This window comes from Haloarchaeobius salinus (assembly GCF_024464185.1).
In the GTDB taxonomy this organism is placed as follows: Archaea; Halobacteriota; Halobacteria; order Halobacteriales; family Natrialbaceae; genus Haloarchaeobius; species Haloarchaeobius salinus.
In genome coordinates this window covers 1-49462 of the sequence record NZ_JANHAU010000009.1, presented here as the reverse complement: position 1 = coordinate 49462, position 49462 = coordinate 1, and the positions used below count along the sequence as shown (strand labels likewise).

Genomic DNA, 49462 nt, shown 5'->3' with positions numbered 1-49462 from the left:
AGTCTGCGAACGTTTGTCCTGCAAATCCAAAACATCCTGATTCTCTATATCTAACGATTCTCCAAGCAGGTCAGTGAGTTGCATGGACACTCCTCACCAGGACCTGCTCATTCGACAATCCTACATTCAGCCCGAAATAGTGGCGACGTACTCCCTGAACCTTCTTTGGCGGGCCAGTTTGTGGCTCCCCTATCCGGTGAGGGAGAGCAAGATATCCCTCGGAGATCCTCGATGTCCTGCGAGACACCTCAGACCGATAGCACCGAGACTGACGAATCAAAATCAAGAATCGAGTTCGACGACTCGGATACTCGTCGCGACGAGATGCACGAGTCGCTCGAAGCGTGGGTCGAACAGTTCGCCGAAGTCTCCGACGAGGCGAGAGCGAGCACGGAACTCCAGGAGTGGCTGGACGTCCAGTCGAGGTTCCACGACTACTCCTACCGGAACACGCTCCTGATCAAGTGCCAGTGTCCGGTAGCGACACGGGTCGCGGGCTACAATACGTGGCGAACCGAGTTCGACAGACACGTCACAGAGGGCGAGTCGGCCGTCTGGATCTGGGCGCCGATCATCACCACGAAGTGTCCTGAGTTCGGCAACGCTCCCTCCTACCACGAGAAGACCGACTGTGAGTACGATGACACCCCACCCGAAGAATGGAGCGAGGGACTGGTCGGGTTCAAACCCGTGCCCGTGTTCGACATCTCTCAGACCGAGGGCGAGCCGCTTCCGGAGCTCGATACAGCCGCTCACGGCGATGGCAGTGAAGACGAGATACTCGAGCGCTCCTCGAGGCTGCACCGGAGCTGGGAGTCCGTGTGAACCTCATCCTACCCGAAGAGTGGACCCATGGCGACGCCGCTGGCGTCTGCACCGAGCGCAGCACGTACGACTGCTCGTTGCTCGTCGAGGTCGAAGATGTCGAGAACGATGCCCAGGTGGCCAGTGTGCTCGCTCACGAGTACGCCCACGCCCTGCTTCACTTCGACGTCGACGACGCGAATGAACAGGTGAAGCGCGAGGTCGAAGCCGAGAGCACTGCCTACGTGGTGTCGCAGCACTTCGGGCTCGATGCCTCGAACAGCGCGTTCTACGTCGCCGCCTGGGATGGCGATCCAGCCGAGACGATTCAGAACCGCTTACAGCGTATCGTGGACACCGCACAGGAGATCATCGAGGCGGTCGAAATGATTCTGGAATCCACCGATGTAGACCGTCCCTTCGACGATCGTGGGAGAACTCTCGAACGCTCTCCCCACGTCAGCGGCCCAGAGTGGCTCTCCCGGTCCAGACGCTTCGGCTCGGTCAGAAGAGCCAGCCACACCAGCGCTCATCCCGACAATCCCCGACACTGCGGTCATGAGGGCGGCTCGACGGGAGAGCGCTGGGGAAGACCCCGTGTTTGAGGGACTGTGCTGTTCACCGGTTTCGGCAGTCTCGTGTTCTGTCATCGCAGGTTGGTTCGTTCAGGTCGAATCCGACACGGTGTCCAACTCGGTTCCGCGACTGTTCAACGACGGTCACCCGATTCAGAACCCCCACCGAAGGCCGGACATCGTGGCGACGATGGCGATCATGAGGACGAGTTCGACCAGACTCAACATGCCGTACTTCTTGTTCAAGGCGGCGAGTCGCTCGTGGTCGGTCTCCGCGGCGGCTATCTCGTCGAACATCCCGGCCGTGAACGTATGGAGTGGCCCGAACCCGAGGACGAGCAGCGCGATAGCGAGCGCGAGCGCAGCCCACAGGGTTGGCGTCGGCGACGCCCAGAGCCCCATCATGCTTGCGAGACCGATTCCGGAGCCGATCACGCCGACCGAGACTGGCTCCATCAGGAGGTTCATCTTCGGGACGAACCCCTCGGCGAACTCGGCGTTCGCCTGCTCGGAGAGACTCCCCATCACAGGACCGAGGACGACCGCGCCAAGGACTGCAGTACCGAACCAGAACGCCCCGAGGAAGAGGTGAACCGTGAACATGACCCGAACGTCACCGGAGAGATACCCCAGAACGGGGAGTACCAGTGGAACGGCCACAGCGCCGACCGCAAACGGTCGGCTCGCAGCGTTCGCCATCAACCGGTACCGCTCGCGTCGATTCGTCGGTCTGTGTGCGTCGGTCAGGGACATACCCAACCACCTTTCATGACAATCGGGTCTCAGGTCGCCCACAAAAAAGTTGTCATACTGACATAGTTCGCGAAGACGGCTCGGCCGGAGCACAACTGGATTCGTGGACTCCCACCTCGCATAGCTCCGGGCACCTGCTGTCATTCGGGCCCTTCGCTACCGAGCCCGTTTATGACTCCCCTGTCGGGTGGGGGAGACCAGAGTACTCCCCCGGAGAGTTTCGATGTCCTGCGAGAGAACCCAGACCGATTGTACCGAGACCGACCAGTCCCAGACGAGCAGAACGCAGTTCGACGACTCGGACACCCGTCGCGACGAGATGCACGACTCGCTCGAAGCGTGGGTCGAGCAGTTCGCCGAGCTCTCGGACGAAGCCAGCGCGAGCGCAGAACTCCAGGAGTGGCTGGACGTCCAGTCGCGGTTCCACGATTACTCGTACCGGAACACCCTGCTGATCAAACACCAGTGCCCAGAGGCGACGAAAATTGCGGGCTACAACACGTGGCGGAACGAGTTCGACAGATACGTCTCGAAGGGCGAGTCGGCCATCTGGATCTGGGCACCCATCATCGCGAAACGATGCCCGGGCTGTGGGAACTCGCCGTCGTACCACGAGAAGAGCGACTGTGAGTACGACGAGACGCCGCCCGACGAATGGGACAGGGGGCTGGTCGGGTTCAAGCCAGTTCCCGTGTTCGACGTCTCCCAGACCGAGGACGAGCCACTGCCCGAACTCGATACGGAGGCGCGTGGGGACGGAAGCGAAGGTGAACTTCTGGATGCATTAGTTGACGCCGCACCCGAACTCGGCGTTCGTGTGAACCTCGTATCTCCCGAGGAGTGGTCGCATGGGAGTGCAGCGGGCGTCTGTACCGAGCGGAGTACGTACGACTGCTCGCTGCTCGTCGAAGTCCGAGACGACGACAACGACGCGCAGGTCGCAAGCGTCCTGGCTCACGAGTACGCACACGCGTTGCTCCATTTCGACGTCAACGACGCCGACGAGCGCGAGAAGCGCGAGGTCGAGGCCGAGAGCACGGCCTTCGTCGTCTCGCAGTACTTCGGCCTCGATGCGTCACGGAGCGCGCTGTACGTCGCCGCGTGGGACGGTGAGCCGGCGGAGACGATCCAGGAGCGATTAGAGCGCATTGTTGGGACGGCTCGAGAGATCATCAGCGCGGTCGAAACTGTGTCATGACTGCTACTGCTCTCGGGTATCGAGGACTGGCCCACGTTGTATCCACGAAACCAACAAGTTCGTTGACCCCCATGTGATGCATAGTGAGGCCGATATGAAGCGTGTCCAGTTTCGAGCTCCGAATCGGTTGATCGACCGGACGGACGCGCTCGCCGCTGCCTTTGGTGAGGATCGGACTGACATCCTTGTAACTGCGCTCAGTGAGTACCTGAAGGAAACCACGAAGGATGATGCGCTCACGCAAGACATTGCAGCTGCATACTACGATGACGAAATCTCCTTCGACCAGCTCAAAGCGCTCGTCGGAGCCGAGGAGACGGCCAACTTCCGCGTGCTGAAACAGCAGCTTGACGAGGGATACGTAGACGACGTAGCAGACCTCTAAATGACAGTGTAGACTGCGAATTCGTCGGTCTACTCGGTCTCAGTCTCGGCACTGACGCAGGGACAGACGTGCTCGAACTCCTCGGTCAGAGTAGCGACGAACGAAGGGAGAAGGCAAACAGCTGCGTCGGCCGTACTCTGTCGTTGCTCGATAGATTGTAGCAGATTCTCGATGGCATTTCGTTTCTGTGTTCGTCGTACCAGTGCTCCTGCGACGGTATCCAGAGCAGTTCGTCGATATCTGTGAGATCGAATAGAGACTAGTTGTCGTCGAGTCTGTCTGCAATACTACCGACGAAGGTCATTATCCAGATAATGATTACTACGATAATGACCTCTGGGCTCCCCCAGTCTCTCTCAGGGCCGCACTCGCAACGCAGTTTATCGACCCCTGACGGGTGAGGGGTGTCGTCGAGTCGGCGACGCTCCCGGAGGACGACAGAAAATGCCAGTTAGCGACATCTATCCACGAACGTTCGACGAAGACGTCCCGCTCGACCAGCACGCGAACACCTGTCCGGAGTGCGATGGCCGCATCACGGCCGATTCGAACGAGTTTGCCTGTGAGGACTGCGGACTCATCGTCAGGGAACGGCGGCTCGACCGGGGTCCAGAATGGCGGTCACACGACGAGGACACGCGTCGGCGGTCGGGTGCCCCGCTGACGGCGGCACACCACGACCGTGGGCTCTCGACCACGATCGGGTACGGCACCGACAGCAATGGGAACGGGCTCTCCAACCGGAAGCGACGGCAGCTCCACCGACTCCGTCGTGAGCACTCGCGTGGACGGTACGAGACCAAGGCCGACCGGAATCTCATGCACGGCTTCACCGAGATTCGTCGTATCGTCGGCGCGCTGGGACTCGGGGACTCGATCCGTGACCAGACGTGTTCGCTGTTCCGCACCGCACAGTCGGAGAGCCTGTTGCGCGGTCGGTCCATCGAGGGGGTCGCAGCGGCCAGTGTCTACGCCGTGGCGCGATGTAACGGGCTTCCCCGAACACTCGCCGAGGTTTCCAGTGTCGCCCGCGTCGAGCAAGATCGGGTTCAGGGGTCGTACAAGACACTCAACGTCGAACTGAGTCTCCCGACGCAACCCATGACTCCCAGCGAGTTCGTTCCCCGACTCGCATCTGACCTGGACGTCCCCGACAGGCTCCACCAGCGTGCGCTTGAACTCGCTCGCGAAGCCGAGCGTGCGGGTGTGACCAACGGCGTCCAGCCCTCCGGGTTCGCTGCAGCCTGCCTGTACAAGGCTGGCCAACGCTCGCAGTGGCTGACCCAGCAGGAGGTCGCAGCAGCGGCAGGTACGTCGACTGCGACTGTTCGGAACCACCGTGAGCGGCTCGGAGCACTCGCCGAGTGAGCGTTTTTTTGAGCGTGCAAGCACCATGTTGCGGTGGCGATTCTTGGCCCGGTTCTCGGTGCTGCACGAGAGAATTCAGCGCACAACTTGCGTAGTAGGCTTCTCGCTACCACAGAACAGCGGAAGATTGAATGAAACTGCTACCTGTGCGAAGCGCTTATTGATACACGTCTGTAAAGCATCTGTATATCATGTCCGACGCTGACACTGGCGCGGGGGACAACGATCCCGAGACGGTGCAGATTAACATCCGCCTCACTCGATCTTTCCTCGAAGATATCGATGCAACGTGGAAGGAACAGGGATTCAACTCCCGGAGCGAGTTCCTTCGTCACATCGCCCGAGACGCGGTAAAGAATCCTGACTTCTCTAGGGAGGGCTGGAAACAGATTGCGACTAGTGAACACGGACTTCGAACGGGAGAGTCCGAGCTGATCTCGCGCGAAGAAATCATGGCGATGATGGACGAAGACGCGAATGACAGGTGAAGGCGACACGTGGACATGGAAGTTCACACAGATGCAAGGAGGAAGCCCACGGCTTTAGCCGTGGGAGGAATCCGACAATCCAAGCGACCAACCACGAGCGATAGCAATCCGACTCCCCCACGTCAGTCGTAGAACTCATAAAACAACGTCCCGTATGTGAGGTTACAGATGGAGGTCAAACGAACCATTCCGGTCAAACTCTCGGCTCCAGACGACCGTGAGAACGACCTCCATCAGACGATCGAACAGTTCAACCACGCCTGCAACTACACCGTCCAGAACGGTAGGAACGACGACGGCTACCTCATCCTCAACAAATCCACCATACACGATAAGGTGTACCACGACTTGCGAGACGAGACAGACCTTCCCGCGAACCTCTGTGTTCGCGCCTACTCCAAAGCCGTGGAAGCGATGAAATCCACCGTTGCAGACTGGAAGAAGGGCAACAGCCGACCACTCCCACGATTCAACGAACCATCCGCAGTGTACGACAAGCGGACGTTGACGATCAAGGACAGGTCGGCAACACTCTCGACCATCAACGGTCGGGTCGCCGTTGACTACGATCTCGGTGACTACCAGAAGTCGTACCTCGATGATGACGACTACGAGAAGCGGATGGGAACGCTCCACTACCGCGAGGACGAGGGCGCGTTCTACCTCCATATCGTCATCAAGAAAGAGGTCGAGGAACGTGGCGGTGACAAGGTACTGGGCGTGGATTTGAACCTGAAGAACGTTGCCGTGACCAGTACAGGGTCGTTCTACGATGGTGGCGAACTGTTGTGGGGACAGAACCACTACTTCCGCGTGCGTCGAAGCCTTCAGCACAAAGGCACTCGCTCCGCAAAGCAGGTACTCCGGCGACTGTCGGGGCGAGAAAACCGCTTTGTGCTGAACCGCCTGCACACCATTTCTAGACGTATCGTGGAGGAAGCCGACGCCCACGACTGCTCGTACATCGCCGTCGAACGCCTGACCCACATCCGCGAGCGGATGGATAATCGGAACGACCAAGTGAAGCGTCAGATGCACAACTGGGCGTTCCGCGAACTTCAAGAAATGCTCGCGTACAAGGCCGCCGAGTACGGGATTCGCGTCGAGGATATTCCGCCTGCGTTTACGAGTCAGACCTGTTCGAAGTGCGGGCATCAATCCAGCACGAACCGTGACTTGAAAACGGGTTGGTTCGAGTGCAACGACTGTGGGTACGAGGTTGATGGTGATTACAACGCCGCGAAGAACATCGGCCTGAAGTTGCTAACTTTACCAGAGGGCAAACGCCCCTCTGGGGTGGGCGACGGTCATCTCGCCCTCAAGTCCGGGATGGTGAACGGGAACGGCGATTACACCGCCTACGACAATTCGTCGTCAGACCGGGAGTCCACGGACAAGCCCACGACTTCAGTCGTGGGTCGATGACTCCGCAAGCTGCCGCACAGTTCGACCGACAGGATTCTCATATACAGGATCGCATTGTATCGAAACTGGACGAAGTAGTTGAATCTGAGTGGCGCGAACCCGTGGATTATCTCGAACCACTCACGGGTGGTCCCTTCGATAAACTGCGTGTAGGACAGTACCGCCTGGCGTGTGTACTCAATCGTCAAGATCAGGTTCTGGAAGTACACCGAATCGAGCACCGGAGTGGGGCGTACACTGCGGACGACTGAAACACTCGTTTCGCACTCGTTTATGCTCACCTGTGGGATGAGGTGAGTACTGATTCCCACCAACGAAACGCATCCACTGACGAGACTGGAGTTCAGCAAGCGCGTGCGTCGGCGCGCCGAGTACGAGGCCTTCGAGTTCGCACTCATCCCGGAGGGCGTGCTCGTGACCAACTGCAGCCACGCCGACCCGAGCGAGCATCGCTACCTGGTGCGGGTCGTCGACGGGCTCCCAGCTTCGTGTAGCTGCCCAGCAGACGAGCGCTTCGACGGCGCGTGCAAACACCGCGTCGCCGTCGCGATTCGAGGTCCAGTTCTCGGTGCTGCACAGCGGAATGCCGTTGCGACCGACGGCGGTCTGGTGCCGGTCGAAGACCCAGATTCTGAGCCCGGTGACGGGGACGACTGTGACTGCAGCGAGCTTCCGGATAGTGTCCCGTGCTGGCCGTGCTTCCGCGACGGGGAGCAGGGGTTCGAAAACGAGTCGTTGCCCGACTGAACGACGGATCCCGATTCAATTGTCGGAACGGATGTGGCGAGAAACGCCACCATCGTGAGAGAACAGTATTACCGAAATAATTCAGTTTACAATAGATATATCACAGGAAAACGCGTAGATATGTGTATGGACCTGACCGACACGCCCGAAGAGATGCCCGAAGCGGACGGAGAACCGCCTGACTTCAGCAAGTTGGAGCCTCCGGAAGAACTCCTGAAAGGCGGGTCGATTAGAGAGCGGATGCTCGATGTCGTGATGCAAGTCCGCGAGCCGACGAAGGTGTCGGCCATTGCTGACCGGGCGGACTGTGACACGGAGACAGCACGCGATTACCTGGAGTGGTTCACCGAGATGGGAGTCGTGCGCGAACTGTCGGGGCGGCCAGTTCAGTACGAGCGAAACGATTCGTACCTGGAGTGGCGCAGAGTCGAGCAGATTCGTCAGGAACTCTCGGAGAGTGAAATCGTCGAGCGACTGAAAGAGACGCTCGACGCAGTCGAGGCGCACCGGAATCGCTTCGATGTGGACTCTCCCGATGAGGTGTCGTTGGTTGATGCGAGCCGCGACAGTTCGGTCGAGGAAATCTGGGAGGCAGTGTCTGACTGGAAGACGCTCGAGAAACGCGCGGCACTGCTGGATGCTGCTCGCCGTGACGACCTACCGAGCGGACGTGCGGGGAGCGTGAATGCCTGAGGAAGAGTCAGCCGGCGTCGGTGGTCTCGATGCGTCTGTGCTAGAACGAATCGGTCGACGGTTGCGTGGAAGCGAGCGATTCTCTCGTGTCGAATATCGCCCAGAGTATGCACCGAATGCGGTCGTTGCGACTTTCGAGTCTGGGTATTTCCCAGCCGGTGTCGAGCATGCATCGCTTCGTATTCGGTGGTTCGAGACAGACGATTTCAGTATCCACTACACAGAGCAGTACCACGAGGACAAGGCCTGGGAGTGTCGGTGGGACCGGCATCCGAACGACCACAACGACCGCGAGCATTTCCACCCACCACCGAATGCGAAGACGCCCGGTGAGGATACAGCGTTCCCTCGGGACTGGCGAGACGTGCTCTCGATTGTTTTGTCGTCGTTGGATGAACGAATCAAGTCGTTCTGGGACTGAATGTCCCCCTCACAGGTTGACCTGAGCGACCGCAGCCAGTTTGTGGCGCTGGCAGCGGGTGCCAGCGCGACCGATCGATTCTGTGAGTCGATGGCGTGCTGGCGAGGTTCGACAATGCACCAGCTAATCTATGCACTCGTCGAGGCACCGACCGAAGACAGCGCGCTCGCGGAAGCGAGGATGACGTTCGACCGACTCGTCGGCGCGACGCCACACGACGCGGCTGTCTTCGACTACTACGTCACGTTCGACATGGACGGCCACGCGACGGCCGGTCGAGACCGATGGGGCGACCTGCCGGTTGCAGCTCGCGTCAATTCGACCGAGGGCCAAGCGCTCCTCGAACGCGGCTGGACCGCGACCGTCGCCGAGTTCGAACGTAACCTCGAGAAGATCCGGGAGTCCATCTGTGAGTACAGCACCGAGGACGTGATGCGCGACCGGAACCTGATCCGTCATGCCTGCTACAACCTCGGCGCGTACCGGGGCCCCTCACTGTACCTCTACGACCGACATGGGGACGGGATTCGTGACCCCGGCCACTTGGAGCGCGTGCTGGATACGAGCGAACTGTGGATCGTCCCGGCCGACGTGCACTACTGACCACCCACGAAGTTTATTATGTGTAGGTCCTACACATAGATGATGGCCGAAGAGAAAACACGAGTCGATTTCAACGCCCCGAAATCGCTCGTCGAGCGCGCCGATAGCGTCGTCGAAATCCTCGATATCTCACGGACACGTCTGCTCATTGATGCCCTCGAAGACGAACTCGAGGAACTCGCGAACGACACAGAGTTCCGTCGCCGTCTCGGCGACGCCTACTATCAGGGTCGGGTCGACTACGAGACCGTCGAAGCAATCCTTGGCCGCGAGGAAGCGATGCGAATGAAGCTTCTCCGGTCCTCAATCGACCGAACACCGGCCGAGCCTCGTCTCGGTGACGGTCCTCCGAGCGATGAGGCCTTCTACGACGGTGACGTTCCTGAATGGAGGGATGAGGAGTCGAACGCCTGACGATGTCGGAGAAGGCGCGCGCTGTCGTCGACACCAACGTTCTGTTGAACCTCGCAACACCAGTCGTCGACGGCCGACCGAAGGCCCCTACCGGAGCAGACCCGCTCAAAGCACTTCTCACCGCGTACGACGTCCACATACCTGCGAGCGTTCTCGGAGAGCTCGGCGAGGCGACAGGGAACGGTGATCTCCTGTCTGCAGCCGCCGATCTCGTCTTACAAGCCACACAGCACCTGACCACGCACGATGTCGACGAGCGTCACGACGATCCACTCGGATACGGGCTCGACCGTGGCGAATCCGAGGGTATCTGGCTGGCCAACGAACTGGCGGCGGACCTGTTCATCACCGACGAGTTCAGCACGACGAACTACCTCTTCGTTGCCCTTGCCCTCGACGACCGGAATACGCTCTTTACGACGCCGTACGTTCTCTGTACACTCGCTACCCACCGAATCCTTCCCACAGAATACGTTGCGGCTGCACTCAGCTACTACGTCGAAACTAAGAGCTGGGATGCAGGGTATGTCGCTCAGCTTCGCCAGCAGTACCTCGTCGACTGATTCCCCCGGCTACAGCCCCCCGAGGGAGACAAACGAGAGTTCCTCCGGTGTGCCATCGGTGCCCTCTGAGTTCGGGTTGAACCGAAGGTCACTGATTGTCTGAATCCCATGGTCGACTCCACCGTCTTTCAGGACGTGGAGGAGGTCACTGGGTCGTTCCACTCTCGAGAACAGCCACGACATCGGAGAGGCCGAAGAGACGGAGGTCACTGCGCTCGTCTGCAGCTTCCTCGACCGAGCGCTTGAACCCAGAGCGGCTGAACAAGGCGAATTCATACGTCGGCTCACCACCTGTGGTGGGTGTCCAGTCGATGTGTTCCACGTCGTCTTCCAGATTCGAAAGCACGTCGTAGCCGAGGGGGTCGCTGGTGAATTTCACCTCGCCGGCAATCAGCGTTGACTCGTCAGTTGGTGCGACGACGTCTACCTCCCGGCCCTTGTACCACCACTGGCTCGGCATCTGCGTGAGCTGGTAGTCTGCGTGAAGTACCCCGCGTCAGGTGACGCGGGGCGTCCGTGTCTAATCCGCCGTAGACGCAACGGTCTTTAATTCCGCTCGCGCTTGGCTCTCGCCTTGCGCCGACGTTCCGTGTCGGTGAACACCCGAACCAAAAACTGGTCCGTGAGCGTCGGCCTCTTCACACAGGCCCGATGCCGTCCGTCTCACCTTCCGAACGCTCGAAAGCATATCGAGAGACGGCACATTCTCATCGTGGTCAGTAAACCATTCTTGCGCCACACAAACCGCCGCCTTCCGGTCCGCATGGTCTTGAAACCCGCACTCTGTACACTTGAACCGCTTCCGCCGACGGTTCGACCGCGCCGTATGCAGACAACTCGTTCGCGGACACCGTTGACTCGTGTACTCAGGGTCCACGTCACCGCTCGGGATGCCGTCCCACGCGGCTTTGTACGAAGTCATCGTCCGAAGAGCGGCGAACGGTAGGCTGTGTAAGCGGCGGTTCATCCGCGTTCCGTAATCGATGGAGTCTCGCATGTCTTTGAGGTCTTCAAAGACAATTACCGGGTCGTTGAATTGCGAAACCCATCGAGTTACGTCGCGCGATACTTTGTGGATTTGGTCGTGAACGAAGTCTTGTTCCTCCGAGCGAACCACGTTCTCGAACGCTGCTTGCCCGACTTTCTGCATCCGCTTGCGCTTCGTGAAATACTCGTGGCGAACACGCTTGATGTCCGGGTACTCGAAAATGATTGAGTCGAGTACGTCACCAGTGTCTCGATTCATCGCGGCGAGCGCCACACAGTCTTCATTGATGTCGACTCCAACCACGGTGTCAGCGTCGTCTGGGGACGATACGGTGCGTGTTTTGTGCGTGACTGAAACGTGGAGTCTCCACTCGTCGTGTTTGTACACGAGCTCGGCCACGCCGACCCTCCACGTTTCAGATGAGAGCGCGTTCTTGACTCGTTCGAGGTGGTCGGGACTCCCCCGAAGCGTACCTTTGACGTAGTTGTACGGTTTGTAACTCACGCGGAACCGGACGTTTTCATCGTCGTCCACGGTGAGGGCGTAGCCTTCGTCGTGGTTCATTCGGAGTGGGTACGGTTCGTCGATGTACGGATATGGGCGTCCCCACTCGTCGTGTTTGTGCTCGTGGTACGTCTCGATTTCTCCGAGTGCTTTCTGGACAAGGAGCTGCGTCGTGTTTTTGACGAGGTTAGCGTTCTCGACCACTGTGTCTTGGATGTCATTCCACCCCCAGTGTTCGTTGTCGAGTCGGTTGGTTTCGTTGCGGATTCGTCGGGCTTCGAGGTTGGCGTCGTGCAAGTTCTTAGGTTCACCTTCTCGGACGGTGAGTCCAAACGAGAGGGTTTGAGTTAGCCCTAAGTCTTGCATTACGTATAGTTTGTCGTAAGATGAGTTAAATTTAGTGGTTTGTTGGCATTCACCCACGGGTCAGGTGACCCGTGGTACTCTGCCGTGACCGCTGTATAGAGGGCCTGCAGCCGATCGAGTTCTTCGATACGATTGACGAACTGGTCTATACCCTCAGTTGTCGTGGGAGGTACATATACGCTCTGAAGTTAGGGTCTGAACTATTATAGTCTAAACTCTAATAGTATGGATTCTAATAGGGAGTCAATTAGGGAGCGAGGAGAAATTAACGCCTGCACAGCGACTGGATCCACCGAACGTCCGACTCATCGACGCCGGAATCGCGACCATCGACGATATGGAGACGCTTCGTGCATGCGTGGCATACGAGAATACGCACCGGAAGCGGGTGCAGATTCTTCGATTGTTGGAGTTGCGAGCGGCGGAGATTCGCCACGGCACGAGTTAGCACCGGGGGCCGATGTCGACCTTCTTCAACCCCCTCAATGACTGAAAACAGATTGGAACCCTGACATAGAAGCCAAAAACAACATACAATGGGCCAACGTCCGTCTCACTGGATAGACCAGAGGGGGGTCTGTCCACTATGGTCTCCGATTCACTTTCCATTCCCAATCTCGAACTCCCCCTGTCGATTTTTCATAGAAGTGAGCACGACGACGCTGCGCTGTTCTTCGTAGGACTCTCCACGGCGCTGGTCGTCTGTCGTGCGAGTTGAGGTGACGTTCTACTGAGTGGCTGCTTTCTGTGAGATGGTTGTGGCTTTGTATGACAGCCAACATGCTTATTCATTGTGAACAACTAACATGATGTGGATGGGCCGAACAGGGTCTGTCCACGTTCAGAGTCACCCTCTCTCCCCACGACAGGGTCTTTTCCCGACGTTTCTCCACCCACGCCATTCCAGCAGCGCTGTCCCTCCACTGGTCAGTTCAGAGGTACGCCAGGTGGAAGCCGACGACCGCAGTCGTCGGTCGATTGCTCATTCGGTATCCGTCCGTACATCGAAGCGCGCCCCACCATCGGCGCTCTCGGTGAGCTGAACCGTCCAGTCGTGCGCGGCGACGATCTGTTCGACGATATCCAGGCCGAAGCCAGTCCCCGCATCTGCCGTCGAGTAGCCCGCCTCGAACACCTTCTCGTGCTCGGACTCCGGGATTCCCGGGCCATCGTCCGCAACGTAGAACCCGGTATCGGTGTCACCGACGGTCACGGTGACGTCCATTCCGCCGTGCTCGACGGTGTTTCGAATGAGGTTCTCGAACAGTTGCTGGAGTTGGTCCGGGTCCGCATCCACGGAGCGCTCGGTCTCGACGACGAGCGTCGCGTCTCGTGTGTCGACCGTCTCCCAACAGTTCCGGACGAGCTCTGAAAGTGCAACTCGCTGGAATTCCATCGCTTCGTCACCCAGTTGTGCCAGGGTGAGCAGGTTCTCGACGAGGTCGTCCATCCGGTTCAACGCGAACTCGATGTCGTCTGTGTGCTCGCTCTCACACTCGTCGCTGAGGAGTTCGAGACGGCCCTGGGCGAGCTGGAGCGGGTTCCGCAGGTCGTGGCTGACGACGCTCGCGAAGCGGTCGAGGCGTTCGTTCTGTCGGAGGAGTTCGTCCTCGCGCGCTCGCTGCTCTGTGATGTCGCGATCCATCGCCACGAACCGGTCCTCCCCGTCGAGGTCCAGCCGGATCAGGTGGACCTCGACCGGGATCGTCTCCCCGTTGGAACGCCGGAGCTCGGCTTCGAACCGTCGTGGACAGTTCGTTTCCAGGCCGTCCCAGAACGACTGCGCTCGCTCCCTGTCGGCCGTCGCGTCGATGTCCCACACCGTCTTCCCGACGAGTTCGGACTCCGTGTACCCGAGTTTCCTGCAGGTCTCACGGTTGACGTCCTGGATGACGCCGTCGGCGTCGTGGAGTATGATCATGTCGGGTGAGCCATCGAACAGCGCTTCGAGCCGAGCCGTGCTGGACTGGAGGTGCTCTTCGGCGGCCTTTCGGTCCGTCACGTCGTCGTGGAAGCTGACGAAGCGTGCCAGCTCGCCGTCGGAATCGAACACGGGCGCGACCCGGACGCGATCCCAGAACACCGTCCCGTCCGCCCGATGGTTTCGCAGCTCCACGGTGGCCCGGTCACGCTCCTGGATGGCAGAGCGGAGCTCGGCAACGGCCTCGGCGCTCGTGTCCGGACCCTCCAGGAAGAGCCAGTCTCGTCCCACGACATCGGCGCTGTCGTCGCCGCTGAGTTCGGTGAATCGATCGTTCGCGTACGTGATCGGGTTCCCGTCGGCGTGGGGGTCAATCAAGACGATTCCGACGGGTGCTTCGTCCATCGCGCGCGTTCGGAGTGAGAGCGCCCGTTCCGTGGCGGGGTCGTCGATGGGTGAGAACGTACAGATGAGCGAGCCGTCGGCGCTGACGGTGAGCGTGTGGTTGGTCTCGATGACACTGCCATCGTTACGCTTGTAAGAGGTCCGGCCCTGCCACTGCCCTTGTCGTGCTTCCGGTAACAGGACCTCGTAGACCTCGTCGATGTCTTCGTCACGATACAGAACCTCCCAGTGCTCGCCGAGTAGTTCTTGACGCTCGTACCCGAGGAGGTCCGCACAGGCCTCGTTGACATATTGGATGTAGCCGTCCTCGTCGAGGATGTTGATGCCTCCCTGTGCCGTCTCGATGGCCTGTCGTGCGTGGTCGGCGTAGCGCTCGGCCCAGTACCGCTCGACGACCTGTTCGATTCGGTTGGCCAGGACGGTGTACTGCTCACTGCCACCGCCCTTTTGCAGGTACTCCGTGACGCCAGCAGTGATCGCTTCGCTCGCAATTGCTTCGGAGCCATGGCCGGTGAACAGGACGAACGGCAGGTTCGGGTAGTCCGTTCGGATCTGCTCGAGGAGTTCGAGGCCGTCCAGCCCGGGCATGTCGTAGTCGCTGACGATGCAGTCGAAGTCGGTTGCATCGTCTCGAATCGTCGACAGCGCCGCTTCCGGATCCGTCTCTGTCTGGACGCGAAACCGGTCGCCCTGCCGTTCGAGAAAGGCCGAAACGAGGGCTGCAAGCTGTGGGTCGTCGTCGACGTGGAGGAGATGGATGGGCCCCGAGTCCGGGTGTACGAATCGGTGGCGGTCGCCCCCGGAATCAGCAGTCATACACAATCGTCACGGAGCGGGAAGTATGGATTTGTTGGTTGCTCAAACATGGGGTCTGGAATCGGCACATCTGTAGCGAAGCGACCGCCGAACTCGAAACCGTTCAGGAGGAGGACTGATGGGTCTAAAAGAGATAATAATCGATGCCCTCACAGACTTCGTTGAGGAGCTATTCCAGCCTCTCGAAACCCTCGTCGAGGAGTACGGCAACGAGGTTCTCCAGTTCGTGATCGGCACGGATGCGCCGAACGCGATCTTCAGTCGGCCCACGAACGGCGTCTGGCCCAGTCTCTACGATTACTACTGGGAGTCGATCGTCCCGCTCGCACTCGGTGTCTGGGCGCTGTCGATCGGTCTGATTATCCTGCTGGAGTCGACGAGCAATCTCTTCAGCGGTTACCAGGGAGCACGGCTGAAACGGCGTGCGTTCGCAGGACTGCTCGCTATCCTCTCGTGGTGGTGGATCGCCGCGTTCTCGCTGCAGTTCGTGGACAACCTCGGAGTGTACATCCTCCCGGACCTCTCGGACGTCGATTTGATCGAGACCATCTCGTATAGTGCCCTCAGTGCGATCGCCTACGCGATCTCGGTGTCCGTGAACAACTCGCTCCTCGCTTCCATCGCGATCGTCTATCTAGCCAGGCGAATTGCGCTGTACATGTTCGTTCTGGTGATGCCGCTCCTGATCGTCATGTGGATCCCGAGTGTGGGCCCGTTTGCGCTCGTCGCGCGGTTCATGAAGCGGCTGGCAGGTTTCTACGTGCCCTTCCTGTTCATGACGTTCCCAGCGGTGGTCCTGTTCCGACTCTCGGCTATCCTCGGCGAGAATTTCGGACTCTCGGTCACCGGTCTGATCTCGTGGATCCTCGGCCTCGTGACGCCGTTTCTCGCACTCGTCGCGCCATTCGTCCTGTTCTGGCAGGCGGGCGCGATGTTCGTCGCGAGCGAGCGTATCGGTCGCCAGGTCTCGACAGGCCGTCTGGGACAGCAGATGAGCTCTACCAAGCAAGCAGGCCAGACCGCAGCCCACGGGGGCCGGAACTTCTCCCGGGGACTTCGCGGGGACAGCGCGATTCGGCGGGATGGACAGACAGTGCTCGGCTCTGGCAACTCCCGGGCACACGCAGCGGGACAGCGGGTTCGCGGGACGCGAGACTCACTCGGTGCCGTGTTCTCCACACCGACGAGACAGAGTGCAGGTGGTCCGTCCACCGATTCAGCTGGTCCTCACAGCAGCACACGAAACGAGTCCTTCGACGCGCTCCGACCAGACCGGCCGAGCGCACTCCCACCAGCACGCACAGCGCAGACGACTGACGCAACAGACGCCAATCAGACATGAGTACGGAACCAGCGAAACGAGTCCCGAAGTCGATCGGTACAGACGCAAAACTGTTCGGAAGCTACACGCTCACCGACCTGATGGTCGGCCTGTTCCCCGGGGTTGTCGTCGTGCTCGCGACACAGCTCCTGGTCCCGGCGACGACGACCATCGCGGGCTATCGGATCCAGCAGATCGTCATCCCGCTCGCTGCACTCGCAACGGTGGTCGGCGCGGTGTTCGTCTACCTCACGCCGACGTACACCTCGAGCATCGACTGGGTGACCTCGATGCTCGCATACTTGCGCCGACCCTCGCAGCTCGACCACGAGGACGCGAAGGAGTACACACAGCTCGAGCGAGTCCATCAAGAGCTCGGTGCCATCGAGCGGACCGACGGCGCGTTCGTGGGCATCGTTCAGGTGACGCCGCCCATGCTCGCGCTGGCGACCGACGAGGAGTGGACGCAGACGACGGCGGCGTTCCAGCGGTTTCTCAACACGACCGTCGAGTTCCCGCTACAGTTCTATTCGACGACCCGGTCGTTTCCGGTGGAAGAGTACCTCTCGCACTACGAACGCCGGCTTCAGGATTCGGACGTCAAGGAGAACCCCCAGCTGACCGCGCTCATCGAGGAGTACATCGAGTGGTACGGCCGCGAGCTCGACTCACGTCAGATGACCATCCGTGACCACTACGTCGTCGTCTCGGTGCGTCCCGAGGAGGTCCAGTTCGAACGCGAGAGCATCACCCAGCAACTCGCCGGGCTTCCTGTATTGGGGCTGTTCATCCGCGCGATTGCCGCGCCACCGATCGAGAAACAGCGCGCCGTGTTGCAGCAGCGACTCGACGAGCGCCTGCGACGGGTCAGCGGTGGCCTGCGGGAGATCGACGGCTGTACTGCCCACAGTGTTCCCGTCGAAGCGGCGACGGAACTCGTCGAGGAGTTCTGGGCGGGAACCGACGCGTCACAGGGCGAGATGGACCAGCGGCTGCGGACGACACCGCTCGTCGGAGGCGTGCAATGATTCGGATTCTTCGCTCGTTCTTCGCCAACGACCCGGAGGGCGACGGAGAGGAGACGGACGCGACAGCTCCGAATGAGGGACTGGACCGTAATCTCGGGTCGGTTGCGGAGAGCCACCGGTCGCTCGTGAGCGCGGACAGCATCGAGGAGTTCCCGAACAGCGTCCAGATGGGTGAGCAGTTGACACGAACGCAGTGGGTCGCGGAGTATCCGGACGCGCCCACGGACGGGCTGTTCGAACAGCTGTACTCGACCGGCGAGACGCGAGAGACCGATATCGCGATTCACGTCGACCCCCGGGATACGGACCGGACGCTGAACGAACTGGAGAACAAGATCGAGACGCTCGAAGCCGACCACGAGTACCTGAATGAACGGCACCGAGCCGGGGCGCGTGGCATCCGGAAGGACCTGGAGGACTATCAGGACCTCTACGACGTGCTGCGGAACACGCCGATGGAGGCGTTCGACGTCTCGATGTACCTCACCACGAGAGCCGACGAGCCCGACGCAGAGCGCGTCGACGTCGATGGCGTGCTCGGGGCGGCGAGACGTGCGCCGGCGAACCTGACGCCCGTGACGCCGCGCTGGCAGCAGCTCGACAGCCTCGTCTCGTGCAGTCCCATCGGCGTGGACCGACTCGACGACTCACTCGACTCGACCACACCCATGCTCGGGGGTGCGCTTGGTGCGATGTTCCCGTTCGTTTCGGGTGCGTTCGCAGAGCCTGGTATCGAGTACGGCACGTACGCGCTCAACGAGAGCCCGCTCATCCTCGACCGGTTCGAACGCGAAACCGGGTACTGTACGATGGTCATCGGGAAGCTCGGCGCAGGCAAGTCGTTCTCGACGAAACTCCAGCTCCTGCGGCGGGCGATGTACGACCCCGATACGATCATCGTGATGCTCGATCCACTCGAGGGGTTCGCGGGCGTGAGCGACGCACTCGGTGGCGAGCGCGTCACCGTCGGCGGGACGCGTGGGTTCAATCCACTCGAGATCAGGGAGACGCCCAGCGAGGTGCTGGAGTCGACACCCGACATCGACCCGTGGGGCGAGCAGGTCGCGTGGGTGCTCACGTTCTTCAAGACGTTCTTCACGCACGTCGCGTCGAACCCCCTCGGCGACCGCACACAGACCCTACGCCGTGCCGTGCAGGAGACCTACGAGCAGGCGGGCATCACGCGGGACCCAGACACCCACGGCAAGGAGTCGCCGACGATCACCGACCTCATGCGCGTACTGGAGTCGATGCTCGACGAACCGGAGGCGTTCGGCTACCCGACCGAAGGTGTGCAGGAGCGAGTTCGTGCGGACGCCGAAGCGCTGCTCACCGACCTTCAGCCGTCGTTCCGTCCGGACGGTGACTTCGCGAACCTCGCCCAACCCACGGAGTTCGACCTCGACTCGTCCGTGGTGTACCTCGACCTGCACCAGGAGGAGGGAGTCCGTGGACAGGCGGAGACGAGCCTGATGATGCAGGTACTGTTCAACGCCGTGTACGAGCGTGCGAAAGGCACCGACAAGCGTGTCGTGTTCGTCATCGACGAGGCGCACTACCTGCTCCATGATTCGACATCGCTTGGATTCCTTGAGACGGCAGTGCGTCACAGCAGGCACTACGACCTCTCGCTGCACTTCATCACGCAGACCGGTGGGGAATTCGCGCTCACGCCCGAGGCGAAGACCATCGCGAGCCTCTGTTCGATGACGTTGATTCATCGCGTCGACGAGGAGGCCGACAAACTCGCGGAGTGGTTCGGGCTGAGCGAGCGCGAGGTGAACTGGGTCCGTACCGCGAAAGCAGGCAACGACGAGGACGGCTTCTCCGAGGCGTTGCTCGGGATCGACGAGGAGGGCTGGTTCCCACTCCGAGTTCGAGCAAGCCCGTACGAGCGACAGGTGCTCGATGGCGTGGTGACGAGTGAGAGGGAGCCTGGGTCTGATTCCAAGCAGCACTCGAACGTTCGACTGAGCCCCGATAGTGGCGAGGTGCATCGATGACGGTCGACGCGGACGCGATTCCTCCGTCGCTTCGTGAGTACCCGCAGTGGGTCTGCTGGCGCGCGAAAGAGCGCGATGGCAAGATGACCAAGATCCCCATCGATCCGCAGACCGGCTCGTTCGCGTCGGTGTCTGATCCGGAGACGTGGGCGATTTACGAAGTCGCGCTTGGGGCTTCGGAATCGGAGGACGGACTCGGATACGTGTTCACCGAGGACGACCCCTTCGTCGGTGTGGACCTCGACGACTGTCGGGAGGACGGCGAGCTCACCGGGTGGGCCGAAGACATCGTCGAGAGATTGGATTCCTACACCGAGGTCAGTCCCTCAGGTACGGGTGTCCACGTGCTCATCGAGGGGATGATTCCGAGCACCAAGTCCCGGTCTGGGTCAGTCGAATGCTACGACTCGGCCCGGTTCTTCACCATGACCGGCGACCACGTCGACGGGACACCGACTCGAATTGAGGAACGACAGGACACGTTCGCGCCGGTGTACGACCAGTACGTGTACGGCGACGACGAGTCGACGACCGAGGAGCGAGCACAGAAGCGCGACGCTGGTTCCACGCCGACCTCGATCTCCGACGCCGAACTCATCGAGAAGGCGACGAGCGCGAAGAACGGCGAAAAGTTCGAACGGCTCTGGAACGGAAGTACGGCAGGATACGAGAGCCAGTCAGAGGCTGACATGGCACTCTGTTGTCTGCTGGCGTTCTGGACTGGCAACGACGAGGCTCGCATGGATCAGCTGTTCCGTGACTCCGGTCTCTACCGGGAGAAGTGGGACGAGGTCCACTACGCGGACGGGTCGACCTATGGAGAACAGACTATCGCAAACGCCGTGCAGGTGTCGAACGAGACGTACGAGCAAGACACAGGAGATCAGGGCATCGCTGGCACCGGCTCCTCCGTCTCGGCTTCGAACCAAGAGCCCACACTGCTCCGCGAACGCGTCGACCTACTCAGGTCTCGTCTCGACAGCCTCGAACGAGAACTTGCAATCACACGGGACGAGGTTGCCGAGCTTCGGCAGTCCCAACAGTCTCGTTCTGAACTTCGTGAGGGTGAGACCGAACCCAGCGCACAAGCGGAGTCAGTCACTGTCCAACCATCGTCACCACTGCAACGTCTGATTGACGTATTCTGGTAGACTGGCTCGGGGTTAACTCCGAGGTACTCGCCTCGATAACCGGTAAATCTGTGCGGGATCCATCGGATACATGTGGCGCAACATGTATCACGCAAGAATCTTTGTCGTTGAATATGGCAACTGAAGAACCTTCCAAGGAAACGAAGGTTAGCGAACGGGGATGGTCACGATTCCAGCCGACCTCCGGCGTCGGCTCGACATCGAGGCCGGCGATAAGCTTCGCTGGGACACCGACGACGACGGGAATCTCTCTGTAGAGGTGGTCAAACAGCGCTACGGTGCGTTCGACGACTTCGAACCGGTTTCGATGGGTGGTGGCGGATCTGAAACGCACGATCTCGCCGGTCTCGAGGAAGACCCTGCGTTCTCGGAGAACAACTGATGGCGGTCGCAGTCGTTGATACGGGCGTTCTCATCGGGATGGCGGACACCGACGACCAGCACCACGATGTCGCCATGGATATCGTCAGGGAGATGGACCACGGCAATCTTCCGACTGGTCTGGTCACGAACTACATCGTTCTCGAAATTCTCAACTGGATCCACAATAGGAAACGCCACGGCGAGGCTGAAGAGACGTACGAGCGGTTGAACCAGTCTGTCGGGTTCGAGGTACTCCACGCGGCCCAGAAGGACTTCAACAGCGCCGTGAAACTCTTCAAGACCTACGACGGCCTGTCTTTCGGCGATGCGACGAATATCGCATACATGCGGCGGGAGGATATAGAGTATCTATACGCATTCGACGACGATTTCGATGCAATCGGAAGTATCACCCGGCTGGAAACACCGGACAACCCGTTCAAATAATCGTACTTCAGAGTATCGGACCTTGTTTAGACGCGTGAATTCACGGTTGTGAGGTGTTGATGCTGAGTTCGATGTTTCTGACGGCGCATTTCAGGACAAGTTCGCGGAACTGACCAAACCAGGTTCTCGCTCGAACGATCTCGCCGTATTTGCGTCGAAGCGCGAAAAACGTCGATTCGACGTTCGAGCGTTGATGGTGGACCGCATCATCTAGAAAGAATCTGTTGGCGCTACCGTGCCACCCGGATTCTCGGTGCTTGATTACTTTCTTGACGCCTTCTGAACAGAGTCTGTGGCGAAGGTGCCACTAGTCATATCCTTTGTCTGCGGTGAGAATGTTCAGTTTGTAGAGGTTTCGTTTGATCATCTGCCAGCCGATCTTGGAATCATGCGGTTGTTTCATCAAGCAATGTATGTCGAGAATCACACTAGTCTTACAGTCGATGAGCGCGGTCGTTTTTACAGCCTTGAACGTGTATTTCGTCCGTTTTGCGTAGTTTGGCTCGTAGCGACACGATCCATGCCGGTTGCGTCGATCGCTTGAGATTCGTCAGGTCGTGCAATTCTGCTGATAACCGCAACAGAACACGCCAGAGACGCATTTCTAGTTCCTGCTTGCGCGCACACACGGTGGTGAAATCAGGGAGTTCATCCATCTCTAGACCGGGTGTAGAGACGATTCTAGGCATCTCGTGGAGGCCATCGAGCAGCCGCCGATACGGATGGTCTAGGTGCTGCTGGAGACTGTGAATTGCGATAATTACCCAGTCTGCGTACCGTCCATTCCCTTTATTGACTGCTAAAGACGGCTCGCCGACGACGGTTTTTTGAGCAATCGAGACAACGCGTTCAGTGAAGCGGGCGAGTTTGCTGGATACAAACCCGTCTTCCCACTTCACTTCCTAGCAAGTTAGACATTTATCCACTCTTTCTATCGTCTAAACACGCTCGAATCCACCGATATTCTTTCTGCCGCTGCAGGCTCAGTATCTAACGAGGCTGCAAACGAGCTTGGGAAATACTCTTCGCGTCCAGACTCAACCCGATCGGGCACACAACCTTCTCGCACGGCTGATCCACCGTCTCTGATATATTGATTTACTGGCGCCAGAGACCAAACTCCAATGCAGCCTCCCGTCCGGGGCTTGAAAAACCGTCACGTGGGTTCGGCTTCGCTCTCCTGGTATGATTCTTGAGAGATGGTATCGGAGACTGTCCCGTGAGTGTGTGAATTGGGCCACTTGATTCAGCATTGCTACTTCAATGTCCCCGTGACCAGCCCATTGACCCACTGGCCATGGTGAGTTTCCACCGAATAGCCAGAGCTCCGAAGTAGATTCTCTATTGTCTCTACAGAGTCGTACTCTGTCCAGTCCTTTTCCTGGTGAGTCTCAACGATGAACACCCTCGGTCGCGCCTCAGTTTCCTTAAGGATCTGCAATTCAGCCCCCTCGCAGTCCATCTCAATTACGTCGAACTCTTCCAAGGCGTCTAAATCTACCTGTTCGACGCCATCGAAGTCAAAATCGCCACTTGGAGGGCCGACCGCTCCGTGCCTAATATCAACCCTGTCGGCCACGCCGTTTATCGAAATGGTTTCTCTCGCCTTTTCGAACCGTTCCTGATTCGCCTCGTAGGCAACCACACTGCCTGACGACCCTACAGCTTTTGCTGCCTCGACCGTCGAAACACCGAACCCAGCCCCAATCACCAGCACATCATCGCCCTCAGAGACATGCTCGCGAAGTTGCTTGCTGTTCGTTTCCTTAAAATTCGGAAGGTAGCCCTTCGTCCCGAATGGCACAATCCTATCAAACAGACGTAATTTATCATCCGCGACGGGGATTCCATTCCGCCTCGAATACTCCGACCGAGCAGGCAACCAAGGCCGCACCCGATTACGATACTTATCAGCAACCCACGTAAGTCTGCCCATGGGAATGCTCTCCAGCCTACAAGAACAAATACGTTTCCAACCACCACCCCACTTGACCGCGTCCGTCCTCAAAATCAGTGCCCTGGCCAAATCTACGTGATGTTGAAGTCCTCAGCGGTGGCCTGTCCAACTGGATCAGTAATCGTTCCTGTCCCGTTAAGATTCGTGGCGCCAGTCACGTTACCGCGGAGGTCGTTGTTAATCACGAGCGTCCCACTCGCGTCCGAGGTAGTCTTCACACCGTAATCTTGGACGCCAGTGCCAGTATCAGTCGCCCGAAGGCCCTGCACTCCGTTGTTGGTCGGTGTTGCGTTCGCGCCGGAATCCTCGATGCGAGCACCGGTATCCTCGCAGTCCTCTATCCGGCCGTCAAGCACCTACGTTTCGTTCGTGCCGCCAAGGATAATGCCGGCTGCGGACTGGTCGTCATCGGCAGTACTACCACATCGTGCGATGGTACCCACACGCGCCGTGTTCCGTCGCTGTTTTGCATTCGGAACCCCCATCGGAGTATGTCGAACGCACTTACGCGAAACTCACTGCCCTGCGGATCCGACGCCAAAACGCCCTCGCTGATCGTGTTATCCGAGACTGTCACGTCAAGCACGCTATCCTCCACACCCTCCCAGTTGACTGACCGCTCCGTGAAGTTCCCTCGCACTGTGCACTCGGTTTCGCGGATCTCGGTTGGCGTCGTATCCGTAGTGATGCCCTGGCAGGTGTTCGTCCCACCGATGACTGTACAGCCATCAACGACCATGCCGGTGAGGATGTTGGTCAGGAAGATGATGTAATTGTTCGACCGCGCGTTTGGATTCCTCGGACGGCAGTTTGAGATAGTTCCCCCGGTCGTACCGAACGCAAGGAACCCGTGCTTGTGCGGGTCGACAACCGTACAGTCAACGGCGGTCAGGTTCGTACAGTTGACTAGGTCCACGCCAACTCCTGGCGGGTCACGGATTTGGAGTCCTCGAAGCTCTCAACCGTCGCCCCGGCGCTTGATGAGTCCGCCACCGTTGTTCGCTCCGTTGCCGTCGATTTCCCCGCCAGTTGGATGAGTTGGGTTCCGTCGCCCTCGAAGCGAAGAACTTCCTGACCTGCTGCGGTGATAGTGCTATCTGCGACCGCTGCATCCGAGAGCCACAGAATCGTAACGCGCTTCGTGAACGTCTTTTGAGCGTCGACCGTGATGGTCCCGCCGTCTGGCTTGTCGATGACGACTGTGCCGCTAGCAGGGGCATCTGCGACAACGTCAGCAATCGCTTGGCTGTCACTGCCGTACTTCGAGACGTAGATGGCGTTGTTTAGTTCGTCTACACATATCGACTTGTGATTTGCACTCGTCGTTCTATCTCCAATCTCCTTATTGTTCACATCGTACACGGTAGTGCGGCCGTCCGTGATATTACCCACTTCTATAGGCCCGAACTCCCTTCGTGGGGTCCGCCCAGCTCCGCTCAATGCCGCCTTCGAACGGGTCCTTGCGGAAGACCCATAGCCGCGTAACGGGGTGTGTCTGAATCTCCTCTGCGAGTTCGAGAATGAATGTTTCCCCTTCGATACATAGGCTGAACGACACGCTGATGTGCTCCGTCATCGCTCCCTCGACACCTGCGACAATCGCGATGGTTTTATTCCACTCATTGCAGAGTAACGCAGTATGGACGACGTTCGGTCCGCGACTAGGTCCCTGCTCTCGGACAAGCCTTCGCTGGAGGAGGACCTAGAAGCGGTCCTCTCCGTGGATGCCGACGCCGACGGCTGGACGTTCGACGACGTGCCGCTGGACTCGGGGACGTTCGGTGAACTCGTCTCCCGGGGCGTCGTCACGAAGGATGACGAGGGCGACTACCGTGTCGCCGACCGCACGGCCGTCCGTGCCGCACTCGACGGCGACGAGGTTGTGGTAGAGGACGAGGGGGCAGGGGTTTCGCTTCCGGATTTCTCGTTTCCGACTATTGACCGGAACGCAGCGCTTGCATTGACTAGTGCGCTGGCGCTCGTCGTTGTGATGCGCTCTTTCTCGGTTCCGTCGGTGTTCCGTGGCGACGCGATCGTGCTCTCCTCGAACGACCCGTACTACTATCGATACCTCGTTGAACAACTGCTCGCAAAATCGAGCAATCCATTCGATTTCGATGTGATTTCTGGTTCACAGTTTGCGGCGGCCAAGGGTGAGCCTCTGCTGGTGGCGGTTCTTTGGTTCGTTTCAGCGCTGCTCGGTGGCGGACAACACATGTCAGGGGTGGTGCTCGCGCTGTATCCAGTTTTTGCCGCAATCGCCGTCGGAGTGCTACTCTACTTGTTCACCGTGCAGTTAACCGGCGATAGTCGCGTCGGTGTCGCGGCGGTCCTGATGCTCGCCGTGCTTCCAGACCATGTGCTTCGTACCTCGATCGGGTTCGCGGATCACCACGCATTCGACTACCCATGGCTCGTCCTCACCGCATTCGGGCTCGTACGCGCGGTTGAGTGGCCCGACGTGGATGGGGGGAACCAAGCGCTTGCTGTAGGTTGTCTCACCTTCGGCATCACGGGACAGGTCCTTGCCTGGGGGGCCGGCCCGCTTCTCATTCTCCCTATCGGAATCTTTACTGTGGGTTCCACACTCATGTTAGTCGCTACGGAGGGCAATCCGATTCGGTCACACACGCCGATACTGGTTGGAACAGGTTTAGCTGCTGGACTCGTTTGGATAGTTCATTCTGTGCTCAACTGGCACACCGACTTAGCGGCATCTACGCCAGCCCTGCTGTTCGTTGGTGTCCTTACCCTAACAGTATTGGCCGAGACATTCGTTTGGGCCGGGTTCTCTGTGCGGTCGTATATAATCGTACAGGTACTCGGCGGTGTGACCGTTGCCGGTGTTGTGTTTACTCTGTTCTCTGATTTCGCCCAGACTCTCTCAAACCGTGTCAACTCTCTGCTTGAAGCACGGGCGATTGCGGAGACGGGATCACTCGTTCAGGGAGATCTTGGGCTGTTTGTTTCTCCTATTTTCTGGTTTGGGCTTGCTCTCTTCCTCGCTGCCCCGTATCTGGTGTGGATTACAGTAAATGCAGTCCGACGACCTCATCTCACCTGGCTCGTTCCCAGCACGTACGCGTGGTTCTTCCTATTGCTCGCGGTGGTACAGGTCCGCTTTAGTGGTGAGGCAAGTGCGTTCGTCGCACTGTTCGCTGGAATTGGGTTTTTCCATCTTCTTTCAGTTGTAGACGTGACTGACACGGTGCCTGAAATTCTGACATCTCAGGGCGACTCTTCCCCTGCAGGGGACCGTAGAAGTTCCGATATTTCGATTCCAGATCGAACGGCGCTACGTTATGCTCTTGTTATGTTTCTTCTTGTGGCCAGCGTAGGCATGATCATCGCCCCTTTGAAAGTAGATTTAACCACAATTGAGAACGATCAGTACGAGGCAGCTACGGCTATCAGTGAGTCCGTGGATGAGCAGCGGTTGCAATATCCAGAGAGCTACGTTCTCAGCGAGTGGAGTCGAAACCGGATGTATAACTACATTGTGAGCGGCGAGTCGCGTTCGTACAGGTTCGCACGCAACAGATACCCTCCGTTTCTCTCTGCAACTGATCCGTCGAATGCATATGGCCGAATCAATAGAGTAGGTTACGTAATAACTGAGTCACGATTGATTTCAGATGGCATGAACGACTCGACGGTTGGTGTTCGACTGCACGAACACTGGGGAAGTGAGACGAGCAATACGGCTGGTTTGGGACGGTATCAGGCAGTGTACGCGAACACTGACGGTTCACTCAAAGCGTTCCAGGTTGTACCTGGTGCGGTTATCGAGGGGAACGTAGCGCCGGGGCAGGAGGTAACCGTCTCGAAGACGGTTTCGGTGAACGGGCACGAGTTCACATACGAACGGACTGTGACCGCAAACGAGAATGGTGCGTATCGGGTTCGAGTCGCGTATCCAGGCGAATATTCGGCGGAACAGGGGATTGTCGTGGTTTCGCCGGCAGCAGTTCAGAACGGGAGTACGGTGAGTTTTAATTCAACCGAGAGTAGGGGTAACTCTGTTGGTCTGGACTCCGATCCGGCCGAATGGGAGACCATCATCTCGAATTTCTTTGAATTGACGATGCAATTTTATAGTCCCTCGTGACAGGAGAAAACGGCGGTCTGTCTGTGGTTTCAAAGCATTTATATCAATATTGTAGATAACGGTATACGATGGACTCGGGGTTGCGGTATAGGTTAGTGAGCGTGGCAGGGACCGCGTTACTGACGGTGGCGGCTGTTTTCCTGACGAATCTGCAGACTGTCCACGAGACGTTCGCCATGATTCCGTTCTTTGGTAATCCTGCACCTGAGGTATTACCGGGTGGGGAGTTGCGATTCACGGCAATGACAACGCTCCTCGTCGTGCTTGCGGCGATGTGGCCGCTGTTCAAGCCACAGCCCCGGCGGATTCTGGACGCGATTCTGCTGACCCAGAAGCGTGTGTTTCTGGCTATGGTCCTTCTCGCGGCGATCGGCTACTTCAAATACTCTTACCGACTGCCTAGAACGACTCTCATGCTGACGACTGTCGTGCTATTTGTAGCACTGCCTGTTTTTGTCGTTACGATTCGTCGCCGACCACGTTCGAGCTCCCGGGCAGTCATTATTGGGGATGACCCTGAAGCCATGGACTCACTGCTTGCTGCGACTAATCTTCAGGTGATTGGGTACGTATCGCCACCGTCAGTGTACGCTCCGGAAGGATTCGACGGCCACACAGTTGAGGTCGCAGACGGTGGAAACGTCGAGAATAAACTCGATTCTCTGCCGTGTCTTGGGGGGTTCGCGAGGCTTGAGACCGTTCTTTTGGAGCATGACGTGGATACAGTATTGCTCGCCTTCTCCACCACCGATCGCGAGGATTTCTTTGGGACGCTGGAGTCCTGTTACGACAAGGGAATCAACGTGCTGGTACACCGAGACCACGCTGAACACGTGCTGACTGACGACTTTTCTGGCGATGATCTACTTGAGGTCGATCTGGAGCCTTGGGACTGGCAGGATTACGTGGTGAAACGGGTGTTCGACGTTGCCTTCGCAGGAGCCGCGTTAGTGGCTTTATCTCCTGTGATTTTTGTGATTGCGTTAGCGATTAAAATCGACGATGGTGGACCATTGCTGTACCGGCAGGAGAGGACAGCAACGTTCGGGGATACATTTACTATTGCCAAGTTCCGTAGTATGGTTCCGGATGCTGAATCGGAAACCGGAGCGAAACTGAGTGAGGAGGACGCTGGCGGCGTCGATCAGCGTATAACCTGTGTCGGACGAGCGTTACGTGAGACACATCTCGACGAAATCCCCCAACTTTGGTCGATACTGACTGGAGATATGAGCGTTGTTGGCCCTCGTCCAGAACGTCCGGAACTAGACGCAGATATTCAACGTGGCGTTGGTAACTGGCGTCGACGGTGGTTCGTCAAGCCCGGACTGACGGGCTTGGCGCAAATCAACGACGCGACTGGTTATCAGCCCAAACGGAAACTTCGGTACGATATTGAGTATATTCGTCGCCAGTCATTCTGGTTTGACGTGAAGATCGTCGTTAGGCAGCTATGGAAAGTTGGTAAAGATGCTGGTGACTCGATTATCGGGCGTAGATAGCTACGAAACCAATCAATTGACTCATAGAACACTCCTTTCAATTGAGCGGCTCTGGTGAATCACTAGATGGCGTCGACTTCGACCGTTAGAACTAGGGAAATGAAGCGGGAAATCGTCGATGCCTATGTCGAAGATCTCCCGCCTCACGAGCAAGGCGGTCCGGTTAGCTAAAAATGCTGTCGGTGGCCGAGGCGAAGTCGCCGCCCGAAGGGGGTGGCGGCTTCGCCGACTACGCGGTTGTGTCCCTGCACTGTCTACGGGTTTACCTCGACACATCCTACCGAGACGCTCTTGATTTGCTGAGCGAAATGCCACAAATCCTCGGGAGATCGGCCTCAACGAGGCCGATCTCCCACATCACTCCACGTTAGTCAAGGGGTTTGATAGATTACAGATGAAGATCTGGCGAGTGCTGCTCCGACTCTCGTCGGAGCTGCACGACCCGAGCGATCACGCCGCCATCGATGCCACGGTCTTCGACCATGAAACTGCCAGCAAGCACTACTATCGACGATCAAATTACCGCGTTTAATCACTGAAAGCAACAACTTTTGTCGATACAGAAACACTAGCCATTCTTGACGTTCACTGTACGACCGGCAAGCGTCATGACACCCAGCTCGGCTGGTCAGGTCGCCCGCGTTGCGGCGGGTGACCTGACCAGCCTCGCCGCTGACAAAGGTACGACTGGATGCACTTACGTGAGAAACTCAGAGAAGAAGGCGTGAGACCGCTGATCAAGCACCACATCTTCCGGTCCATCAACCACGTGCGAGTTGATGGGCCTCGCTACCGCCAGAGATCGATGTGTGGGACCATCTTCTCGGCGATTAAGCGCACGCACGGCGATGCCGTGCGTGCTCGAGCCTGGTACCGAGAATTTCGTGAACTCGTGCTGAAGTGTGTCGTTCACAATATCAAGCGAGCCGTGAGACAGTGAAATCAAGCGCCGTATAGCGATTCACTAGAGCCAATTGAGCATATTCTGGTTAAACCCCCGGCTGGGTGCTACAATAGTGTTTCTGGTGAACCCACAATGTCTCCTGAGCGCGGATGATCTCAACACAATTAATACCCCAAGGAGTACGAATAGAAACAGGGATACCAGTATTAAAAACCGCGTTACGAATACGAAACCTCTTTTCGCGTCCAGTTCGTCTGGCGGGGTAGAAACCTTGGTTTCCCCTGAGCAGTGAATATGAATGAGATTGCGTGTTGGCCCATGCGCTTTCGATGTTGCCCGATCAGTATCGACTCCGAATAATTATTTCAACCATGTTCCAATATACGATACCGAACCAGAAATTCCAGAACCTTATATGGTGGAAATCAATCGAAACTTGGACTGGAACTCCAAATCAAATCTCCCGGTTATATCAACGTAAAACGACAGTACATGCTGGCAAAATCGAGCTTTCCCCAGCAATCCGGTGTCGTAGATGGCATGGTGATCCCCGGCTCAGTGAGACAGTGGTTGGAACCTAACGTCGAAGATTCAGACCAAAATGACAAAATTCAATAATTTTGGGGGATATACCGGGAGGATGGATTTATGACCGTGTGTAGAGCCGTAGTTACACATGTTCGGACCCGACCAGAGGCGATGTCCGCCACATATTTGAGGCGTCTCTCTTCAAAGTCGGAGATAGAGATTCAATATAATGGTGTTCGCGTCCAGCCGTACTGCACAGCTGATAAGTACGTCGAGACCCATGGTAATCGGCAGGAAATCTCTGAGAAATTTTCACACCGAAATTACAAAATAACCACTACCAATGTTTGGGGAATATATACGCACCGAGATATGTGCGAGCGAAATGAGATAGACGTGTACACTGCAGTAGCTCAGTAATTTATTGAAAACTTACATCGATGAATTCAATTCAAATCCTCCTTAGTAGGTTTCGACCTTCCTCTTGCATCATGGATCTAAACACAGAGTCAATAATTGGTAATATAAATTGGAGTATTGAAAAATAATATGGCTGAAGAGAACGGCGGCCTAATCTCCGATTCGCTTGGTTCAATCAGTCAGAGTGCATCAATCTGGGGGATCGGTCGAATATTTTCTCAGCTTTCCACCTTTTTTCTTATCATCGTTATCACGCGGTCGCTCGGAGCTGACGGTTATGGCGTGTACGGATTTGCGGTGACGATAGTTACGACGACACTGTTCATCTCGCGAGCAGGTGTTGGACAATCACTGAGCAAGTTCGTCCCACTGTACGATAAGGAGGCGAAACAGGGTGAGCTGCTCGGGATCGCACTTGGAGTGTCTGTCTCATTTAGCTTCCTCGTGAGCGTTGCTTTGTTTTCAGCAGCTGGACCAATATCTTATTATACACTCAAATCTGATAGTTTTGTTCTCGTACTTCGAATTCTCTCCCTCAGTATCATCGTTCGAGCTGTGCTAAAGACAGTAACACACTACTTCAGGGCGCGTGATGAGATGGAGTACAACGTTCTCGTAAATTTCATTTCTCGACCACTGATTCAACTCATCTTGGTCTCCTCTGCTCTGTTGCTTGGGTATTCATTAATCGGTGTGGCTGTAGCGACATTCCTTGGATTCGTTCTTGCAACGGCCTTATCTGTCACGATTCTATTAGCGAAATTCAGGGTATTCCCAAAAGTTCCAAGATCTCGCGAATTAATCTCAGAGTATTTATCTTTCTCCGCTCCGATGATCGTTCGGGACGGTGCGTATCTCCTGATGCGGAATGCTGATACGCTAATGGTCGGGTTCGTGCTAGCGAATTCGTCTGCAGTCGGCGTCTACAAAGTAGCATTATATCTTACATTGTTCCTCCTTCTTCCACTTCAAGGTGTAAACCAACTTTTCGCCCCGATTGCATCGCGGTTATATGAATCTGGGGATATGGAAGCGTTAAGCTCAGTATATTCCACGGTGACTCGTTGGTGTTTCTCCCTTACCCTGTTACTTGCTATTGGTCTCGTCGGGTACCGACAGGAGGTGCTTGATTTATTTGGATCCGACTTCGTAACCGGAGGAGGTGTAGTTCTTCTCTTCTGTCTAGCTAGAATGGTGTCTAGTTCAGTTGGACCAACTGACCAGCTCCTGATGATGGCCAACCACCAGAGATTGGAGATGATAAACCTCGTTTTCTTTGGGATCCTCAACGTGGTTCTCAATTATTTATTCTTGCTAGAGTATGGGATCATCGGTGCCGCGTTGGCAACTTCGATAATCACCGTTCTTAACGAAAGTGCTCGAATGGCCCAGATTCGATGGCTCCTCGGGATTAACCCGTACTCCTCGACATTCATTAAGCCGTTAATCGCTGGCACTGCAACCGGAGTATCGGTATGGCTCTCGAAATTGATTTTATCCGGTATCCCACTCCTTGTTGGAGGTGCTATCATAGGCTGTCTTACGTTCCTTGTCGTGCTTGTGCTTCTGGGTTTGGAAGACGATGATCGTGTTCTCTTCAACAGCGTAAGCCCTGTTCGGTTGTAGCTGTCTAAGCGAATTCTACTGTGTCCCTATCTGGGGCGTCTCAAATTGCGAGGTCTGTGCATCCTTATTGAATCACTACAGATATGTATCTTGGGGCAGACAGATTTAGTTCATTAGAGACTACTGACTACAATAACCGATCTCTGATTCTGACGAACCGCTCCCTACCAATCAGACCTTTGACTGCTTTCAACGTTTTCCACCGTCCAACGGTTCGCAGATAATATCCTGGAGATGATTGCAGAATCCGTTCTATCTCCAACTCCTCGGTATCATTCCATACGTTCCAACGGCCGATGGGCCGTTTGGGTCGGATTTCAGTTATTCGTTGAGGCTCGGATGTAAGTAAGTACGTATACCCCGCATCCCAGGCGGATTTGAATACCGAACGGTCGTATGCACCCTTCGGAATGGAGAGCGCCTCGCATGTACCTATTCGGTCGATGATTGCTTGCTTCGACACACGAAGCTCCTTGTCGACATCGTCTGACGTGAGGAGATTCGCGTGCGTACACGTGTGGCTCCCGATGAGGTGACCTGCAGCGTTCAGCTGCTTGATTTCGTCCCACGTGAGATACCCGCTCTCGTTCACTCTGTCCGTGATTATAAAAAAATTCCCCCGGAAGCCGTACTCTTCTAGAAGCTCGGCCGCGCGCATTGCCGTTCTACCACCGTCATCGAATGTGAGATAGACTGCTTGCTTGGTCTGGGTTTCCGTCAGTGTTGATGGGGTGAACGGCGAGTCATCGATCGTCTCAAGATGTGTTCGAAAACGTTCCGGGTCGAGTTTGTATCGCCACGAACCATCCGTGACGACGCCCGATGATGCAGCGTTCTCCGGAGAAACGATGTCGTGATACAGGAGCGCTACGCTCGAATCGGGCACACCCAACAGATCAGTTAACGGATGAGTTGACATGGTCGATATCAAATTTATGTACTCGCCGTTTCCAGGTCGCCCACGCACTCAGTTTCGGCATTCCCCAGACAGCGCTTTTACGACCCGTCGTGTCCACTGGTGCTGCCGTTCCACGGTGGACTGAACGCAGTACGTCACCAACCTCTCCGAGATTTTCCGCGACAGTTTTCAATTGTATATAAATATGTTCGTCCTCTTTTGGATTAAACGCCGTCCCATTTTGTGCGTATATCTCGCCCGTGTCAATACCCTCGTCGATTCGGAGTAAAGAGTAGCCGACCTTGGTATCGTCCCCATTAGCGAGTGCCCAGAAACAACCATGCTGATTTCGATACTCCGGACAGATCCCTGGATGAAGAACGAATGTCCCGTGCTCCGGTGTTGAGAACACTCGTTCATCAAGCAAGATTCGACATCGAGCAAGCATAAGGTCAGGGTCGAGCTTGTGAAGCAGCGATACCGTTCGTTTACTGTTGGGGTCCTTTATCGAGTATGTCTCAACTTGATGGTCTGGATAGCGACCTCCTATGTCGTCGGTCAGTGAGCGAATTTTCTCATGCTCAGATCCAGAGAGGCGGTACCTGTAGTATAAGTGGAATGTGAGTGCGTCAAGCAGACCGACGGGACCGTTTCGCTGATACTCATGTCTGAGGGTCCCAAGTTTTCGTCGGTAGTCTGGCTCAATCACCAGCTCCGCCACCATATCTGTTCCATCGGCCAGCCAACGGCTGATGACGTCTTTGTCGAATTCACTGCCTTGGTGCCGTAGCAAAACAGTTTTTGGGAGGTCACCGGTTTTCTCTGTCGACATTCTAGGAGCTATCCTCTATGAAGCCTGTTGGCCACCGTCTGTTATATCGATTATCCATCGCCGTTTGAAGCGTTGTCTAAAATCATCACCTCCCAAGGTGGCAATCTTCGATGAAGTAGTTAACGTGGTGTGCGGTTGCTGTAGGTTTTCGCTTCGTTTGTCCGTGGGTTCCTAATTGTCCGGTCAGTTGCTATTGCCGCAAACACGAACATCGAGGCGAGTCCCGGTTCTGGCTGTGGTTACTGGCTGTTCGGTCTAAGTCGAATCTCTACGGCATTTCGAATGGTATATGTAACCTCTTGATAGAGGGGTTGGCACAACCATGGCTTCGCATGTGCTCTATTTTTGTTCTTATCTCGAATCTTCTATCAGGGAACACTATAATCGGGACTGGTATTCACGTGCGGGCTTGAGCAAGAAACGGAGTGCGATCTCCTCTATCCAGACTGAAGGATTGGAAGTGACCGTCGTTTCGCCTGTCGTCCCCGGTGGAACGGGCCTGGATACATACTCCTCTCAGGTCTTCCATGACGACGAGCACGACGTCGAGGTCCTCGTCCCACCGACTGCAAACGTATTCGGAATTACTGTAGTGAACCATGTGATTACAATCATTCTGACGCTCCTGTACTCGATAACCATCTACCAAAAATATGAGGGCGGCACATCTGTATCGTATAATTTCAGGCCGGAGAACGCGCTTCCGGGGCTGATAGGCAAGCACGGGTTCGGATTCCCCTATGTGATTCAGTATGAGGACGGGCTCTTCGTACACCGGTCAGCTCTCCGCCGAATCACCGCAAAACTCACCAAGAGACTCTGCAACGGGAGTCTTGATGGCGGTATCTGTACGAACACGAATCTTGCCGCGGTATTGGACACTGAAAACACCGCTATCGTCAGAGGCTTCCCCTCGATAGGAATGCCCGATACACTCCCGAACCCCGAATACGAGGAACCAGACAGGACTGTCGTTATGTTTGCCGGTCACTTCGATACGGTGCGTGGAATCGATCTGTTCTTGGATGTCGTTCCACAGATCGACAACGAAAACGTCGAGTTCTGGATATCTGGCACCGGCCGGGACGAGGAAAAAGAGCGTATACGTAATCGGGTCAACCGAATCAACGACAACCGGATAACGTACTTCGGGACACTGCCATGGGAGGAGTACCGGACACGCGTCGTCAGTGCCGACGTGCTCGTCAACTTCCAGTCACCAGAGATGCCCATAAGTACGTACACGTTCCCGTCGAAGCTCCTCGACTTTATGTCTGCAGGTAGTATAATCGTCTCCACCGATATGAGCGACCTCAGGTCCGAACTCTCGGACGAACTCATCATTGGGGGCAGGACAGAGCAGGATATCACATCCTCGCTTGATTCGACGATTGACCGCTGTAAAACCGGAAATTTGGACGTCGGAGAGCGTGCACGGGCTTGGGTCACGACGCATTGCACACACGAGTATGCGGGCGAACAGTTCGGTAACGTTATCGAGAGAGCGATGGCTAAATAATGCTTATAGTCTCCAGTATCGCTGTGATTGCTACACTGACCGGCACCGCTAGTGCGTTCGGAGCTACGACTGTCGGTGAGGACAGATATTTTACAGTGCAGTTCCTGCTCGTGGTTCTGCTTGTAGCTGCAGTGAGCTTTTCTCCCCGAATTCCCTTAGACTTTGGCCTACTCGGGAGCCGACGGCTTGACATCCGGATAGAGGATCTCCTGCTCGTTATTGTTCTGCTGTCACTCGTGTTCGATAGAGCTGCAGTACACAGTCGAATTCGCCTGACGAGATTTTTCACTGCGCTCTTCGCGTACCTTGCCGTTGCAGGACTTACTACTGTCGTCGGGATAACCCTCCTTGAACTGCCGCTATTCCGTGGGGTGTTTTATTTCTTGAAGGAGGTCGAATTCATCCTCATAGCAGTTGCCGTTTCAAACATTATACGTACTCGGAGGCAACTATACGTGTTAACTGTCGTCTTCGTTGGCTGTGCCTTGGTCAATGCGGGTTGGGCGGGCTACCAACTTCTGATGGACTCCACCGGACCACTATTTCAAACAATCAAACAAAGCGGGTACTACGGACGGCCAGTTGGTGCATCTGGAACCGCTTTGATTGGAGAACCATCGCGTCTCTCGAGCGGCGGCTACTATCTAGCGCCGCTGTTTTTGGCTTGTGGATGGCTTCTCGTTGGGCGGGAACGTAGCCGTTCCCTGTGGTGGGGAATAGGTGGTCTCTGCATCGGTATCGCGATGGTTGCTTCCCTGTCGAGAGCCTCGATATTCTCGGCGGTTGTTGCGCTCGTTTGCTTGACGTTGGTCGTCGATAGGCTACCGACTTATTGGCTTGTGACTATACCTGTTACTGGATTTGTCGCCTTAGTAGCAGTCTCTCCGTTTGTCCCCGTTGCCCGGTTTCGACCGAGCTACGTCCTTCAGAGTATCTTTACTCGATTCGAAAAGTGGGATCCAATCATTGCTAGTTTAGACAGCACTTCGTTCTTAGGTGCTGGTAAAGGAAGCCTCATCCCCGTCGCTGGTGTCGAGGAAGCCCACAATTTCTTCTTACGCGTATTTGTGGAGGCCGGTGCGGTCGGCGTTCTGTTGTTCGTCCTATCGTTACTGATGATTGCCAGAGCTGGCTACACGTTGTATCGAGGAAGCAAAGATCCGGTAGTCTCAGCGGTAGGCTTGGCAGCGGTTTGTGCCACAGTCAGTGTCTCTACGGCAGCGTTGTTTCAGGACGCGTTCATCAACGTAAAACTCGCTGAATCCTACTGGCTCTTAATCGGTGCACTCGGCGCGGCTGTTCAAATTTCGGAGTAGTTATTTATAGCCAAGATCTTCGAGCCGTTGCTCAACCTCGTCTGTCATCTCAACCTCCGCAACTTCGACACCCTGACTCGCTTCGATTTGCGCGAGTCTATCCTCGATTACACCGGAAAGTTCATTATGGACAGTGCTCTCGGTTTCGGAGACGTCTCTGTGTTCACTTGGGTCCGTTTGCCGGTCAAACAGTATGTCCTCGTCGGCATCCAGGTATCGGAGTAATTTGTACCGATGGTCGGCAACCATCGCCTTCGTTCCAGATGCTTGGGAGAACACCAGGCGTTCTTTCGGTTTATTTCTCTCGGCGTAGTCCAGCACTGACTCGCCGACACATCGGTCGGGTATCTCCCAGTCGTGAACGTCCATCAGTGTCGGCAAGAGGTCAACTGTCGAAACAGGTGTGGAGATGCGGTCGCCGTCTTTTGTCGGTATATCCAACGCAAACGGGATTCGAACGAGTTCATCGTGAAGTTCGTCCGGGTGCCCCCAGTAGTCGTGTTCGCCGAATGCTTCCCCATGGTCGGCGAGGAAGCCGACAACTGTCTCTTCCATCCCACAGTTTCGCTCTACTGCCTCTAGCAGATCGGCGAGACACTGATCGACGAACTCGATTTCACCCCGATAGAGCCTTCGCAGTTCGGCTGCCTCGGAGTCACTGAGCGAACTCGACTGTGATATCATCTTCTCTCGGACTTTGATTGCACGGTCGCGGTCTATTCCTTCGCTATCGGTCCCCTCATGAGGAACATACGGATGATGAACGTCCATGTAGTGGACCCAGAGGAACACTGGCCCATCAGTGTCGTCGAGCCAGTTGATGGCCTGCTCGTTCAGGTTGTCGGCAGGTACATATGGGGTTCCTAACTCCGACCCAAACGCGCCCTCGACTCGGGTCCGAACTGATTGGAGAATGGAGAAGAGAGTCGAGTCTCTGGAGAGGTTGTGTGCAAGGAACCTACGGAGTTTGGCAACCGGTGTCTGGTTATCCTCGCCACTGAATATCCGATCGAACCCACGACCATAATTAAATCGCGGACTCAGGTACGGGTTCGAATGAAACCCACCCGTCGAATACCCCTCCTCAGCGAACCGCTCGGGCATATATGGGCGCTTCTCAGACAGGTTTCGATAACCGCCGTACATCTCTGGGTAGGTCCCGGTCAGGATGGCAGGGAAAGATGCACGAGTGTATGGTGCATTCGCATACGCGTTTTCGAAGATTAGAGCATCATCGGCAATTGAATCGATCGCCGGTGTATCGGGAGCAGTATCGGAATCCATAAACCCGACATGATCCGCCCGCAAGGAGTCTACTGTGACGAGAACAACGTCCATATAGGGCAATTGCTTCGACGGAGTACTTGAATTGTTCGTCTCGATGAGTAAGACACACTGCTTGGCGGGGTCGCACAGATCCCGGAGTTCGTTGATTGCAATACTGGATTTGAACGAGAAATGGACGTTGTATATCTGTTTCAATCAGGCTGCCAAGGGTTCTTCGACACGATTCCCGAACCGAGACGACAGAGGGTGGTCCCTCGGCTGGCGATTGATTGGTTGGATCGTGCTCCTGAAGCTGCATCCTCGATTGTCGGATCGGTCATCGACTTCAGGTCCAGGGCCGATGGTACGCGTTGAAGACGGTGAAGCGGCTGATTGGGCAACAGAGGTACGAACGATTTCGCAGTCCGTTTGTCACTCGGGATCGACGGCGGTGAACCGGTGCGCTTAATCGGCTTCTGGGACAGGACTCAGGTAATGTTGTGGCTGATTGTGTTCTTCGTCGCCGCTGGGTTCCTGACGTGGCATTACATCCTGTATCCGGGAGTCCTCGCGACGATTTCACGGGTCGGTGGGTGGGATGGTCCCTCCTCGTTCGACGATGGCTCTCTTCCGGATATCTCCGTCATCGTAATTGCTCACAACGAGGGTGACGTCATCGAGGAACGCATTCGGAATATTGAATCAGTCGACTATCCCTCGGAGAAAGTCGAAATAATCGTTGCGTCCGACGCATCCACAGACGGTACCGTTGAACTGGCACGTGCCGCCGGAGCTATCGCATTCAACAACACACCGCATAATAAATCTAAGACCAGAAATATGGCCGTGGAAAGGGCCTCCGGCGAGATTATCCTCTTCACCGATGCAGACACGCGGTACGAATCGGACTGCGTACGACGCATCGTCGATCGCTACGCAGATCCGGAAGTTGGAGCGGTCTGTGGGACCTTACGCTCGGAGAGTTTCGACGACGGAGCGATTGGGCAGGGGATGGGGATCTACTGGCAGTGGGAACAGTTCCTCCGTCGGTGGCAGGGGGATCTGGGCCATCTCGTGAAGATGTCCGGCGCAAATATGAGCATGCGACGAGGGGCATTCGAACCCGTGCCGGAGGATGTCGACATCGACCAGAGTGCCGCCTTCACCGCGCTGCTGGGAGGATGGCGGTCGGAGTTTGCCCCCGGCGCGGTTGCGCGTGAGTGGTTCCCGGTGTCGCCGTCGGGGGAGTTCTCGACCCGGCAGCGATTGACGATCCGGGCACTGACTGCACTGTGGCGGTTCCGAGCGGCTTTTGACCCCCGCAGACCGCTGCTGGCGATGACGACGTTTTCGTACTGGCTGCTTCGATACCTCGTACCGTTCTTCCTCCTTCTCGTTCTGGTCTCGACGGTCGCACTGGCGATGACATCGACGGCTGCGTTCGGGTTTCTGGTTGCACAGCTTGGCTTCTACACCTTAGCGGCTGTCGGTTACGTTGCAGATAAGAAGAACACGGAACTACCGGGCGTCTCGTTCGCGTTCAGTTACTGCTGGGCGAACCTCGGGGTTGCGGTTGGAGTACTTCGATACCTCCGTGGGGAGCGAGTCTACGCGTATAGCTCGGTAGACTGAATCGGAAACTCGCTCGGCGCAGGGTTTGACAACCGGTCGAAAACACCCTGTTCATCTCCGCAGCTCGTGTTCAGCTACAAAGATAGTGGTAGCAGCGAGAGGTTCTCTGGAGGCACTACAGTCTGGAAGAATCGGAACGGGCCTGCATCTCGGATTTCTCTCCGATGTAATCCGGGGGGCGATACGGTAGATATCTTCCCGGAGATCCATCGGTCGGATTGCACCTGTGACAATCAACAAATATTTATCGCTGGTTACTCAGACTCTGAGTAACCATGTCGATTCTCGTTACTGGTGCCGACGGCTACCTCGGCTGGCCGACTGCGCTCCGTATCGCAAACCGAACTGACGACCGCGTGATTCTGGTCGATAACTTCGCACGTCGCCGTTGGGTCGACGAAATCGGGAGCGTAAGCGCAACGCCGGTTGCGGGCATTGAGACGCGACTCCAAGCCGCTGAAGAGACACACGGTCTTCGAAACCTCTCCTTCGTCGAAGGTGACCTGACGGAGAAGTCCTTCGTTGACGAGCTCCTCGCAGTCCACGAACCGGAGACGATCGTCCACGCGGCAGCGCAGCCCTCGGCACCGTACTCGCAGATCAACGGTGAACGGGCGAACTACACCCAGCACAACAACATGCAGGCGACGCGGAACCTGCTGTGGGGACTCGAGGAGCATGACCTCACCGACACGCACTTCATCGAGACCACCACCACCGGTGTGTACGGCGCGCCGGAGTTCCCGATTCCCGAAGGCGGTGCAGTCATGGAAAACCAGGGCGAGAGCGATGACGTTCCGTTCCCCGCGATGGCAGGTTCCTGGTACCACCTCACGAAGAGTCACGATGCGGCGAACATGCGCCTCGCCCACTCGCAGTTCGATATCCCGATCAGCGACGTTCGCACTGCAATCACGTACGGGACCGAGACTGAGGAGACGCGTGACGACGAGCGTCTGAAGACCCGTTTCGACTTCGACTACTACTTCGGGACCGTTGGGCACCGGTTCTGCGCGCAGGCCGTCGCCGGCTATCCTGTCACGGTGTACGGGAAGGGCGAGCAGCGAAAGCCGTTCATCAGTCTTGAGGACGCCGTCGAAGGCCTGGCCGAACTCGCGCTCACCGCCCCCGAGGAACGCGACGACGATGGGCTCGTCGTCTATAACCAGGTTACGCGCGCAATCAGTATCGTCGAGATTGCCGAGACAATCGCTGGCGTCGGCCAGGAGTTCGACCTCGATGTGGCAGTCGAACACTTCGAGAACCCCCGCGACGAGGACGAGGAACACGAGATGGAGATCGAGAACGAGCGTTACATGAACGTAATCGGTGGACAGGCTCAGACGTTCCAGTCCGGAGTGCGTGATATCCTCGGTACGCTCGTCGAATACGAGGACACCATCGAAGCCCACGAGGACCGGTTCCTGCCGGGCGTTCTCGAGGAATAGCCACGAATGCGGGTTCTCGTGACCGGCGGCTGTGGCTACATCGGGAGCGTACTCGTCCCGCGATTGCTGGCCGACGAGCGCGTGGATTCAGTGACGGTTCTGGATAGTTTCGACTCCGGTTCCCCCCGTGCTCTGTTCGGCACCGGTCTGGGAGCGAGCGACGATCTCCGATTCCGTCGTGGCGATATCCGTGAGTACGGCGATGTCGAAAACGTGATGCACGACATCGATACCGTCGTCCATCTTGCAGCGATTACGGGGGCAGCGAGCACGCACGACCGTCGGGATGAGACGTTCGCGGTCAATCTGGACGGGACGCAGAACGTCCTGACTGCAGCAGGGAAGTTCGACATCTCGAACGTCGTGTTCGCGTCGTCGTGTAACTGCTACGGTCGCGCTGCGAGTACGGACATCGATGAGATGACCGAGCCCGACCCATTGAACCCGTACGCGGAAGCCAAGTACGCGGGTGAAGCAGCGCTCGAGGATGCAATCGACGAGTACGGCTACGCGGGGACTGCACTCCGGATGAGCACGAACTACGGCTACTCACCGGGCGTGCGTTTCAATCTCGTCGTGAACCACTTCGTATTCCGCGCATTGACTGGCCGGCCACTCACGGTGTACGGCGACGGAACGAACTGGCGACCGTTCATCCACGTCGAAGACGCCGCTCGTGCATATCAGAGTGCAGCATTGGAGCCGAACGTCTGGTCGGAGTTCGTCTACAACGTCGGAGCGAACGACCAGAACTTCCAGATAGCAGAGATCGCGAAAATCGTTCGAGATGAACTCGACAAGGGCTTGGATGTGACGTACCTCGAAGACCAGCACCCGGGCCCCTCGTATCACGTAAATTTCGACCGAGTCGAAGAAATCGGGTTCGAGACGAACCACACCGTCCGCGACGGGGTTCGGGAACTCGCAAGACAGTTCAAGGAGAACGAACTCGGTGCGAACGTATGACCGAGCGAAATGATCCTCCCACTATCGCCGTTACAGGCGCTGCCGGATTCATCGGTAGCCGAGTCGTTGCCCTCCTCCACGAACATCACCCCGAGTGGGACGTGGTCGCGTTAGATAACTTCTACCTTGGCAATGTGCGGCAGATCGGTGAGACCACTGTACAGCACGTCGACATCCGGAATCGGAACGAACTCGAGTCGACACTCGAAGGTGCGGATGTCATCCTCCACCTTGCGGCGATCAGCGGTGTCGACGACTGTGAGAACAACAAGGACCGTGCTTACGACGTGAACGTCACTGGGACGAACAACGTCGCCTGGTTCTGCCGAAAGACTGGTGCCGCGCTTGTCTTCCCGTTCAGCATGGCAGTCCTTGGTGACCCGGACTCGTTCCCGATCGCGGTCGAAGATGACCGCGACCCGATGAACTGGTACGGCCATACGAAGCTTCTCAGTGAGCGGTCAATCGAAACGTTCGCCGAGGACTCGTTCCCTGCACACATGTACCTCAAGTCGAACCTGTACGGTGAACACGAAATTAATGGGCAGACGGTCTCCAAAGGCACTGTCCTGAACTTCTTCGTGAACCGTGCGTTCTCCGAGGAACCACTCACCGTGTATGAACCAGGGACCCAGGCACGGAACTACGTCCACGTCGTCGACATCGCTCGTGCGTACGTGCTGAGCACCGAGCAACTCCTCGATGCGCTCGATGCGGGTGAGACTGGCGTCGAGAAGTACGAACTCGCATCGAACGAGGACCCGAGCGTAATGGCACTCGCGGAACTCGTACAGGAGATCGCAGCTTCCGAGGCTGGGATCGATACGGCCGTCTCGCTCGTCGAGAACCCCCGCGGGAACGAGACCCTGGTTTCGGACTTCGAGGTCGACATTTCGCGGACGCGGGAGGAACTGGGTTGGGAGCCGAGGCACGGTGTCGAGGAGTCGATTCGCCGTCTCATTCGGAAGAAGTCGGAGTAACACCACTTCTCATCTGGGGACGAGTTCAGTCCGGGTACTCGATCACGGTGTCGTACTGCCAGACGAGGTCGAAGTACCGCTTCATTCCAGCGACGAACGATGCGTTCTCGGTGACTGCTGCCTGCCGTTTGTACAGCGGAATGTCCTCTTCTTCGACGAGGAGAACCGCTCGTCCCGAGTCGTACTCCATACTGGGGTCGGCAATCGTCCCACGCCAGGGAAGTCGTTCCTTGCTGAACCGCGTCTCGATTGCTGGATACGAGCCCGTAATTTCGTCGAATATCTCCTTTTGAACGTCTCGGTTCGAACTGTCGAGATGTTCTGGATATAAGAAGAGGATACTGACGGCGATGTCGCGGTCGAGCGCGGACTCGATACTCGGTCGCACGCTTTCGAAGTACTCGAAGCTCTTCGTGATGACACAGACCTGCTCCTCGGCGTCGTTGTAGAGAGCGCGTGTCTCGCGTTCACTGGGCGTGCCAACGCTGACGACGTGAAATAACTCTTCAGTCGGTGAGCGCTCGTCATCTGCGTCGGCAGCAAGCTCTTCGAACGTCTGAAGAAACTCCGGCCGAATCGACTCGATTGACTGTCGATACGTATCGAATTCCTGTCTCTGGTTCTCGATGGCCCTGTCGAGGATCTGACCGGGTGATTTCGACTCGTACTCCTTTGGCCGTCCGGGTATGATTTTAACATATCCTGCATCAGCGAGCGCTTCGAGCACGCCGTAGATTCGAGCCTTTGGAATCCCCGTCGCTTCTGAGATATCCGGTGCAGAGCTTCGACCAAGCTCGATGAGATGTCTGAGTGCGGTACGTTCGTACTCTGTGAGTTCGAGTTTGTCGAGGAGTTCGTCCGGATTGCTGTCTGTACTCATACCTGGCGATTAGAGGCCGGCTCGATTAAGTAACCCGTCTGTTGAACGATTGTGGACTCCAGTGTTCGGGGTCCCAGCTGTTTGGGTCTGTGCGACCGTTCTCGACCTTCCAAAATGTATAAATACGTTGTCTGCTTTGGGTTACTCAGTAAATGAGTAACCCAGAGCAAGACGAACGAGAGTGGGATCATCTTGATGACCTCGAAGACGGTGCTGGCTGTACGGAGATCTGGGAGCGACTGAGCGAAAATCGGTCCGAAGACGACTAAATTCTGCACTATTGTATCTGTGACTGGGCGACTCCTGCTGGGTCGATTCAGGATGGTTCCTTCCTAATCTACTGAGGGAGCTGCGTTCGCTGATACGAAATAAATAAAAAATCGCTCTGAAGTCACTAGTTGGGCCTGCGTCGGTTGGCCCCCTCCTGAGTTATCACACTCAAATACTGTTATACATATACGGTTTGCCCTGGAATGTAGGAGACGATATTCCGGAATGGTTTTGTCCCATTGTCGAACATCGTTTGGTGACATGGATAACAGAGGTGAAATCTATGCGTCTCATTGATGACGATGGCAACTTATTCGGAACTGTCAACGTAGTCGATGTGCTCGTGGTTTTGCTCGTTCTCTCAGTCGTCGTGGCTGGATTCGCACTTATCCAGGGTGGGGACCCACCTTCTGGACCGTCCACTGAAACCCGCTACGCCACCCTCGACCTCGGCACCCAGCCAGCGTACGTGGCGAACCTCGTCGAAGAAGGTGACAACGTCACGCCGAACGACCAGCAGGAACTCACCGTCACGGACGTGTACGTGACAGACGATGGGAGCAACAGGCGAGTACTGGCCCGGGTCGCTATCGATGGGCAACTCACGGACGAAGGAACCCTCAACTACAGAGGGGGGCCCCCACGCGTCGGTCGTGAGCTCACCATCACGACGTCGACATACAGCACCTCTGGGCGCATCACTGCAGTCGATGAATCGAATCCAGAACTCGATCTCCAGAACACGCGCGTACTCCTCGAAACAACGGTCACGGCTGACGAGGCGGACCGGATCGACACCGACGACACCATCACCCGGAACAACCGGACGATAGCCTCGATCGAGAGTTTCCGTCTCTACGAAACCGACGACCCGAACCAGCGTCGCGCCGTCGTCGTCGCGAACCTGCTCGCTCATCAGGACGGGGATACGCTCCGATTCGGCGTGACGCCACTTCGAGTCGGCCAGACCGTCCAGCTGACGACAGGCGAGTTCGACCTGCAGGGCACGCTCCTCCGGACAGGGGTCAGCGAACTCCCTGTATCAGAAACTGACGTGCTCCTTCGGACCGAACTCGACAGCGACACACTCGCACAACTCGAAGCAGGCGACGAGTACCTGGTCAACGACCAGACCGTCGCGACCATCCAGACCATCGATGCGTACGGAACCGGGGCGTCCGACCGTCGGCTCGCGTACATCGGCGTCACGTACCAGACGTATCAACCACGCGAAACCCCACAGTTTGCCGGCCAGCGCGTACGTGAAGGAGCACAGCTCCCGTTCCGGACCGACGAGTACGAGTTCCAGGGCCGTGTCGTCCGCGAGAACGCGCTCGAACAGCGCGGCACCGAGACCACGCGCGAGGTGACGCTCGAACTGGAGAACGTCGAACCCGACGTGGCGAACAGCGTCGAGGCGGGCATGACCGAACAGGTCGCAGGTGAGACGATCGTGGACGTCTCGAACGTCGAGGTCGAACCGGCACAGGTCGTGCTCACGAGCGACGACGGCAACGTCTTCCTGCGGGACCACCCGGTGAACAAGGATGTGACCATCACCGCCGACATCCAAGTTCGCGAGTCGGCGAGCGGAATCACGTTCAAGGGGACGTCGCTCAGACAGGGCGAGACTGTCTTGTTAGATTTCGGAACAGTCATCATCCGCGCGACCGTGGTGTCCGTGTGAACGATGGGTGAGGACGTGGTCGATGGGGAGGACAGTGGCTCGGTGTCCGTGAAGGCTCGCCAGCTCGTAGATGGGTCACGGACGATCGCAACGCTCGAACGAGTCGCTTCGGTACTCTCGAACAGGGCTGAGAAACTCGGGACGACGGTACGGAACTCGTTCCTCTATCGGTGGCTGACGAAGGAGCCGGAGCCCGACGTCATCGTCATCGATCTGCGGGAGACGTACACCGTCGGCCCGTTCATCAAGCTGCTCGATGCCGTCATCGACCGTCTCGACCCGTACTGGCAGGGGTCGCGACTGAGACAGGGTCTCGTCGCTGTCGACCGTGGGATCGACAGGGCAGCTGATACCCGAATCGGGGGACTCGTTGCGAGCGCGTTAGCGCCTCCCGAACCTCCGGACCAGAATGCGGAACCAGCACAGCACCGCGACGAGGATGAACCCGCAGACGACGAGAACCGGGACACCTGACCGGTAGCCGATTGAATTTTCTCTCGAGAGGATTGCGACCAGTCCCGCACGCGAAATCCGCCGCAGGCTAGCCACCTAGACCCGAATGTCATGGTCTCACCTCCTAGTGGGGGTGTATGGTTGCATCCAACCGACCGGCAACAGACCCGTTCCGAATCGACCACCAGCACGAAGGGGGTGACTGACTGTGGCGATGGACGAAGGAACGACCACGAAGTCGACCACCACGACGGAATCGGGGCTCGAACCGAACGTGGCGGGAGCGGTCGCGTACCTGTTCGGTTTCATCACAGGCGTTGCGATGCTCCTCATCGACGGGGACAACGAGTTCGTCCGCTTCCACGCGATCCAGAGCATCGCGTTCAACGTCGTCGTCGTCGCGGTCTACGTCGTTCTCTCGTTCGTCACGCTGTTCCTGTCGTTCCTCCCGGTCGTCGGTGACCTGTTCTCGTTCCTCTTCGGACTGTTCTACCCGGTCGTCGGGCTGGTGACGTTCCTCGTCTGGGCGTTCCTCCTGTACAAGGCCTACGAGGGCGAGCGGTTCGAGCTCCCGGTCATCGGGTCCATCGCAGCCTCGCAGTAGCCCAGGCCACCAGCACTCGGTTCCCGGCAACGGACGAACGACAACATACTTTTACCGACCGTCGGGAGGACTGGACGAGAACCTGATGGCACGACTTCGTTTCCCCCTGCTCCCGAAACCGCTTCGCTGGCTCGGTGTCGTCGGTGTCCTTCTCGTCATCGTCTACTTCTCGATCGTCACCGTTCCGCCGAAACCAGCCGGAACAACACCGTTCTGGGACAAACACCTGCACTTCGTCGCCTACGCCGGCCTCGCACTCGCGCTCGCCTACGCGACAGCCAGACGACGAGACCAGCCGTACCGCAGAGCAGCCCTCGTCATTGGCGGTGCGGTCGGTTTCGGCGTGCTCATCGAACTCGCGCAGGGGACCCTGTCTTACCGCACCTTCGGCTGGGGCGACCTGCTCGCGAACACGCTCGGCGCGCTGCTCGTGAGCTTATGGTTCGTCGTGGAACGCAGAATCAGGTACGTCAGGGCACGTCGACTCGTCGAAAGTGGGATTGGGAACGGTTGAGGTCGACGTCTGTGGGTGAGTACGCCCCGTCGACAGACCCAGATAATTCAAGACTTTCAAGGCTCGACTGGTAGTATGGCAATCGTCCTGGATCCAGCACACAGCGACGGTGCGCCGACGATGGAAGGGACGGGTATCCGTGTGGAGGACGTCGCTTCGGCGTACGAGCACAGCGGCAAACGACCCGGACGAAATCATACAGCTGTATCCAGACCTCGATCTCGGCGACGTCCACCGGGCGTTGGCGTACTACTACGACCACATCGAGGACTTCCGATCATCTTCTTTTGAGCCATCTGCAGTATGAACAGAGTGCTTTACTGCGACGAAAATATCTGGATTCCTGTTATGGGTGAACCTCGTTGACATGGAAGAACGGTCCCAGGGGCCCTCAGAGTTCGCAATCACAGCTGTTTTATTATATAGTCGACAATAACTATCCTCTGTTTTGTTCGATGCCGGTTTCTTTCTCGTCGAAAAGAGGAGTTTGAACATCTGGAATTGAGGTATGTTCTTTGGGTGGCACTTCGGCTTGGAAATGTGGCAGTAGTCCTCGATGTGACTCATTATAAATTCGACCACATCTTATGGAGAATATAAAAGGTTCCAAGATTATACAAAAAATAGAAACCCAGCTGATTTCATTTACTCTAACATCGCACTTCTAAACATCACTCGCCACTGACCTGATTATTTGTATCAAATTCGTCTTTGTAACGTTATTATCCTGTTCAGCGTAGTTAGATTTCTTCGGCTAGTCATAGCGGAAAATCCAAGCGGTTCTCTGCAACTACTTCCTTGACTCGTTCGACAAGCTACCAGCCGGGATTTATACTACTCTCGATCAGCTTACTATTCGAGGGGCAAAAGCTGCTCTTAAACATCGCTATAGGCGACCCTAACCCAGACATAGACTCAAAAGAAAGCTTGATACCCGTACGCGGGACACGTCCGCTATGAGAATCGGCATCATCGGCGGCGCAGGTCACGTAGGGCTCCCCATGGGCCTCGTGTTGGCCGACGCGGGCTTTTCGGTCACACTCATCGACACGGACGAGGAACGACTGCGGACCGTCGAGAACGGCGAGATGCCGTTCAGCGAGCCTGGCGGCGAGTCGCTCCTCGAATCGGCCCTCAACGCTGGACGGCTCGATACGACGACCGACGCAGCCGTGACGGCGGACTGCGACGTCGTCTTCATCGTCATCGGGACGCCCATCGACGAGCACCACAACCCGCAGATGGACGTGCTCCTGGGAGTCGTCGACGAGGTCGTCGACCACATCGAGGAGGACACGCTGCTCGTGTTCCGTTCGACCATCTACCCCGGGACGACGAACATCGTCTGCGACCGGCTCGAGGACGCGGGCCACGAGGTCGGCGAGGACGTCTATGTCACCTT

Annotated in this window: 45 protein-coding genes and 5 pseudogenes; 36 read left to right on the top strand and 14 right to left on the bottom strand. The window is 57.1% G+C overall.

The genetic code is table 11. The features are described from left to right. Positions 1-231 precede the first annotated feature (231 nt). A pseudogene (locus NO345_RS19345) lies at positions 232-1190 on the top strand (DUF955 domain-containing protein); the annotation flags it as partial. Between the two features lie 342 nt (positions 1191-1532). Here the strand turns inward: NO345_RS19345 and NO345_RS19340 are convergent. Further along, positions 1533-2078 carry a hypothetical protein gene (locus NO345_RS19340; RefSeq protein ID WP_256302028.1) on the bottom strand — a complete coding sequence of 182 codons (546 nt, stop codon included), beginning with the start codon at positions 2076-2078 and terminating at the stop codon, positions 1533-1535. A gap of 277 nt (positions 2079-2355) precedes the next feature. Here NO345_RS19340 and NO345_RS19335 point away from each other — a divergent pair, with 277 nt between their 5' ends. From NO345_RS19335 to NO345_RS19280, 12 genes are all read left to right on the top strand, one after another. Beyond that, entirely contained in the window at positions 2356-3330 is a 975-nt protein-coding gene (locus NO345_RS19335; RefSeq protein WP_438266783.1) for an ImmA/IrrE family metallo-endopeptidase, read from the top strand. A 76-nt stretch (positions 3331-3406) separates the two neighbouring features. Beyond that, a complete protein-coding gene (locus NO345_RS19330; RefSeq protein ID WP_368407902.1) occupies positions 3407-3715 on the top strand; it encodes a hypothetical protein in 309 nt (102 codons plus the stop codon). A gap of 444 nt (positions 3716-4159) precedes the next feature. Continuing rightward, entirely contained in the window at positions 4160-5083 is a 924-nt protein-coding gene (locus tag NO345_RS19325) for a transcription initiation factor IIB (protein WP_256302024.1), read from the top strand. A gap of 191 nt (positions 5084-5274) precedes the next feature. Continuing rightward, a complete protein-coding gene (locus NO345_RS19320) occupies positions 5275-5571 on the top strand; it encodes a ribbon-helix-helix domain-containing protein (protein ID WP_256302022.1) in 297 nt (98 codons plus the stop codon). A gap of 168 nt (positions 5572-5739) precedes the next feature. Then, a complete protein-coding gene (locus tag NO345_RS19315) occupies positions 5740-6996 on the top strand; it encodes an RNA-guided endonuclease InsQ/TnpB family protein (protein ID WP_256302020.1) in 1257 nt (418 codons plus the stop codon). Continuing rightward, complete coding sequence (locus tag NO345_RS19310) at positions 6993-7247, top strand: type II toxin-antitoxin system RelE family toxin (RefSeq protein ID WP_256302018.1); 255 nt, start codon at positions 6993-6995, stop codon at positions 7245-7247. The genes NO345_RS19315 and NO345_RS19310 overlap by 4 nt, the downstream gene beginning before the upstream one ends. A 103-nt stretch (positions 7248-7350) precedes the next feature. Beyond that, entirely contained in the window at positions 7351-7743 is a 393-nt protein-coding gene (locus NO345_RS19305) for an SWIM zinc finger family protein (protein WP_256302016.1), read from the top strand. A gap of 126 nt (positions 7744-7869) precedes the next feature. Then, on the top strand, positions 7870-8436 hold the full coding sequence (locus NO345_RS19300) for a DUF7342 family protein (RefSeq protein WP_256302014.1): 567 nt from the start codon (positions 7870-7872) through the stop codon (positions 8434-8436). Next, positions 8429-8857, top strand: coding sequence for a toxin-antitoxin system TumE family protein (locus tag NO345_RS19295; protein ID WP_256302012.1), 429 nt, complete (start codon positions 8429-8431; stop codon positions 8855-8857). Before NO345_RS19300 ends, NO345_RS19295 begins: the two co-directional genes overlap by 8 nt. 114 nt (positions 8858-8971) lie before the next feature. After that, entirely contained in the window at positions 8972-9460 is a 489-nt protein-coding gene (locus NO345_RS19290) for a DUF7995 family protein (protein WP_256302010.1), read from the top strand. Positions 9461-9502: 42 nt separating this feature from the next. Further along, positions 9503-9874 (top strand): hypothetical protein, encoded by a 372-nt coding sequence (locus NO345_RS19285; RefSeq protein ID WP_256302008.1) that lies wholly within the window; start codon positions 9503-9505, stop codon positions 9872-9874. A 2-nt stretch (positions 9875-9876) separates the two neighbouring features. After that, the gene (locus tag NO345_RS19280) at positions 9877-10437 is read left to right on the top strand and encodes a hypothetical protein (protein ID WP_256302006.1); all 561 of its coding nucleotides are present in this window, start codon (positions 9877-9879) and stop codon (positions 10435-10437) included. 145 nt (positions 10438-10582) lie between these two features. On the opposite strand, the pseudogene NO345_RS19275 reads toward NO345_RS19280, so the two are convergent. Both NO345_RS19275 and NO345_RS19270 read right to left on the bottom strand, forming a co-directional pair. Further along, positions 10583-10924: pseudogene (locus NO345_RS19275) on the bottom strand (DUF234 domain-containing protein); the annotation flags it as partial. 33 nt (positions 10925-10957) lie between these two features. Further along, positions 10958-12295 (bottom strand): RNA-guided endonuclease TnpB family protein, encoded by a 1338-nt coding sequence (locus NO345_RS19270; RefSeq protein WP_256302002.1) that lies wholly within the window; start codon positions 12293-12295, stop codon positions 10958-10960. A gap of 229 nt (positions 12296-12524) precedes the next feature. Between NO345_RS19270 and NO345_RS19945 the strand changes: the two genes are divergently transcribed. Then, positions 12525-12743 carry a DUF8129 domain-containing protein gene (locus tag NO345_RS19945; RefSeq protein ID WP_256302030.1) on the top strand — a complete coding sequence of 73 codons (219 nt, stop codon included), beginning with the start codon at positions 12525-12527 and terminating at the stop codon, positions 12741-12743. Positions 12744-13277: 534 nt separating this feature from the next. On the opposite strand, the gene NO345_RS19260 is transcribed toward NO345_RS19945, so the two are convergent. Further along, a complete protein-coding gene (locus NO345_RS19260) occupies positions 13278-15437 on the bottom strand; it encodes a PAS domain S-box protein (RefSeq protein ID WP_256302000.1) in 2160 nt (719 codons plus the stop codon). A gap of 118 nt (positions 15438-15555) precedes the next feature. Between NO345_RS19260 and NO345_RS19255 the strand changes: the two genes are divergently transcribed. From NO345_RS19255 to NO345_RS19230, 6 genes and pseudogenes are all read left to right on the top strand, one after another. Beyond that, positions 15556-16779 carry a TrbL/VirB6 family protein gene (locus NO345_RS19255; RefSeq protein ID WP_256301998.1) on the top strand — a complete coding sequence of 408 codons (1224 nt, stop codon included), beginning with the start codon at positions 15556-15558 and terminating at the stop codon, positions 16777-16779. Next, positions 16776-17786: a TraC-like domain-containing protein gene (locus NO345_RS19250; protein WP_256301996.1), complete on the top strand. Its 1011-nt coding sequence runs from the start codon at positions 16776-16778 to the stop codon at positions 17784-17786. The genes NO345_RS19255 and NO345_RS19250 overlap by 4 nt, the downstream gene beginning before the upstream one ends. Beyond that, entirely contained in the window at positions 17783-19789 is a 2007-nt protein-coding gene (locus NO345_RS19245) for a VirB4 family type IV secretion system protein (RefSeq protein WP_256301994.1), read from the top strand. Before NO345_RS19250 ends, NO345_RS19245 begins: the two co-directional genes overlap by 4 nt. Continuing rightward, positions 19786-20940, top strand: a complete 1155-nt coding sequence (locus NO345_RS19240) for a phage NrS-1 polymerase family protein (RefSeq protein WP_256301993.1) — start codon at positions 19786-19788, stop codon at positions 20938-20940. Before NO345_RS19245 ends, NO345_RS19240 begins: the two co-directional genes overlap by 4 nt. Positions 20941-21053: 113 nt before the next feature. Then, positions 21054-21322 (top strand): annotated as a pseudogene (locus tag NO345_RS19235) (AbrB/MazE/SpoVT family DNA-binding domain-containing protein). Beyond that, positions 21322-21750 (top strand): type II toxin-antitoxin system VapC family toxin, encoded by a 429-nt coding sequence (locus tag NO345_RS19230; RefSeq protein WP_256301991.1) that lies wholly within the window; start codon positions 21322-21324, stop codon positions 21748-21750. The pseudogene NO345_RS19235 and the gene NO345_RS19230 overlap by 1 nt, the downstream one beginning before the upstream one ends. A 40-nt stretch (positions 21751-21790) precedes the next feature. Here NO345_RS19230 and NO345_RS19225 read toward each other — a convergent pair. The 5 genes and pseudogenes from NO345_RS19225 to NO345_RS19205 form a co-directional block, all read right to left on the bottom strand. Beyond that, positions 21791-22649 (bottom strand): annotated as a pseudogene (locus tag NO345_RS19225) (IS5 family transposase). Between the two features lie 356 nt (positions 22650-23005). Then, positions 23006-23686 carry an FkbM family methyltransferase gene (locus NO345_RS19220; protein WP_256301989.1) on the bottom strand — a complete coding sequence of 227 codons (681 nt, stop codon included), beginning with the start codon at positions 23684-23686 and terminating at the stop codon, positions 23006-23008. A 92-nt stretch (positions 23687-23778) separates the two neighbouring features. Next, a complete protein-coding gene (locus NO345_RS19215; RefSeq protein ID WP_256301987.1) occupies positions 23779-24063 on the bottom strand; it encodes a hypothetical protein in 285 nt (94 codons plus the stop codon). Continuing rightward, on the bottom strand, positions 24045-24623 hold the full coding sequence (locus NO345_RS19210; RefSeq protein ID WP_256301985.1) for a hypothetical protein: 579 nt from the start codon (positions 24621-24623) through the stop codon (positions 24045-24047). The genes NO345_RS19215 and NO345_RS19210 overlap by 19 nt, the downstream gene beginning before the upstream one ends. Continuing rightward, the gene (locus NO345_RS19205) at positions 24614-25069 is read right to left on the bottom strand and encodes a hypothetical protein (RefSeq protein ID WP_256301983.1); all 456 of its coding nucleotides are present in this window, start codon (positions 25067-25069) and stop codon (positions 24614-24616) included. The genes NO345_RS19210 and NO345_RS19205 overlap by 10 nt, the downstream gene beginning before the upstream one ends. 277 nt (positions 25070-25346) lie before the next feature. Between NO345_RS19205 and NO345_RS19200 the strand changes: the two genes are divergently transcribed. The 4 genes and pseudogenes from NO345_RS19200 (at position 25347) to NO345_RS19185 (ending at position 32795) form a co-directional block, all read left to right on the top strand. Next, the gene (locus NO345_RS19200) at positions 25347-27815 is read left to right on the top strand and encodes an STT3 domain-containing protein (protein ID WP_256301981.1); all 2469 of its coding nucleotides are present in this window, start codon (positions 25347-25349) and stop codon (positions 27813-27815) included. Between the two features lie 68 nt (positions 27816-27883). Next, complete coding sequence (locus NO345_RS19195) at positions 27884-29317, top strand: sugar transferase (RefSeq protein WP_256301979.1); 1434 nt, start codon at positions 27884-27886, stop codon at positions 29315-29317. A gap of 124 nt (positions 29318-29441) precedes the next feature. Beyond that, positions 29442-30257: pseudogene (locus NO345_RS19190) on the top strand (IS5 family transposase). Positions 30258-31298: 1041 nt separating this feature from the next. Further along, positions 31299-32795, top strand: coding sequence for a flippase (locus NO345_RS19185; RefSeq protein WP_256301977.1), 1497 nt, complete (start codon positions 31299-31301; stop codon positions 32793-32795). Positions 32796-32922: 127 nt separating this feature from the next. On the opposite strand, the gene NO345_RS19180 is transcribed toward NO345_RS19185, so the two are convergent. Together NO345_RS19180 and NO345_RS19175 are read right to left on the bottom strand one after the other, a co-directional pair. Next, positions 32923-33681 carry a polysaccharide deacetylase family protein gene (locus NO345_RS19180; RefSeq protein WP_256301975.1) on the bottom strand — a complete coding sequence of 253 codons (759 nt, stop codon included), beginning with the start codon at positions 33679-33681 and terminating at the stop codon, positions 32923-32925. A gap of 10 nt (positions 33682-33691) precedes the next feature. Beyond that, complete coding sequence (locus tag NO345_RS19175; RefSeq protein ID WP_256301973.1) at positions 33692-34525, bottom strand: formyltransferase family protein; 834 nt, start codon at positions 34523-34525, stop codon at positions 33692-33694. A 409-nt stretch (positions 34526-34934) separates the two neighbouring features. Here NO345_RS19175 and NO345_RS19170 point away from each other — a divergent pair, with 409 nt between their 5' ends. Continuing rightward, positions 34935-36044 carry a glycosyltransferase gene (locus NO345_RS19170; protein ID WP_256301971.1) on the top strand — a complete coding sequence of 370 codons (1110 nt, stop codon included), beginning with the start codon at positions 34935-34937 and terminating at the stop codon, positions 36042-36044. Beyond that, a complete protein-coding gene (locus NO345_RS19165; RefSeq protein WP_256301969.1) occupies positions 36044-37360 on the top strand; it encodes an O-antigen ligase family protein in 1317 nt (438 codons plus the stop codon). Before NO345_RS19170 ends, NO345_RS19165 begins: the two co-directional genes overlap by 1 nt. Here the strand turns inward: NO345_RS19165 and NO345_RS19160 are convergent, their stop codons facing one another. Continuing rightward, positions 37361-38698: a sulfatase gene (locus NO345_RS19160; protein WP_256301967.1), complete on the bottom strand. Its 1338-nt coding sequence runs from the start codon at positions 38696-38698 to the stop codon at positions 37361-37363. It abuts the gene before it with no gap. Positions 38699-39121: 423 nt separating this feature from the next. On the opposite strand from NO345_RS19160, the gene NO345_RS19155 reads away from it, so the two are divergent. From NO345_RS19155 to NO345_RS19140, 4 genes are all read left to right on the top strand, one after another. Continuing rightward, the gene (locus NO345_RS19155) at positions 39122-40258 is read left to right on the top strand and encodes a glycosyltransferase (RefSeq protein WP_256301965.1); all 1137 of its coding nucleotides are present in this window, start codon (positions 39122-39124) and stop codon (positions 40256-40258) included. Between the two features lie 275 nt (positions 40259-40533). Further along, positions 40534-41706 carry an NAD-dependent epimerase/dehydratase family protein gene (locus NO345_RS19150; RefSeq protein WP_256301963.1) on the top strand — a complete coding sequence of 391 codons (1173 nt, stop codon included), beginning with the start codon at positions 40534-40536 and terminating at the stop codon, positions 41704-41706. A 6-nt stretch (positions 41707-41712) separates the two neighbouring features. After that, entirely contained in the window at positions 41713-42672 is a 960-nt protein-coding gene (locus NO345_RS19145) for an NAD-dependent epimerase/dehydratase family protein (protein WP_256301961.1), read from the top strand. Further along, positions 42669-43652 carry an NAD-dependent epimerase/dehydratase family protein gene (locus tag NO345_RS19140; protein WP_256301959.1) on the top strand — a complete coding sequence of 328 codons (984 nt, stop codon included), beginning with the start codon at positions 42669-42671 and terminating at the stop codon, positions 43650-43652. Before NO345_RS19145 ends, NO345_RS19140 begins: the two co-directional genes overlap by 4 nt. A 25-nt stretch (positions 43653-43677) precedes the next feature. Here the strand turns inward: NO345_RS19140 and NO345_RS19135 are convergent, their stop codons facing one another. Further along, positions 43678-44532 carry a TrmB family transcriptional regulator gene (locus tag NO345_RS19135; RefSeq protein WP_256301957.1) on the bottom strand — a complete coding sequence of 285 codons (855 nt, stop codon included), beginning with the start codon at positions 44530-44532 and terminating at the stop codon, positions 43678-43680. 152 nt (positions 44533-44684) lie between these two features. Between NO345_RS19135 and NO345_RS20065 the strand changes: the two genes are divergently transcribed. From NO345_RS20065 to NO345_RS19115, 5 genes are all read left to right on the top strand, one after another. Beyond that, positions 44685-44801, top strand: a complete 117-nt coding sequence (locus NO345_RS20065; protein ID WP_497007335.1) for a DUF8595 family protein — start codon at positions 44685-44687, stop codon at positions 44799-44801. A gap of 284 nt (positions 44802-45085) precedes the next feature. Beyond that, a complete protein-coding gene (locus NO345_RS19130) occupies positions 45086-46489 on the top strand; it encodes a DUF4330 domain-containing protein (protein ID WP_256301955.1) in 1404 nt (467 codons plus the stop codon). 3 nt (positions 46490-46492) lie between these two features. After that, a complete protein-coding gene (locus tag NO345_RS19125) occupies positions 46493-46963 on the top strand; it encodes a hypothetical protein (RefSeq protein ID WP_256301953.1) in 471 nt (156 codons plus the stop codon). Positions 46964-47156: 193 nt separating this feature from the next. Beyond that, the gene (locus tag NO345_RS19120; RefSeq protein ID WP_256301951.1) at positions 47157-47546 is read left to right on the top strand and encodes a DUF4870 domain-containing protein; all 390 of its coding nucleotides are present in this window, start codon (positions 47157-47159) and stop codon (positions 47544-47546) included. A gap of 85 nt (positions 47547-47631) precedes the next feature. Then, positions 47632-48060 (top strand): VanZ family protein, encoded by a 429-nt coding sequence (locus NO345_RS19115; RefSeq protein ID WP_256301949.1) that lies wholly within the window; start codon positions 47632-47634, stop codon positions 48058-48060. 252 nt (positions 48061-48312) lie between these two features. Here NO345_RS19115 and NO345_RS19110 read toward each other — a convergent pair whose 3' ends face one another. Then, a complete protein-coding gene (locus tag NO345_RS19110) occupies positions 48313-48627 on the bottom strand; it encodes a hypothetical protein (RefSeq protein ID WP_256301947.1) in 315 nt (104 codons plus the stop codon). A 389-nt stretch (positions 48628-49016) separates the two neighbouring features. On the opposite strand from NO345_RS19110, the gene NO345_RS19105 reads away from it, so the two are divergent. Continuing rightward, positions 49017-49462, top strand: a 446-nt coding sequence (locus NO345_RS19105; RefSeq protein WP_256301945.1) for an NAD(P)-binding domain-containing protein, incomplete at its 3' end; no start/stop codon positions are given.

Bases quoted from the DNA above. Each gene is read 5' to 3' on its own strand.
- NO345_RS19340 (WP_256302028.1), bottom strand. From the start codon at position 2,078: ATGGCGAACGCTGCGAGCCGACCGTTTGCGGTCGGCGCTGTGGCCGTT.
- NO345_RS19335 (WP_438266783.1), top strand. From the start codon at position 2,356: ATGTCCTGCGAGAGAACCCAGACCGATTGTACCGAGACCGACCAGTCC.
- NO345_RS19330 (WP_368407902.1), top strand. From the start codon at position 3,407: ATGCATAGTGAGGCCGATATGAAGCGTGTCCAGTTTCGAGCTCCGAAT.
- NO345_RS19325 (WP_256302024.1), top strand. From the start codon at position 4,160: ATGCCAGTTAGCGACATCTATCCACGAACGTTCGACGAAGACGTCCCG.
- NO345_RS19320 (WP_256302022.1), top strand. From the start codon at position 5,275: ATGTCCGACGCTGACACTGGCGCGGGGGACAACGATCCCGAGACGGTG.
- NO345_RS19315 (WP_256302020.1), top strand. From the start codon at position 5,740: ATGGAGGTCAAACGAACCATTCCGGTCAAACTCTCGGCTCCAGACGAC.
- NO345_RS19310 (WP_256302018.1), top strand. From the start codon at position 6,993: ATGACTCCGCAAGCTGCCGCACAGTTCGACCGACAGGATTCTCATATA.
- NO345_RS19300 (WP_256302014.1), top strand. From the start codon at position 7,870: ATGGACCTGACCGACACGCCCGAAGAGATGCCCGAAGCGGACGGAGAA.
- NO345_RS19295 (WP_256302012.1), top strand. From the start codon at position 8,429: ATGCCTGAGGAAGAGTCAGCCGGCGTCGGTGGTCTCGATGCGTCTGTG.
- NO345_RS19290 (WP_256302010.1), top strand. From the start codon at position 8,972: ATGCACCAGCTAATCTATGCACTCGTCGAGGCACCGACCGAAGACAGC.
- NO345_RS19285 (WP_256302008.1), top strand. From the start codon at position 9,503: ATGGCCGAAGAGAAAACACGAGTCGATTTCAACGCCCCGAAATCGCTC.
- NO345_RS19280 (WP_256302006.1), top strand. From the start codon at position 9,877: ATGTCGGAGAAGGCGCGCGCTGTCGTCGACACCAACGTTCTGTTGAAC.
- NO345_RS19270 (WP_256302002.1), bottom strand. From the start codon at position 12,295: ATGCAAGACTTAGGGCTAACTCAAACCCTCTCGTTTGGACTCACCGTC.
- NO345_RS19260 (WP_256302000.1), bottom strand. From the start codon at position 15,437: ATGACTGCTGATTCCGGGGGCGACCGCCACCGATTCGTACACCCGGAC.
- NO345_RS19255 (WP_256301998.1), top strand. From the start codon at position 15,556: ATGGGTCTAAAAGAGATAATAATCGATGCCCTCACAGACTTCGTTGAG.
- NO345_RS19250 (WP_256301996.1), top strand. From the start codon at position 16,776: ATGAGTACGGAACCAGCGAAACGAGTCCCGAAGTCGATCGGTACAGAC.
- NO345_RS19245 (WP_256301994.1), top strand. From the start codon at position 17,783: ATGATTCGGATTCTTCGCTCGTTCTTCGCCAACGACCCGGAGGGCGAC.
- NO345_RS19240 (WP_256301993.1), top strand. From the start codon at position 19,786: ATGACGGTCGACGCGGACGCGATTCCTCCGTCGCTTCGTGAGTACCCG.
- NO345_RS19230 (WP_256301991.1), top strand. From the start codon at position 21,322: ATGGCGGTCGCAGTCGTTGATACGGGCGTTCTCATCGGGATGGCGGAC.
- NO345_RS19220 (WP_256301989.1), bottom strand. From the start codon at position 23,686: ATGGGCAGACTTACGTGGGTTGCTGATAAGTATCGTAATCGGGTGCGG.
- NO345_RS19200 (WP_256301981.1), top strand. From the start codon at position 25,347: ATGGACGACGTTCGGTCCGCGACTAGGTCCCTGCTCTCGGACAAGCCT.
- NO345_RS19195 (WP_256301979.1), top strand. From the start codon at position 27,884: ATGGACTCGGGGTTGCGGTATAGGTTAGTGAGCGTGGCAGGGACCGCG.
- NO345_RS19185 (WP_256301977.1), top strand. From the start codon at position 31,299: ATGGCTGAAGAGAACGGCGGCCTAATCTCCGATTCGCTTGGTTCAATC.
- NO345_RS19175 (WP_256301973.1), bottom strand. From the start codon at position 34,525: ATGTCGACAGAGAAAACCGGTGACCTCCCAAAAACTGTTTTGCTACGG.
- NO345_RS19165 (WP_256301969.1), top strand. From the start codon at position 36,044: ATGCTTATAGTCTCCAGTATCGCTGTGATTGCTACACTGACCGGCACC.
- NO345_RS19160 (WP_256301967.1), bottom strand. From the start codon at position 38,698: ATGGACGTTGTTCTCGTCACAGTAGACTCCTTGCGGGCGGATCATGTC.
- NO345_RS19155 (WP_256301965.1), top strand. From the start codon at position 39,122: ATGTTGTGGCTGATTGTGTTCTTCGTCGCCGCTGGGTTCCTGACGTGG.
- NO345_RS19150 (WP_256301963.1), top strand. From the start codon at position 40,534: ATGTCGATTCTCGTTACTGGTGCCGACGGCTACCTCGGCTGGCCGACT.
- NO345_RS19145 (WP_256301961.1), top strand. From the start codon at position 41,713: ATGCGGGTTCTCGTGACCGGCGGCTGTGGCTACATCGGGAGCGTACTC.
- NO345_RS19140 (WP_256301959.1), top strand. From the start codon at position 42,669: ATGACCGAGCGAAATGATCCTCCCACTATCGCCGTTACAGGCGCTGCC.
- NO345_RS19135 (WP_256301957.1), bottom strand. From the start codon at position 44,532: ATGAGTACAGACAGCAATCCGGACGAACTCCTCGACAAACTCGAACTC.
- NO345_RS20065 (WP_497007335.1), top strand. From the start codon at position 44,685: ATGAGTAACCCAGAGCAAGACGAACGAGAGTGGGATCATCTTGATGAC.
- NO345_RS19130 (WP_256301955.1), top strand. From the start codon at position 45,086: ATGCGTCTCATTGATGACGATGGCAACTTATTCGGAACTGTCAACGTA.
- NO345_RS19125 (WP_256301953.1), top strand. From the start codon at position 46,493: ATGGGTGAGGACGTGGTCGATGGGGAGGACAGTGGCTCGGTGTCCGTG.
- NO345_RS19120 (WP_256301951.1), top strand. From the start codon at position 47,157: ATGGACGAAGGAACGACCACGAAGTCGACCACCACGACGGAATCGGGG.
- NO345_RS19115 (WP_256301949.1), top strand. From the start codon at position 47,632: ATGGCACGACTTCGTTTCCCCCTGCTCCCGAAACCGCTTCGCTGGCTC.
- NO345_RS19110 (WP_256301947.1), bottom strand. From the start codon at position 48,627: ATGAGTCACATCGAGGACTACTGCCACATTTCCAAGCCGAAGTGCCAC.